This is a genomic window from Nocardiopsis moroccensis, from assembly GCF_055763695.1.
The window spans coordinates 4,337,164-4,392,714 of record NZ_CP199747.1 but is presented as its reverse complement, the minus strand read 5'-3'; the positions used below and the strand labels follow the sequence as shown (position 1 = coordinate 4,392,714).

At 70.3% G+C, this 55,551-nt stretch carries 52 protein-coding genes (1 of these 52 only partly in view); 24 read left to right on the top strand and 28 right to left on the bottom strand.

Annotated features, from left to right (window positions below; genetic code table 11):
* Nucleotides 1-18: 18 nt before the first annotated feature.
* Entirely contained in the window at nucleotides 19-765 is a 747-nt protein-coding gene (gene grpE / locus ACUKCB_RS19435; RefSeq protein WP_473037021.1) for a nucleotide exchange factor GrpE, read from the bottom strand.
* 43 nt (nucleotides 766-808) lie between these two features.
* Nucleotides 809-2,665: a molecular chaperone DnaK gene (dnaK, locus tag ACUKCB_RS19430; protein ID WP_191275545.1), complete on the bottom strand. Its 1,857-nt coding sequence runs from the start codon at nucleotides 2,663-2,665 to the stop codon at nucleotides 809-811.
* A gap of 620 nt (nucleotides 2,666-3,285) precedes the next feature.
* Between dnaK and ACUKCB_RS19425 the strand changes: the two genes are divergently transcribed.
* A complete protein-coding gene (locus ACUKCB_RS19425) occupies nucleotides 3,286-5,505 on the top strand; it encodes a (Fe-S)-binding protein (protein ID WP_191275535.1) in 2,220 nt (739 codons plus the stop codon).
* A 123-nt stretch (nucleotides 5,506-5,628) separates the two neighbouring features.
* Here the strand turns inward: ACUKCB_RS19425 and ACUKCB_RS19420 are convergent, their stop codons facing one another.
* Nucleotides 5,629-6,885, bottom strand: a complete 1,257-nt coding sequence (locus tag ACUKCB_RS19420; RefSeq protein WP_473037020.1) for an alpha/beta hydrolase — start codon at nucleotides 6,883-6,885, stop codon at nucleotides 5,629-5,631.
* A 73-nt stretch (nucleotides 6,886-6,958) separates the two neighbouring features.
* On the opposite strand from ACUKCB_RS19420, the gene ACUKCB_RS19415 reads away from it, so the two are divergent.
* Nucleotides 6,959-7,558, top strand: coding sequence for a TetR/AcrR family transcriptional regulator (locus ACUKCB_RS19415; protein WP_473037019.1), 600 nt, complete (start codon nucleotides 6,959-6,961; stop codon nucleotides 7,556-7,558).
* A 108-nt stretch (nucleotides 7,559-7,666) separates the two neighbouring features.
* On the opposite strand, the gene ACUKCB_RS19410 is transcribed toward ACUKCB_RS19415, so the two are convergent.
* Entirely contained in the window at nucleotides 7,667-7,996 is a 330-nt protein-coding gene (locus ACUKCB_RS19410; RefSeq protein WP_473037018.1) for a hypothetical protein, read from the bottom strand.
* A 708-nt stretch (nucleotides 7,997-8,704) separates the two neighbouring features.
* On the opposite strand from ACUKCB_RS19410, the gene ACUKCB_RS19405 reads away from it, so the two are divergent.
* From ACUKCB_RS19405 to ACUKCB_RS19395, 3 genes are all read left to right on the top strand, one after another.
* Nucleotides 8,705-9,709: an ABC transporter ATP-binding protein gene (locus tag ACUKCB_RS19405; RefSeq protein ID WP_473037017.1), complete on the top strand. Its 1,005-nt coding sequence runs from the start codon at nucleotides 8,705-8,707 to the stop codon at nucleotides 9,707-9,709.
* Between the two features lie 62 nt (nucleotides 9,710-9,771).
* The gene (locus ACUKCB_RS19400) at nucleotides 9,772-10,608 is read left to right on the top strand and encodes an ABC transporter permease (RefSeq protein ID WP_473037016.1); all 837 of its coding nucleotides are present in this window, start codon (nucleotides 9,772-9,774) and stop codon (nucleotides 10,606-10,608) included.
* A gap of 189 nt (nucleotides 10,609-10,797) precedes the next feature.
* On the top strand, nucleotides 10,798-13,461 hold the full coding sequence (locus tag ACUKCB_RS19395; RefSeq protein WP_473037015.1) for a sensor histidine kinase: 2,664 nt from the start codon (nucleotides 10,798-10,800) through the stop codon (nucleotides 13,459-13,461).
* Nucleotides 13,462-13,491: 30 nt separating this feature from the next.
* On the opposite strand, the gene ACUKCB_RS19390 is transcribed toward ACUKCB_RS19395, so the two are convergent.
* The 3 genes from ACUKCB_RS19390 to ACUKCB_RS19380 form a co-directional block, all read right to left on the bottom strand.
* Nucleotides 13,492-14,247 (bottom strand): hypothetical protein, encoded by a 756-nt coding sequence (locus ACUKCB_RS19390; protein WP_473037014.1) that lies wholly within the window; start codon nucleotides 14,245-14,247, stop codon nucleotides 13,492-13,494.
* A 169-nt stretch (nucleotides 14,248-14,416) separates the two neighbouring features.
* Nucleotides 14,417-14,914, bottom strand: coding sequence for a hypothetical protein (locus ACUKCB_RS19385; protein WP_473037013.1), 498 nt, complete (start codon nucleotides 14,912-14,914; stop codon nucleotides 14,417-14,419).
* Between the two features lie 304 nt (nucleotides 14,915-15,218).
* Nucleotides 15,219-15,791, bottom strand: a complete 573-nt coding sequence (locus ACUKCB_RS19380; RefSeq protein ID WP_473037012.1) for a gamma carbonic anhydrase family protein — start codon at nucleotides 15,789-15,791, stop codon at nucleotides 15,219-15,221.
* Between the two features lie 376 nt (nucleotides 15,792-16,167).
* Between ACUKCB_RS19380 and ACUKCB_RS19375 the strand changes: the two genes are divergently transcribed.
* Together ACUKCB_RS19375 and ACUKCB_RS19370 are read left to right on the top strand one after the other, a co-directional pair.
* Complete coding sequence (locus ACUKCB_RS19375) at nucleotides 16,168-17,421, top strand: cell division protein DivIVA (RefSeq protein WP_473041072.1); 1,254 nt, start codon at nucleotides 16,168-16,170, stop codon at nucleotides 17,419-17,421.
* Nucleotides 17,422-17,545: 124 nt separating this feature from the next.
* Nucleotides 17,546-17,995, top strand: a complete 450-nt coding sequence (locus ACUKCB_RS19370) for a GNAT family N-acetyltransferase (protein WP_473037011.1) — start codon at nucleotides 17,546-17,548, stop codon at nucleotides 17,993-17,995.
* Here ACUKCB_RS19370 and ACUKCB_RS19365 read toward each other — a convergent pair.
* On the bottom strand, nucleotides 17,986-19,698 hold the full coding sequence (locus ACUKCB_RS19365) for an MDR family MFS transporter (protein WP_473037010.1): 1,713 nt from the start codon (nucleotides 19,696-19,698) through the stop codon (nucleotides 17,986-17,988). The genes ACUKCB_RS19370 and ACUKCB_RS19365 overlap by 10 nt on opposite strands.
* A gap of 192 nt (nucleotides 19,699-19,890) precedes the next feature.
* On the opposite strand from ACUKCB_RS19365, the gene ACUKCB_RS19360 reads away from it, so the two are divergent.
* Entirely contained in the window at nucleotides 19,891-20,493 is a 603-nt protein-coding gene (locus ACUKCB_RS19360) for a TetR/AcrR family transcriptional regulator (protein WP_473037009.1), read from the top strand.
* Nucleotides 20,494-20,637: 144 nt separating this feature from the next.
* On the opposite strand, the gene ACUKCB_RS19355 is transcribed toward ACUKCB_RS19360, so the two are convergent.
* Nucleotides 20,638-20,958, bottom strand: a complete 321-nt coding sequence (locus tag ACUKCB_RS19355; protein ID WP_473037007.1) for a hypothetical protein — start codon at nucleotides 20,956-20,958, stop codon at nucleotides 20,638-20,640.
* A 181-nt stretch (nucleotides 20,959-21,139) separates the two neighbouring features.
* On the opposite strand from ACUKCB_RS19355, the gene ACUKCB_RS19350 reads away from it, so the two are divergent.
* The gene (locus tag ACUKCB_RS19350; RefSeq protein WP_473037005.1) at nucleotides 21,140-21,790 is read left to right on the top strand and encodes a class I SAM-dependent methyltransferase; all 651 of its coding nucleotides are present in this window, start codon (nucleotides 21,140-21,142) and stop codon (nucleotides 21,788-21,790) included.
* Nucleotides 21,791-21,866: 76 nt separating this feature from the next.
* Here ACUKCB_RS19350 and ACUKCB_RS19345 read toward each other — a convergent pair whose 3' ends face one another.
* Nucleotides 21,867-22,247: a RidA family protein gene (locus ACUKCB_RS19345; RefSeq protein WP_473037003.1), complete on the bottom strand. Its 381-nt coding sequence runs from the start codon at nucleotides 22,245-22,247 to the stop codon at nucleotides 21,867-21,869.
* 188 nt (nucleotides 22,248-22,435) lie between these two features.
* Here ACUKCB_RS19345 and ACUKCB_RS19340 point away from each other — a divergent pair, with 188 nt between their 5' ends.
* Together ACUKCB_RS19340 and ACUKCB_RS19335 are read left to right on the top strand one after the other, a co-directional pair.
* Entirely contained in the window at nucleotides 22,436-24,034 is a 1,599-nt protein-coding gene (locus tag ACUKCB_RS19340) for an N-acyl-D-amino-acid deacylase family protein (protein ID WP_473037002.1), read from the top strand.
* Nucleotides 24,031-24,936 carry a sugar kinase gene (locus ACUKCB_RS19335; protein ID WP_473037001.1) on the top strand — a complete coding sequence of 302 codons (906 nt, stop codon included), beginning with the start codon at nucleotides 24,031-24,033 and terminating at the stop codon, nucleotides 24,934-24,936. The genes ACUKCB_RS19340 and ACUKCB_RS19335 overlap by 4 nt, the downstream gene beginning before the upstream one ends.
* A 47-nt stretch (nucleotides 24,937-24,983) precedes the next feature.
* Here ACUKCB_RS19335 and ACUKCB_RS19330 read toward each other — a convergent pair whose 3' ends face one another.
* On the bottom strand, nucleotides 24,984-25,295 hold the full coding sequence (locus ACUKCB_RS19330) for a hypothetical protein (protein WP_191275509.1): 312 nt from the start codon (nucleotides 25,293-25,295) through the stop codon (nucleotides 24,984-24,986).
* Between the two features lie 246 nt (nucleotides 25,296-25,541).
* Here ACUKCB_RS19330 and ACUKCB_RS19325 point away from each other — a divergent pair, with 246 nt between their 5' ends.
* Together ACUKCB_RS19325 and ACUKCB_RS19320 are read left to right on the top strand one after the other, a co-directional pair.
* Nucleotides 25,542-25,841 carry a DUF6412 domain-containing protein gene (locus tag ACUKCB_RS19325; protein WP_452540577.1) on the top strand — a complete coding sequence of 100 codons (300 nt, stop codon included), beginning with the start codon at nucleotides 25,542-25,544 and terminating at the stop codon, nucleotides 25,839-25,841.
* A gap of 97 nt (nucleotides 25,842-25,938) precedes the next feature.
* Nucleotides 25,939-26,646: a YidC/Oxa1 family membrane protein insertase gene (locus ACUKCB_RS19320; protein WP_473037000.1), complete on the top strand. Its 708-nt coding sequence runs from the start codon at nucleotides 25,939-25,941 to the stop codon at nucleotides 26,644-26,646.
* A 67-nt stretch (nucleotides 26,647-26,713) separates the two neighbouring features.
* Here the strand turns inward: ACUKCB_RS19320 and ACUKCB_RS19315 are convergent, their stop codons facing one another.
* The 3 genes from ACUKCB_RS19315 to ACUKCB_RS19305 form a co-directional block, all read right to left on the bottom strand.
* Nucleotides 26,714-27,331 (bottom strand): superoxide dismutase family protein, encoded by a 618-nt coding sequence (locus ACUKCB_RS19315; RefSeq protein WP_473036999.1) that lies wholly within the window; start codon nucleotides 27,329-27,331, stop codon nucleotides 26,714-26,716.
* A gap of 66 nt (nucleotides 27,332-27,397) precedes the next feature.
* Entirely contained in the window at nucleotides 27,398-27,886 is a 489-nt protein-coding gene (locus ACUKCB_RS19310; RefSeq protein WP_473036998.1) for a DUF3291 domain-containing protein, read from the bottom strand.
* Between the two features lie 32 nt (nucleotides 27,887-27,918).
* Entirely contained in the window at nucleotides 27,919-28,596 is a 678-nt protein-coding gene (locus ACUKCB_RS19305) for a helix-turn-helix transcriptional regulator (protein WP_473036997.1), read from the bottom strand.
* Between the two features lie 85 nt (nucleotides 28,597-28,681).
* Between ACUKCB_RS19305 and ACUKCB_RS19300 the strand changes: the two genes are divergently transcribed.
* From ACUKCB_RS19300 to ACUKCB_RS19290, 3 genes are all read left to right on the top strand, one after another.
* Entirely contained in the window at nucleotides 28,682-29,314 is a 633-nt protein-coding gene (locus ACUKCB_RS19300; protein WP_473036996.1) for a YigZ family protein, read from the top strand.
* Nucleotides 29,315-29,432: 118 nt separating this feature from the next.
* The gene (locus ACUKCB_RS19295; RefSeq protein ID WP_473036995.1) at nucleotides 29,433-30,932 is read left to right on the top strand and encodes an outer membrane protein assembly factor BamB family protein; all 1,500 of its coding nucleotides are present in this window, start codon (nucleotides 29,433-29,435) and stop codon (nucleotides 30,930-30,932) included.
* 305 nt (nucleotides 30,933-31,237) lie between these two features.
* Complete coding sequence (locus ACUKCB_RS19290; protein WP_473036994.1) at nucleotides 31,238-31,786, top strand: sigma-70 family RNA polymerase sigma factor; 549 nt, start codon at nucleotides 31,238-31,240, stop codon at nucleotides 31,784-31,786.
* A gap of 61 nt (nucleotides 31,787-31,847) precedes the next feature.
* On the opposite strand, the gene ACUKCB_RS19285 is transcribed toward ACUKCB_RS19290, so the two are convergent.
* A complete protein-coding gene (locus ACUKCB_RS19285; protein ID WP_473036993.1) occupies nucleotides 31,848-33,344 on the bottom strand; it encodes a hypothetical protein in 1,497 nt (498 codons plus the stop codon).
* A gap of 282 nt (nucleotides 33,345-33,626) precedes the next feature.
* Between ACUKCB_RS19285 and ACUKCB_RS19280 the strand changes: the two genes are divergently transcribed.
* From ACUKCB_RS19280 to ACUKCB_RS19265, 4 genes are all read left to right on the top strand, one after another.
* Nucleotides 33,627-33,920 (top strand): WXG100 family type VII secretion target, encoded by a 294-nt coding sequence (locus tag ACUKCB_RS19280; RefSeq protein WP_473036992.1) that lies wholly within the window; start codon nucleotides 33,627-33,629, stop codon nucleotides 33,918-33,920.
* A gap of 93 nt (nucleotides 33,921-34,013) precedes the next feature.
* Entirely contained in the window at nucleotides 34,014-38,414 is a 4,401-nt protein-coding gene (locus ACUKCB_RS19275; RefSeq protein ID WP_473036991.1) for an FtsK/SpoIIIE domain-containing protein, read from the top strand.
* A gap of 28 nt (nucleotides 38,415-38,442) precedes the next feature.
* A complete protein-coding gene (locus tag ACUKCB_RS19270) occupies nucleotides 38,443-39,120 on the top strand; it encodes a hypothetical protein (protein ID WP_473036990.1) in 678 nt (225 codons plus the stop codon).
* On the top strand, nucleotides 39,117-39,281 hold the full coding sequence (locus ACUKCB_RS19265; RefSeq protein ID WP_473036989.1) for a hypothetical protein: 165 nt from the start codon (nucleotides 39,117-39,119) through the stop codon (nucleotides 39,279-39,281). Before ACUKCB_RS19270 ends, ACUKCB_RS19265 begins: the two co-directional genes overlap by 4 nt.
* A 27-nt stretch (nucleotides 39,282-39,308) precedes the next feature.
* On the opposite strand, the gene ACUKCB_RS19260 is transcribed toward ACUKCB_RS19265, so the two are convergent.
* Genes ACUKCB_RS19260 through ACUKCB_RS19245 form a run of 4 tightly spaced genes read right to left on the bottom strand, consistent with a single transcriptional unit; the run spans nucleotide 39,309 to nucleotide 46,362 of the window.
* Nucleotides 39,309-39,935, bottom strand: coding sequence for a hypothetical protein (locus ACUKCB_RS19260; protein ID WP_473036988.1), 627 nt, complete (start codon nucleotides 39,933-39,935; stop codon nucleotides 39,309-39,311).
* Nucleotides 39,936-39,960: 25 nt separating this feature from the next.
* Nucleotides 39,961-40,284, bottom strand: a complete 324-nt coding sequence (locus ACUKCB_RS19255; RefSeq protein ID WP_473036987.1) for a hypothetical protein — start codon at nucleotides 40,282-40,284, stop codon at nucleotides 39,961-39,963.
* Nucleotides 40,281-40,859: a hypothetical protein gene (locus ACUKCB_RS19250; protein ID WP_473036986.1), complete on the bottom strand. Its 579-nt coding sequence runs from the start codon at nucleotides 40,857-40,859 to the stop codon at nucleotides 40,281-40,283. Before ACUKCB_RS19250 ends, ACUKCB_RS19255 begins: the two co-directional genes overlap by 4 nt.
* A complete protein-coding gene (locus ACUKCB_RS19245; RefSeq protein ID WP_473036984.1) occupies nucleotides 40,852-46,362 on the bottom strand; it encodes a hypothetical protein in 5,511 nt (1,836 codons plus the stop codon). The genes ACUKCB_RS19250 and ACUKCB_RS19245 overlap by 8 nt, the downstream gene beginning before the upstream one ends.
* Before the next feature lie 178 nt (nucleotides 46,363-46,540).
* Between ACUKCB_RS19245 and ACUKCB_RS19240 the strand changes: the two genes are divergently transcribed.
* Complete coding sequence (locus ACUKCB_RS19240; RefSeq protein WP_473036983.1) at nucleotides 46,541-47,131, top strand: hypothetical protein; 591 nt, start codon at nucleotides 46,541-46,543, stop codon at nucleotides 47,129-47,131.
* Nucleotides 47,132-47,463: 332 nt separating this feature from the next.
* Here ACUKCB_RS19240 and ACUKCB_RS19235 read toward each other — a convergent pair whose 3' ends face one another.
* From ACUKCB_RS19235 to ACUKCB_RS19205, 7 genes are all read right to left on the bottom strand, one after another.
* Nucleotides 47,464-48,603: a methyltransferase domain-containing protein gene (locus ACUKCB_RS19235; protein WP_473036982.1), complete on the bottom strand. Its 1,140-nt coding sequence runs from the start codon at nucleotides 48,601-48,603 to the stop codon at nucleotides 47,464-47,466.
* A 298-nt stretch (nucleotides 48,604-48,901) separates the two neighbouring features.
* Nucleotides 48,902-49,105, bottom strand: coding sequence for a MerR family DNA-binding transcriptional regulator (locus tag ACUKCB_RS19230; RefSeq protein ID WP_473036981.1), 204 nt, complete (start codon nucleotides 49,103-49,105; stop codon nucleotides 48,902-48,904).
* Nucleotides 49,098-49,298 (bottom strand): BldC family transcriptional regulator, encoded by a 201-nt coding sequence (locus ACUKCB_RS19225; RefSeq protein WP_473036980.1) that lies wholly within the window; start codon nucleotides 49,296-49,298, stop codon nucleotides 49,098-49,100. The genes ACUKCB_RS19230 and ACUKCB_RS19225 overlap by 8 nt, the downstream gene beginning before the upstream one ends.
* The gene (locus ACUKCB_RS19220) at nucleotides 49,291-49,680 is read right to left on the bottom strand and encodes a hypothetical protein (protein ID WP_473036979.1); all 390 of its coding nucleotides are present in this window, start codon (nucleotides 49,678-49,680) and stop codon (nucleotides 49,291-49,293) included. The genes ACUKCB_RS19225 and ACUKCB_RS19220 overlap by 8 nt, the downstream gene beginning before the upstream one ends.
* Entirely contained in the window at nucleotides 49,677-49,898 is a 222-nt protein-coding gene (locus ACUKCB_RS19215; RefSeq protein WP_473036978.1) for a hypothetical protein, read from the bottom strand. Before ACUKCB_RS19215 ends, ACUKCB_RS19220 begins: the two co-directional genes overlap by 4 nt.
* A complete protein-coding gene (locus tag ACUKCB_RS19210) occupies nucleotides 49,895-50,116 on the bottom strand; it encodes a hypothetical protein (RefSeq protein ID WP_473036977.1) in 222 nt (73 codons plus the stop codon). Before ACUKCB_RS19210 ends, ACUKCB_RS19215 begins: the two co-directional genes overlap by 4 nt.
* Nucleotides 50,117-50,168: 52 nt before the next feature.
* Complete coding sequence (locus ACUKCB_RS19205) at nucleotides 50,169-50,525, bottom strand: ATP-binding protein (RefSeq protein WP_473036976.1); 357 nt, start codon at nucleotides 50,523-50,525, stop codon at nucleotides 50,169-50,171.
* Between the two features lie 111 nt (nucleotides 50,526-50,636).
* Here ACUKCB_RS19205 and ACUKCB_RS19200 point away from each other — a divergent pair, with 111 nt between their 5' ends.
* Nucleotides 50,637-51,392 (top strand): GntR family transcriptional regulator, encoded by a 756-nt coding sequence (locus ACUKCB_RS19200; protein WP_473036975.1) that lies wholly within the window; start codon nucleotides 50,637-50,639, stop codon nucleotides 51,390-51,392.
* Between the two features lie 262 nt (nucleotides 51,393-51,654).
* Here ACUKCB_RS19200 and ACUKCB_RS19195 read toward each other — a convergent pair whose 3' ends face one another.
* Nucleotides 51,655-52,341, bottom strand: coding sequence for a hypothetical protein (locus ACUKCB_RS19195; protein WP_473036974.1), 687 nt, complete (start codon nucleotides 52,339-52,341; stop codon nucleotides 51,655-51,657).
* A gap of 133 nt (nucleotides 52,342-52,474) precedes the next feature.
* Nucleotides 52,475-53,116, bottom strand: a complete 642-nt coding sequence (locus ACUKCB_RS19190; protein ID WP_473036973.1) for a hypothetical protein — start codon at nucleotides 53,114-53,116, stop codon at nucleotides 52,475-52,477.
* A 251-nt stretch (nucleotides 53,117-53,367) separates the two neighbouring features.
* On the opposite strand from ACUKCB_RS19190, the gene ACUKCB_RS19185 reads away from it, so the two are divergent.
* Nucleotides 53,368-55,308, top strand: a complete 1,941-nt coding sequence (locus tag ACUKCB_RS19185) for a methylmalonyl-CoA mutase family protein (RefSeq protein ID WP_473036972.1) — start codon at nucleotides 53,368-53,370, stop codon at nucleotides 55,306-55,308.
* Nucleotides 55,305-55,551, top strand: the start of a protein-coding gene (gene scpA, locus ACUKCB_RS19180; RefSeq protein ID WP_473036971.1) for a methylmalonyl-CoA mutase. Its footprint extends 2,003 nt past the window's final position; only the first 247 of its 2,250 coding nucleotides appear in the window; the start codon lies at nucleotides 55,305-55,307; its stop codon lies off the right edge, out of view. The genes ACUKCB_RS19185 and scpA overlap by 4 nt, the downstream gene beginning before the upstream one ends.

Sequence of the window (55,551 nt, the reverse complement as noted above, 5' to 3'; positions counted from 1 at the left end):
CACGGGCGTTACCCGCTCCTACTTGTCGTCCTCGCCGCTCTCGCCGTTCGCCTCGGTGGAGGCGTCGGCGGAGTCCGGGGACCCGTCGGCGGAGCTGTCCGCCTCCGTGCCCTCCATCGGCTCCCCGACCACCACGCGGGCGGGGCGGAGAACCCGCTCACCCATGCGGTACCCGGGTTGGAACACCTCGATCACCGTCTGGACGGAGATGTTGGGAACCGGGACCAGGGTGAGGGCCTCGTGGATGTTCGGGTCGAACTCCTCGCCCTGCTCCGCGTACTTCTCCAGGCCCAGCTTGGTGGCCGTGGCCTCCAGGGCCTCGCCCACCGCCTTGAACCCGCCGTTGAGCTCGTCGTGCTCACGGGCCCGGCCGATGTCGTCCAGGATCGGCAGCAGTTCACCGACGACCTGGGCGGTGGCCGCCTCGCGGACGGCGACCCGGTCGCGCTCGACACGCTTGCGGTAGTTGGCGTACTCGGCCTGGACCCGCTTGATGTCGTTGGTGAGCTCGACGACCCGCTCGTCCGCGTTGATCGCCTCGGTCACCACCGACTCCGGGGTGTCCGGAACCTCGGGGACGTCATCGACCTCGGCCTCGACGACCTCGGGCTCCTCCTCGGTCGGGGCCTCCCCCTCGGCGGTCTCGGCCCCGGAGTCCCGGACCTCGCCGGTCTCGGGGTCGATCCTGCGGTTGTCGCGGATCACCGGACCCTGGTTCTCGTCACCGTCACCGGTGCCGGAGCTGTTCTTGTCCGACAGCGCCATGTCCGACGTTCCCTCCTTCCTCGGCTCTTACCGGACTCCCGGGTCAGGAACCCTGGTTGCCCTTGCCGTTGTCCTCGTCGACGATCTCGGCGTCGACCACGTCGGAGTCGTCGGCGGAGGCGTCGGCGTTCTCGGCGCCGGGCTGGGCGGCGTCCTCACCCTGCTGCCCCTGGCTGTAGATCGCCGAACCGATCTTCTGGCTGGCCAGCGCGACCTTCTCGCTCGCGGAGCGGATGGCCTCGGTGTCGGTGCCCTCCAGGGCGGTCTTCAGCTCGGCGACGGCGGCCTCGGTCTCGGAGCGCACGTCCGCCGGGACCTTGTCCTCGTTGTCCTTGATGACCTTCTCGGTCTGGTAGACGAGGGACTCGGCGTTGTTGCGGACCTCGGCCTCCTCGCGGCGCTTGCGGTCCTCCTCGGCGTACTGCTCGGCGTCGCGGACCATCTGGTCGATGTCCTCCTTGGACATCGCCGAACCGCCGGAGATGGTGACGGACTGCTCCTTGCCGGTGCCCAGGTCCTTCGCGGTGACGCTGACGATGCCGTTGGCGTCGATGTCGAAGGTGACCTCGATCTGCGGGACGCCGCGCGGCGCCGGGGGCAGACCGGTCAGGTCGAAGACGCCCAGCTTCTTGTTGTACTGGGCGATGTCACGCTCGCCCTGGTACACCTGGATCTGCACGGACGGCTGGTTGTCGTCGGCCGTCGTGAAGATCTCGGAGCGCTTGGTCGGGATGGTGGTGTTGCGCTCGATGAGCTTGGTGAACACCCCGCCCTTGGTCTCGATGCCCAGCGACAGCGGGGTGACGTCCAGCAGCAGGACGTCCTTGACCTCGCCCTTGAGCACACCGGCCTGGAGCGCGGCACCGATGGCCACGACCTCGTCCGGGTTGACGCCCTTGTTGGGCTCCTTGCCGCCGGTCATCTCCTTGACGAGCTCGGCGATGGCGGGCATCCGGGTCGAGCCGCCGACCAGGACGACGTGGTCGATCTCGCTGAGCTGGATCCCGGCGTCCTTGATGACCTGCTGGAACGGGGTCTTGGTCCGCTCGACCAGGTCGGAGGTCAGGCGCTGGAACTCGGCGCGGCTGAGCTTCTCGTCCAGGTGCAGGGGGCCCTCGGCCGAGGCCGTGATGTAGGGCAGGTTGATCTGCGTCTCGCTGGAGCTGGACAGCTCGATCTTGGCCTTCTCCGCGGACTCGCGCAGGCGCTGCAGCGCCATCTTGTCCTTGGCCAGGTCGACGCCGTTGGAGTTCTTGAACTTCTCCACCAGCCAGTCGACGATGGCCTGGTCCCAGTCGTCGCCGCCGAGGTGGTTGTCGCCGTTGGTCGCCTTGACCTCCACGACGCCGTCACCGACCTCCAGCAGGGAGACGTCGAAGGTGCCGCCACCGAGGTCGTAGACGAGGATCGTCGCCTCGTCCTCCTTCTCCAGGTGGTAGGCGAGCGCGGCCGAGGTGGGCTCGTTGATGATGCGCAGGACGTTGAGGCCCGCGATCGTGCCGGCCTCCTTGGTGGCCTGGCGCTGCGAGTCGCTGAAGTAGGCCGGGACGGTGATGACCGCGTCGGTCACGTCCTCGCCCAGGTACGCCTCGGCGTCGCGCTTGAGCTTCTGCAGGATGAAGGCGCTGATCTGCTGCGGGTTGAAGTCCTTGTCGTCGATCTTGACCGACCAGTCGGTGCCGATGTGGCGCTTGACCGAGCGGATGGTCCGGTCGACGTTGGTGACGGCCTGACGCTTGGCCACCTCGCCGACCAGGACCTCACCGTTCTTGGCGAAGGCCACGACCGAAGGGGTGGTGCGGGAGCCCTCGGCGTTCGTGATGACCGTCGGCTCGCCACCCTCAAGGACCGCGACACACGAGTTCGTCGTACCGAGGTCGATTCCGACCGCACGTGCCATGGTTGTTTCCTCCGTCAAAGTTGAGTCGTTCAGACGTAAGTTTGCTTCGTCGGGTGGCGGCTGTCAAGTCAGTTGAGTCAACCCGACTCAAGTTACTTCCTACGCCCTGACAACGGGTGGCCGGGTCGGGATGTTCCCGACCTGGACCGATTCCACCTGGGAAATGGGTGAACCCCGGGACAACTCCGGGACATCCTTGACCTGGAATCCAGGGATGTGCGGGGGTTCTCGGGGTTGCCCCGGGGGGAGGGGCGGCGGGGGAGGGTGGCCCCGTGTCGGGCGGGTGGGACATGACCGGTGGTCCTACCGATGCCTCGGTGTCCCCCGTTCGTTCCGTTGTCGGCTTACATAGAGACGTGTGGTGTGTTCGGGGGAGACTCCGGTGCACCCGAGTGATTCTGTTGTGCTGTGGCCGGCTACGGTTGGCACTCGCGCCGACGGGGCCCGCAGCCCGATCGCGCGCGGGCGATGGATGACAGGAGGGGCGGGGCTGCCGCGGATGCCGGGTCGTCGAGGCCCAGGGTCGATGGTCGCCGTGCTATTACTCGCTAGTAACATCAAAGATGACCTCCGGTGTGTGGCGCACCGGACGACGAAAGCAGGATGGGAGGCCACGGACGATGCATCCTCTGTACTTGACGCTGGGCATCATCACCTCGGTCTTCGCCGTGGTCGCGCTTGCCTTGTTCGCTCTGGGCGGTTACCAGATCTGGCGAACTGTGAGTGTGGGCCGACCGGCGGAGCCGGAGCGCACGGAGTCGCTGGGCAAGCGGCTCACGATGACGCTCATCGAGATCCTCGGGCACACGAGGATGCTCAAGCGGCCGTGGGTCGGCGTGGCCCACTGGTTCGTGATGGTCTCGTTCCCGCTGCTGTTCTTCACGGTTGTCGAGGCCCAGGGCGAGGTCTTCGACCCGCACTTCAAGCTTCCGGTGATCTACGACTGGGCCGTCTACGGCCTGGCCATCGAGATCATCGCCGCGGCCAGCCTCGCGGGCATCGTCGGCCTGACGATCTACCGCCTGCTGAACGGCCCCCACCGCAAGGGCAAGCAGTCCCGGTTCTTCAACTCCAGGACCTGGACCGCGTACTACGTCGAGGCCTACCTGTGGGCCCTGCTGATCTCGATCTTCGTGATCCGCGGCCTCAAGGTCGCCCTCGAGGACTTCCCGTTCCCGACCTGGGCCACCCCGGTCTCCCACGCCGTGGGCGCGGTCATGCCGACCGACGCCGCCGTGGCCGAGCCCGCCATCGCGCTGGTCGCCGCGTTCAAGCTGATCATCAGCTACCTGTTCTTCGTGGTGCTGTACTTCAACCTCACCATGGGTATCGGCTGGCACCGGTTCGTGGCGCCGTTCAACATCTTCTTCAAGCGCAACGCCGACGGGTCCCCGACCCTCGCCGGTGCCAAGCAGATGATGGACTCCTCCGGCAAGAAGCCCCTCGACTTCGAGGAGGCCGATCCGGACGAGGACCCGTTCGGCGCCGGAAAGCTGGAGGACTTCACCTGGAAGGGCCTCCTCGACTTCACCAGCTGCACCGAGTGCGGCCGCTGCCAGTCGCAGTGCCCCGCCTGGAACACCGGCAAGCCGCTCTCGCCGAAGAAGGTCATCCTCGACCTCCAGGCGCACGCCTACGAGAAGGCCCCGTACCTCCTCAAGGGCATCACCGAGGAGACCCTCGCCGAGGCTCCCGACAACAGCCACGCGGGCGTCGACGTCCTCGCACTCCTCAACAAGCCGCTGGTCGGCACCGAGGAGGAGGGTGGCGTCATCCACCCCGACGAACTGTGGGCCTGCACCAACTGCGGTGCCTGCGTCGAGCAGTGCCCCGTGGACATCGAGCACATCGACCACATCCTGGACATGCGCCGCTACCAGGTCATGGTCGAGTCCAACTTCCCGTCCGAGGCCAACACCCTGCTCAAGAACCTTGAGAACAAGGGCAACCCGTGGGGTATGGCCGAGGACCGGCGGATGGACTGGATCGAGGAGCTGGCCTCCCAGGAGAACCCGGTCGAGGTCCCGGTCGTCGAGGACAAGCTGCCCGAGGGCACCGAGTACCTCTTCTGGGTCGGCTGCGCCGGCGCCCTGGAGGACCGCGCCAAGAAGACCACGAAGGCCATCGCCGAACTGCTGGACATCGCGGGCGTCAAGTTCGCGGTCCTGGGCGGCATGGAGGCCTGCACCGGCGACCCGGCGCGCCGCCTGGGCATGGAGTACGTCTTCCAGATGCTGGCCCAGCAGAACGTGGAGACGCTCAACGACGCGGGCGTCACCAAGATCGTGGCCAGCTGCCCGCACTGCTTCAACACCCTGGCCAAGGAGTACCCGCAGCTGGGCGGCACCTACGAGGTCGTCCACCACAGCCAGCTGCTGGCCAAGCTGGTCGACGAGGGTCAGCTGACCCCGGTGAACTCGATCGACGAGAACATCACCTACCACGACCCGTGCTTCCTGGGCCGCCACAACAAGGTGTACACGCCCCCGCGCGACATCATGGCGCAGGTGCCCGGCGTCAAGACCCAGGAGATGCACCGCCACAAGGAGCGGGGTTTCTGCTGCGGCGCCGGCGGTGCCCGCATGTGGATGGAGGAGCGGATCGGCAAGCGCATCAACACCGAGCGGGTCGACGAAGCGCTGACCACCAACCCGGACACCGTCTCCACCGCGTGCCCGTTCTGCCAGGTCATGCTGGGCGACGCGATCAACGAGAAGAAGTCCGCGGGCGAGGCCAAGGAGTCGCTGGAGGTCGTCGACGTCTCCCAGCTGCTGCTCCGTTCGATCAGGAACGAGGGCCCGGCCGAGTCCGGTGAGGACAAGGAGACCGCTGACGCCTAGGAGCTGACGCGGTCCTCCGAAGGACCACCGCACACGATGAGGGGCGGGGTGCCCGGCGCACCCCGCCCCTTCGTGCTGCCCGGGGCGGTCGCACGGGTGCCGCCGAGGGCGGTGGGCCAGGGTTCAGAGGTGCTCGCGAAGGAAGCCGTCGATCGTGTGCCGGGTGATCTGGCTGGCGAAACCGCCCCAGTTGAGGTCGTACATGTGCTCGGTCCAGGGCAGTTCCACGTGGTGGTGCGGCACCCCCGCCCCGTCCAGGGCGGCGGCCGTCCGCCGGTTGTCCTCCGGGCTGACGAACAGGTCGTGCCCGGCGGTGAGCAGCAGGGTCGGCGGGGTGTCCGGGCCGATCAGGCGCCGGGGCGACATCGCCGCGTACTCCTCGGGGGCCTCGTCGACGGAGCCGCCCATCATGCGCTCCTCGCTCTCGACGAGTTCGGCGCCGACGGGGGAGTGGCGCATGCGCCAGGGGTAGTCCGGGGCGTCGGCGGTCGTGTCGGTCGCCGAGTACCAGGCGATCACCGCCGCGACCTCGGGAACCTCGGTGTCGCAGCTGGGCGGGAGGTCCGAGCCGTAGGTGGCGAGCAGCGCCAGCAGGGCCCCGGCGGACTGTCCCGTGACGGCGATGCGTTCGGGGTCGCCACCGTACTCGGCCGCGTTCCCGTGGACCCAACCGAGCGCGCACCGGACGTCGCGCACCGGGAGTTCCCCGGCGCCGTCGGGGAAGAAGCGGTAGTCCACGTCGAACACCACGCGCTGCTGCGGGACACCGTCCCCGGGGGAACCGGAGCCACCGGCGGGGTCCGTGCCGTCGGCCAGCCAGGTGTCCCAGCGGGGGAGCATGCTCTGCGGCATGTCGAACGCACCGCCGTGCACGTTCACCACGACGGGCAGGGGTTCGTCGGCGGGTCGGGCGGGCCGCCAGACGTCGAGTTCCAGGGACTCGCCGTCGACGGTGGCGTACTCCAGGGTGAGCGGTTCGCGGTCGGCGGAGGTGGCGAGCCCGGCCGTGTACTCCGGCAGGCTGAGCGGCGCCCCCTCCTCACGTGCGGTCGACCACAGGGACGCGGCGGGGACCAGGGCCACGACCAGCAGGACGGCGTTCAGCCCGGTCAGGACGAGGGCCGCCCCGCGCCGCGGGGCGGCGGTCCCGGTACCTGGGGGAGCGAGGAGCGCCAGCGCCAGCCCGAGGGCTGCCGGAACTGTGAGGAACAGGGAGAACTCCAGGGCCAGTAGCGCGTACTGCCAGCCGGCCCAGGACATGGGCGGGAGCAGGACGAGCGCGGTCGCGGCGGCTCCGGGGAGGGCGAGCAGGGCGGACAGGGCGAGGAGTGCCGCACGGGCCCGGGGGCGGGGCCGGTGCGTGCGCGCGGGGTCGGGCATGGGCCACCTCTTTCCGATACGTTTGTATCGATACGAACGTATCAAAAAGCTGGGGGTGTGTCAGAATGGGCGGGTGCCGAAGGTCGTAGACAGGGAAGCCCGCCGAGGTCAGATCGCCGAGGCGATCCATCGCATCGCCGCCCGCGAGGGGCTGGAGGGGGTCAGCGTCCGGGTGGTCGCCGCGGAGGCGGGGCTGTCCGTGGGTGCGGTCCAACGGGAGTTCGCCGCCAAGGACGCACTGCTGCACTTCGCACTGCGCGCCTCCATCGACGAGGTGTTCGCGCGGTTCGACCGGTTCCGGGTGGGGCCCGGCGGCCTCACCTTCGCCGAGGGGCTGCGACAGGTGTTCCTGGACCTACTGCCCACCGACGGACGACGCCGGGCACAGGCGCGGATCTGGTCCGCCTTCTACGCGCGCGCGGCCGTCGACCCGGCCTTCGCCGAGGTCCTGTCCGAACTGGACGCCCAGGCCAGGAAGCACCTCCGCCGGGTGCTGGAGTACGCCCGCGACCGGGGAGAACTGGCGCCCGGGCAGGACCCGGCGGCTCTGACGGAGCTGCTGATCGTGTTCGTGGACGGCCTGTGGCTCACCTGCGCCCGCCTCCCGGAGGACGCGGACCTGTCCCCCCAGCGCGCGGCGGTGGAGTCGGCGGTCGCCCTGGTGACCGGCTGACCGCGACCTGGGACACGGCCACCGGGGCAGGGTGCTCGGCACCCTGCCCCCTTCCGTGCGGCCGGGCACCGTACGGCCCGGGTCCGCCCCGGGCCGGGGGCGGGCGGGTCAGTCCAGGACGGTCAGGTGGTGGGACATGAGCGTCGAACGCGGGACGGAGGGCGGGCAGCGCAGTTCCGCGCTGCCGCTGCCCCGGACGACCTCGGAGGCGGTGAAGGTGAAGCCGAGCGGCAGGGTGCACCGCCCGGAGATCCGCCAGCGGAGGTCCTCCGTCTCCGTCTCACAGGTGTAGGAGACGTAGCCGAGGCCGAGGACAGGGGAGGTGGCGCAGTCGATGCGCTCGTCCTCGCCGACAGCGGCGGCGGCCGTACCGGGCACGAGCGAGGCGGCCAGGGCGACGGCCGCGGCGAGGGTTCGGGCGGTGCGGGGGAAACGCATGAGATCTCCTTCAAAGGGGGTTCTCCGGACGAGGACCATGATGCGGATCCCGGCTATCACGCACCTATCGCGGCTCCTGCACGCCCCCGCCGGAACCGCTCACCGCGTTCCCGTCCGCGCGCCTGGCCGTTTCGGTTTCCCGGCGAATTGTTTTCCGTCCCTGGTGTTCGGAAAAGCCCTTTTCCCTCTCCTGGGGGCGCGGCGGTGAAGGGGCTGTCATTCGGGTCGTCATGACTGTTCAGGATGGGTTCACCCCGGTGGACGGGCGCTGCCCGAAGTGCCTGTCCGGCCTCCCCGAAGGCGGAACCACCCCCGTCGGATGATGCTTTCCGGGAAGAAGGCGACCAATGCGCGGACCCGCGGTTCCGGTGCACCGGGAAATGACGCATTCCGCCCACACGTCCGGGAGGATTCGTGTAGAAAGTTGACAACCGCCGAGGGGCCGCGCCCGACGTGAGTAGTGAGGGGACGGGCGCGTACCCGCAGGCGGTCGCGATCGCGCCCGCACGTGAGGTGAAGAAGGGGCACGTGCGGGCGCGACCGCACCACCACGCGCAGAGCGAAGGAACCCCGCCGCCCTGGAGGGCCGGGTTTCCTCCCCCGACGTACCGATGACATTTGTCAGTGCCGGAGCCGGGTGAAGTGCCATCGCGGGCCGGTGACAGGAACGTCTGTCGGCGGAGGACCGGTTCGCGGGAGCCTGGGGGCATGACGACGACAGCGAACACCGAACCGGCCGCCGCGAACCAGGACCCCACCCGGACCGGAGGGCCGTCGGTGGTCGTCCGCGACCTCCACCAGCACTACGGCGACTTCGAAGCGGTCAAGGGCGTCTCCTTCGAGATTCGGCCCGGCGAGCTCTTCGCGCTCCTGGGCACCAACGGCGCGGGGAAGACCACCACCATCGAGACGCTGGAGGGTTTCCGCCGGCCCAGCTCCGGCAGCGCCCGGGTCTTCGGCCGGGACCCCTTCAACCAGCCCGCCGGGGTCCGGGAACGCGTCAATGCCGTCCTCCAGGGCAGCGGACTCCTGGACGACCTCAGCGTGGACGAGAACCTCGGCCTCGCCAGCGATCTCGCCGCCGCCCCCCGCGCCGCCGACGAGGTCCTCGGGCTGGTCAACCTCACCGACAAGCGCAAACTCCGCGTCCGCCAGCTCTCCGGCGGCCAGAAGCGCCGACTCGACCTGGCGCTGGCCCTGATCAGCGACCCCGAGGTCCTCTACCTCGACGAGCCCACCACCGGCATGGACCCCGAGGCCAGGAACGAGACCTGGAAGCTCATCAGCGATCTCAAGGAGAGCGGAGTCGCGATCCTGCTCACCACGCACTACCTGGAGGAGGCCGAGCGCCTCGCCGACCGCCTCGCCATCATGCACCGCGGTCGGGTCCACGTGGAGGGCACCCTGGCCGGGGTCCTCGCGGGTTGGGGCGACCGGGTGAGCTTCCTGGTCCCCAGCGACGTGCGCACCGCCGACCTGCCCGAGGTCGACGGGACCGAGGTCGAGGTGCAGACCCGGGACCAGGCCCTGTGGGCCACCTACACGGTCACCGGCGGCGAGGTCGCCGACCGCGCCCACCACGCCGTGTCCGCCCTGTTCGAGTGGGCCCGTGAACAGCGGACGACCCTCCAGCACCTCCAGGTCCGCGGCGCCTCCCTGGAGGACGTGTTCCTCCGGGTGGCGGACGACACCGTCGGCACGCTTCCGGAGTGAGACACCGGGTCCGACCCGCCCCGCCCACCGCACAGCCCCGCACAGACCCCAGGAGAAACTCGATGACCACGACCACCGCCCCGGCCCGGGGGGCCGCTCGCACACGGACCGCCCCGGGATGGTTCCGGCAGACCCTGCGCCTGACCCGGACCGAGTTCACCCTCTTCGTCCGGTACAAGACCGCGTGGCTGTACCTGGTGATGCCGCTGATCCTGTTCATGCCACTGACGTCGATGCCCAGTACCCCGGCCTTCGGTGACTTCACCACCCTCGACCTCTCCTTCGCCGCGGCCGTCCTCGGAATCGGCCTGATGCTGGGCATCGGCCACCCCTCCAACGTGTTCGCCGCACGGCGGGAGTCGCTGGTCCTCAAACGGCTCCGGGTGAGCGGGGTCCCGCAGGCGGCGATCTTCGGCGGGGTGGTGGCTCTTGTCGTCCTGTTCACCCTGCTGCTCGCCGCGCTGGTCATCGCCGTCGGCGGCAGGGTGCCCGCCGACCCGGTGCTGATGCTGGTCGCGGTGCTGCTGGGCGCCGTCGCCATGAGCCTGGTCGGCCTGCTGATCACACCGCTGGTGCGCAACGCCGAGTCCGCGCAGATGTTCTCGATGGTCCCGATGCTGGCGCTGCTGCTCACCGGCGGGGTCTTCTTCCCGCTCGACCTGCTGCCCGAGCCGGTGCGCATGGTCGCCCAGTTCCTTCCGGTCGCCCCGACCGCCGAGATGGCCCAGGCCGCCTACACCGGTTACGACGTCTTCGGCGGCGTCGAGGGCGCCGAGGCGGTCGGCACCGCGGCCCTGTGGACCAGCGCCCTGCCCGCCGTCGGCGTGATGCTCGCGTGGATCGCGGTCCTGACGCTGCTGGTCCACCGCTACTTCAAGTGGGACCCACGCCAGCCGTAGGGCGGGTCCGGGACACTCGCGCCGGGGCGCCCGGGACGGGGGCGCCCCGGCCCAGCCGCGCCGAGGGGAGGGTCCGGAACAGGACCGGGCTGTGGACAACGCCCGGAAGGGCCCGCCGCGCTCTAACGTGAAGGGGAGCGCTGCCGGGACCGCCCGGCACCGACGTACTGACGGCGCAGGGAGGCGGACGTGGTGAACCACGGTGCTGGTGCGGTGGAGACGGCGCCACCCGGCCCCGGGAACCGGACCGGTCCGGGGGACGCGGAGGGGCTCTCCCCGTCGGAGGCGAGCAGGCGCTTCACCCGCAGGGTCCGTCGGGCCCGAACGCTGTGCCTGTGGAGTACGGCGCTCTTCCCTCTGGTGATCCCCTTCTGGGCCGCGTCCGGGCTGCTGGCGGAGCTGGACCTGGACACCCCGGCCGACCAGCCGGAGCTGCTCACCGCGGTCCGCTCCCTCGTGGTGCTCCTCGCCGCCGTCCTGTGCTCGGCGGCGATGTTCCGGATGATCCGGGACCGGCTGGACGGGGTGCGGACCCCGGACCGGCGCCTCTACCGGAGCATGTTCGTCCTGCTCGCCGTGGTCGCCCTCTTCCTGTGGTACATCCCCAACGTCTTCTTCATCTGCGCCAGCGCGTGGGCCATCGTCGCCTGCCTGGCGCCCAGGGGACGGCTTCTGCCCCCCACGCTTCTCCTGGCGGCACTGCCGTGGGTGAGCGCTCTCGTCTCGCCCCGGGACACCTCCCTCCTCAGCCTGCTGGGGCACGGCCTCGTCACGGTCCTCTGGGGCGTCCTCGTATGGCTGAGCCTGCTGTACACCGTCTGGCTGTGGGACCGGGTCCGGGAGGCGGTCGAGGGGGAGCAGGCCCGGGCCCGGTTGGCGGTGGACGGGGAACGGCTCCGTTTCACCAACGACATCCGGGAACTGCTGGGGCACGAACTCGGCGCGCTGGAACTCGGTGCACGGCGGGCCGGCGGGCTCCTGCGGACCGATCCCGAAGAGGCGAAGGCGGAGGTCGGCCGGGTCCACGACCTGGCCAGGACGACGCTGCGGCAGGTGCGCTCGGTGGTCCGGGGGTACCGCGACATCGACCTCGGCACCGAGGTGCGCTCGGTCCGCGCGGTCCTGGAAGCCAACGGGACCGTCACCGCCATCACCGGGCTCGACGGCCTCCGTCTGCCGTTGGACACCTCCGCCCTGGCCGCCTGGGTGGTGCGCGAGGGCGGCACGAACGTCCTACGGCACAGCCGTGCCCACCGTTGCCGGATCGCCTTCTCCGTGCTGGAGCCCTCCGGGGACGGGCGCCGGGAACTCGTCGTCGAGGTGGTCAACGACAGGGCCCGCAAGGGCGGGCGGGGCGGAGCGGACTCCGACGGCGGGCTGGCCGGGCTCACCGAGCGGATCGATGGGGCGGGCGGCACCCTGACGGCGGCCCGGACCGACGACGGCGGCTTCCGGCTTCGGGCCGCCCTCCCGCTGCCCGACGGGCCGGTTCTCCCGGAGGACGGTGTGCGCGGCCCGGCCTCGATCGCCGTACCGGACCGCCGGACCGGGCACGCGCCCCCGCCGTGGTCCACCGCCGCGACAGCTGCCGTGGACCTCGGTGGGGATGTCCCCGGGCCAGCTGCCCCGCCACTGACGGGCCCGGAAACGGATGCCCTCCAGGGGGAGGGCGCCGACCCCGGCGGCATGGCCGACGACCGACGGGTCCGGATCGCCCGGCGCATCATCATGGGGACGATCGGCCTGAACGGCCTGATCCTGGTCGCCCTGGCCTTCGGAGACGTCCTCGTCAGTCTCCAGATCGGCGTGCCGTTGTGGCGTTCGGTGGTGGGCACGGCTCTGGCGGTGGCGGTCGCCGTCCTCCTGGTCCGGCTGCTCCGGGAGCGGGTGGGCGGCAACCGGCAGCCGAGCCCGAAGCTCTTCTGGGCCTCGGTGGTACTGCTGCTGACGGCAGCCGTGTTCCTACGCTCCCCGCCCCTGACCCTGGTCATGATCGGGGTCTGGTGGGGGACCGGGATCTTCTTCACCTCGCGCCGGTCCGGGCTCCTGGTCACCCTCCTGCTCCTGCTGTCCCCCCTGCCGCTGATCCCGACCTTCTTCGACCCGAGCGAGGTCGACCCCCTCGCCTACGGCCTGGTCTGGCTGGCCGCGGCCGCTGCCGCGCTGCTCCAGGTGACGGCCACGCTCGGCACGGTCTGGCTGTGGGACATCAGCCGTGAGGCGGTCGCCGGGCAGCGGGCCCGCGCCCGGTTGGCGGTGACCCAGGAGAGGCTCCGGTTCGCCCGGGACATGCACGACCTGCTCGGGCACAGCCTCTCGGCCCTGTCGGTCAAGGCACAGTTGGCCGGGCGGCTCGTGGACCGGGCCCCCGAACGGGCGGGCACCGAGATCGCGGAGGTCCAGGCCCTGGCCCGTCAGGCGCTCCAACAGGTGAGGTCCGCGGTCAGCGGGTACCGGGAGGTCGATCTGAGGGGTGAGGTGGACGCGGTCGCGGCCGTCCTCGGCTCGGGCGGTACCAGGGCGGAGGTCACCGGTCTGGACGGGCTGGAGTTGCCGCCGGAGGTCGCCGAACTGGCCGCCTGGGTGGTGCGTGAGGGCGGCACGAACGTCCTGCGGCACAGTGAGGCCGAGGCGTGCCAGATCAGTTTCACGCTCGCCCGGGAGGGCGACGACGGGCTGAGACAGCTGGTCGTGGAGGTCCACAACGACCGTGCGAAGGGGGAGGACGCGGAGCGCTCCGGCGGCAACGGGCTGGCCGGCCTGGCCGAGCGCGTCGCCCTGGGTGGCGGAGCGTTGTCCGGGTCCCGGACCAGGGACGGCGGCTTCCTGCTCCGCGCGATCATCCCGCTGTGATCCGTCGGCCCTTCGGTCCCACAGGCGTGCTCAGAGGACTCTGACCGAGGAGAGGGCGGCGTCGATGCCCTCGGTGGCCTCGTCCGTGCCGCCGGTGTTGAGGCCGAGCACGAAGGCGCCCTTGCCCCCGGCGAGTTCGACCACCAGGAACCGGCCGTAGGCGTCCGCACCGTTCCCGGAGCCGCTGCCCACGGTGGCTCCGAAGGCGGGCAGGCCGTCCACCTCGGTCTCCCCGGACGGTTCGGCCCACACGTCGCCGCCGTCGGTGACCAGGTCGTCCACCATGTCCACGGCCATACGCGCCCCGGAGACCGCGACGGGTTCCAGGGAACCGAGGTCCTCGGTTCCGGTGACGATGATCGCGTCCGGGTCGTCCGCGGATCCGTAGACCGCGTACGAGGAGTACTCCGCCGGGACCTGGTCGTCGCCGAGCCGTTCCCAGCCCTCGCCGGGCAGATCGTAGGCCAAACCCGCCCTGGGGTCGGTGACGGTGCCCTCCCCGTCGGGTCCCGCGCCCGGACCGGCGGCGCCGTCCTCCCCGGCCTCCTCGGTGCTTTCGTTCCCGTCGGTGCCCGGGGCGGCTCCCGCGCCGGACCTCGGGCTCTGTTCGGAGAGGAACCAGATGAGACCGACCGCCGTGACCAGGAGGAAGAGGAAGGTCACCGCAAGAGCGATCGTGAGGGCGGTACGGCGGGTGCTGTCGGTGCCGTTCTCGTCAGACCGTCGGCGGCGGACGCCGGAGGCGCTGTCCTCCTCGTGCGCGGTCCGTTCGGGTGCTGTGTTCACGTCTGGCTCCTGAAAGGGTGCTGGCCGTTCCCCGGGCCCCGGGGCCCAGAGAGGCAGTACCCGCTGCGCCCGCCCGCGGAGCGGGATCGACGTGGCCGGATCGGGCCGTTTTCGGTCGGAGCGGAGCCTGCCGTGGTGGGTCGGGCCCGGACCGGGCGGCCCGGTCCCCTCAGGTGTGCCGGACGTACCAGGGGAGGAACGGTTCGCACCTGGGGTGCGGTGGCCTGTTGTCGGAGCCGGTTCCGGGGGCGGGCAGGATGACGGTCGCGGAGCGGTGGCCGGTGCGCAGGGGCACCGCGGGGTCGGGGTGCCGGCTCTGGCCGGCCTCCTCCAGCGGTCCGGGGTCGCGCGGCGCCGTCTCCTCCGGCGCTTCGCCCCGCGCCTCTTCCTCGGGGCGGGCGGGGTCGCGGGGCCTGGGAGGGGCCTGGACACCGTCGTCCGGAGGGTCATCTGCCGGAGGGCCGTGCGGGTGGTCGTCCCCCGCCGATACCGCGGGGGGAGCGCAGGCCCCGGCTCCCGTGGTGAGCCCGAGGACCCGGTCGAGCTCGGCGGGGCTGAGGGCGTGGTCGGTGTCGGCCACGGCGATGAGGACCTCGGCGTAGAGTTCGATCTCGTCCAGGGCGACGTGGTCGTGGAGACGGTCGCGCAGACCCGGGGTGCTCGCCACCACTCACCTCCCGGGACAACGGCGTCGCAGGACAGGACGGCAGCCCCTGCGCGGGGCGTTGTGGGCGCGGGCGCGACGGAACCGTTCCCACAGGGCGAGAGGATCCCCAGGTTACGTCCGCCAGTGCCCGGGGCGCATGACTCTTGTGGACCAGTGGTCCGCCCACCCGGGTTAGCCAGAGGCCGGTGGCCCCCTCGGGGGAGGGGCGCGGGGCCTCCCCCGAGAGGACCATCCGGTCGCGGGGCCGGTGCACGGGACCGCTGTGCGGACGCGGTCCCGGGACGCGTGCGAACCGTCGCGCGGGTCAGCGCCAGGTGACGTCCTGGTGCTGGACTGCGTAGCCCGCGTAGGCGGTGGGGGTGTGCTCCAGCACGAGGCGGTCGTCGTCGTTCAGCTCCCGGACGACCTTGCCGGGCAGGCCCGCCCAGAGGGTGTCCGGGGGGACGGTCTTGCCGGGCGGCACCAGCGAGCCCGCGGCGACCAGCGCGCCCCTGCCCACCCGGGCGCCGCCCAGCACGATCGCTCCGATGCCGATGAGCGCGCCCTCCTCCACGATCGCGCCGTGCACCATCGCCTTGTGGCCCAGGCTCACGTCGTCGTGCAGGATCGCCGGCTGTCCGGGGTCGGAGTGCAGACCGCACTGGTCCTGGATGTTGACCCGTTCACCCACCACGATGTCCTCGGTGTCGGCGCGAAGGACCGATCCGTACCAGACACTGCTCCGGGGGCCCAGCCGGACGCGTCCCACCACGACGGCCCCGGGAGCGATCCAGGCGGTGGGATGGATCTCCGGTTCACCGAAGGGAGCCCCGCCGATCCACGGCCCGGGGGCCTGTGGGGCCTGCTCCGCCGCCGGTCCGTCCGTCGCGCTGCCCATGTCACGGTCCTCTCGAACGTAGGTCCCCGGGGGCCGGTGTGCGGGAAGTTGACCGCTCTGCCCCCGTACGGGGATGATCGCGCATACCTTAGTAAGAACGTGACCAGGGTCCGCACGGCGATGTACCTGTCAGGGATCTTGACGCTGAGGCGCAGCGCGTGTCTACCTTGGTCGTTTGGACGGTGTCCACGGCGTTACGCTCCGCTCTCGGCCGGTGCCCCTCATCGCGCCGAGCCGGAGCACGAAAAACCATCTTCGGGCCAACCTCACCGCAGGGGCCCGACGGGTGTTTCTGTGACAAATGGGTACGGGGCTACTCTCACCATCTGCGACGCGCAGTCAACGGTGTTAAGGACATGAAGGGCACATGAGCGATATGTTGCCGGGCGGCGGACTGCAGCAAGACAGGTTCCCGACAGTGCGCAAGGGCGGCTACGACAAGGCGCACGTCGACGACTACTACGTCCGAATGGACAACCAGTTCAAGGACCTCCGCGAGCGTCTCCAGCGGATGGACGACGAGCTGGAACAGTACAAGCGCGACCTCGCGATCGCTCGGGAGAAGGCCCAGGTCAAACCTGAGCACGAGCAGATCAGCGAGCGCATGGCGGAGATCCTCCGGATAGCCGAGGAAGAGGCCAAGGAGCGTCGCTCCCGGGTCGAGACCGAGGTGAAGGAGGCCCAGAAGAAGGCCCAGGAAGAGGTCGCCAAGCACCGCAAGGACTCCGAGGAGCACGCCGAGCGGATCGTCTCCTCCGCGCGCACCGAGGCCAACGAGATGGTCGCCGGTGCCAAGAAGGAGGCGGACCAGCTCCGGGAGCAGGCCAAGCAGGAGGGCGACCGCCGTCTGAGCGAGGCGGAGGCCAGGGCCAAGAAGATCCACGACACGGCGGACCGCCGTCTGGCCACGCTGACGGCCACGCACGCCGAGGCGCTGCGCCGCCTGAAGGACATGCACTCCACGCTGGCCGACCTGGTCGCGGCCGAGGACCGGGCCGGCGCCCTGGAGACGGGCCTGTCCCGCGAGGACGCGGCGTCCGCCCCGGCGGAGGCCCCCAGGGATCAGCGCGACTCCGGCCAGCAGAAGCCGGGCCGGCAGAACGCCGGCCATGCCAAGCAGGCAGCCAAGCCCGAGGGCAGGGCTTCGGAGGACAAGACGGCCCAGGGTCGGGCTCCCGAGAACAAGGGCTCGGAGAACAAGGGCTCGGAGGGCGGGGCTCCTGAGGCAGCCAAGCCCGCAGCCCAGCCGGAGAAGGACGAGGCCACCACCAAGCTTCCCCCGCTCCAGCAGGAGTCGGACGAGGCGACGGTGCGCATCAAGCCGGTGCCCAAGCCCGACCAGGCCAAGCAGGAGGGCCCGAAGCCGGAGGCGCAGCAGGACGAGGGCAAGGGCGGCGACCCCAGGGCCGCGGCCTCGCAGCCCCCGCAGGGCGCCCGCTTCACCGGCCCGGCCCCGGGCGGACAGCCGCAGGCCCACCAGCAGCAGAGCGGGCCGCAGCAGCCCCCGGCGGGCCCGCCCGCCGACGAGGCCGGCGGTGACCCGGGCATCACCGGTGTCTACCGGCGACCGGAGGGCCCTCAGCAGCCGCCCACGGGCGACGAGGGCGTTCGGATCATCCGTAAGCCCTGACGGGCGGAGCTCCGCCCGTCAGGTGACGGGGGCGGGACCAGGCCGGTCCCGCCCCGGTGTTTTGTGGTCAGTTGTAGGGGGACGTCCGCCTTGTCGCAGGCTGTCGGCTACGATGCCGACAGCCATGATGATACGCGCGGCCATACGGTCTGACCTCGGTGCGATCCTGCGCCTCCTACGCGACCTCGGTGACACCACTCATACGCAGAGCGCGCACGTTCGCATGTCCTCAGCGGCCGTACGCGCCTGGACCCGGATGGAGAACGACCCCGACCGCACCGTTCTGGTGGCGGAGCGCAGGGGGCAGATCATCGGGACCCTGGACCTGCTGGTGGTGGCCAACCTGACCCACGACGCCCAGCCCTGGGCGGTGGTCGACAACCTCGTCGTCGATCCCGAGACCAGGCGCCAGGGCATCGGCAGGGCGCTCATGGAGGACGCCTTGGACCGCGCCACGCGCGCGGGTTGCTACAAGGTCGAGTTGCTCTCCTACGAGGGCCATCAGGGGGCGCACCACTTCTACGCCTCCCTGGGCTTCGACGAGTCGTCCGCGGGCCTGCGCCGCTACCTCTGAGTCCTCGGCACGGCTTCGCCGGCCGAGGTCGTCCTCCTGGGGCCGCCGCGTAGCGGTACACCCCTCATGAACGACACCGCCACCAGGCCCAGCGCCGCGACGGGGATCCCGGCCACGAACACGCCCTGCATCGCGTGGTCGAAGGCGCCCACGATCACCTCGCGTACGGGTTCGGGCAGTGAGTGCACCAGCTCCGGAGATCCCTGCGCCGAATCGGCCGCCTCCTCCAGGCCGATCGCCAGTGCCTCGGCGCCGGAGTCGGTGCCGTTCGCGGTGTCGACGGCCAGGCGCTCCCGTGCGGCGGTGGCGGCGGCGGCGAGTTCGTCGTTGAGCCGGCTCACCATCACCGCACCGAAGGCCGCCACGCCCATGGCACCGCCCAGGTTGCGGAAGAAGGTGACCGAGGCGGTCCCGGACGCGAGGTCTCGCACCGGCAGTGAACTCTGGGTGGCCAGCAGCAGGAGCTGCATGTTGAGCCCGAAGCCGAGTCCCACGAGCATCTGCCCCGCGACGACCGTGGTCAGCCCGGGGTCGACCTGGGCCAGGCTCAGCACGGTGAACCCGAGCACGCACAGCACCATGCCGACGACCGGGTAGGCCTTCCACCGGCCGGTCCCGCTCACCGCGAAGCCGGAGCCGATCGAGGTGACCAGGAACGAGCCCACCAGGGGCAGGGTCATCAGGCCGGACACGGTCGGGCTCATGCCGTGGACCATCTGGAGGTACTGCGGCATGTAGATGATCAGGCCGAACATCATCATGCCCACGGCCACCGAGCCGACGGAGGCCAGCACGAAGGTGCGGTCGCGGAACAGGCGGGCGGGGATGATCGGTTCCTTCGCGCGGCGCTCCACCAGGATCGCGGTGGCGGTCAGCAGCACCGAGGCGGCGCCCATGGCGTACGCGGCCGGGGAGTTCCACGGGATCTGGGTGCCGCCCAGACTGATCAGGACGATCACCGTGCTGGCGGCGCCGAAGATCAGACCGGCGCCCAGCCAGTCCACGGACGGTTTGCGGCGCGGGGTGAACGGCATCCGGAACATGAACTGGATGACGCAGAACGCCACCACGGCGAGCGGAACGGTGATGAGGAAGCACCAGCGCCAGCCCAGCGGGCTGTCGACGAGGAAACCGCCGACCAGGGGGCCGAGCACGGTGGAGACGCCGAAGACCATGCCGATCAGCCCGCTGTAGCGGCCGCGCTCCCGGGGGGAGACGACGTCGCCGAGGATGATGTTGGGCAGGGTGGCCAGTCCGCCGACGCCCAGTCCCTGCAGGGCGCGGGCGGCGATCAGCCAGTTGATGTCCTGGGCGAATCCGGCGGCGAGCGAGGCGACGATGAAGACGCCGAGGGCGATCTGGAAGAGGAGTTTGCGTCCCCAGATGTCGGAGAGCTTGCCCCACACCGGTGTGGACGCGGTCATGGTCAGCAGGGCGGCCGTGGCGACCCAGGCCAGCCGGTCCTGGCCGCCGAGCTCGCCCATGATCGTCGGCAGGGCGGTGCCGATGATCGAGTTGGTGAGCATCGAGGTCAGCATCGCCAGCACGAGACCGACCATGATCCGGCGCACGACCCGGCGCGGGGGGTACTCGGGTGCGGGCCCGGTCGGTTCGGTGGGGGGCGGGGACGCCTGTGGGGGAGGGGGCCCGGGGGTCCGGGACGGTTTCTGTGGCTTGGTTCTCCCGCGTACCGACTGTTCCATGAGGCCCCCGATTCCGGACGCACGAAAGCCCCACGGCACACACACCGGGGGCAAGCATCCACCTCAGGTATATGTAAACGCTGTTGACCTGTCAAATCGGTATCTCTACGCCCGTTCCGGTATGCGCCGGGTGCACCGAGGTGCCAACCTGGAAACCTGAAAGCCAGACCGCGGCCACCAAGGGGTGTGCAGATGGACCATCCGGACAGGACCGGAGGCGGTGCCGAGGCACCGGTGCGTGGCCGTGAGGCGACCAGGGAACGAATTCTCGCCAGCGCGAAGGTGTTGTTCACCAGCGAGGGGTACGGGGCGGTCTCCTCCCGCAAGATCGCTTCGCACGCGGGGGTGAACGTCGCCCTGATCAACCGCTACTTCGGGTCCAAGGCCGGACTGCTCACCGAGATCCTGCGCGAGGACGGCGTCTTCCCCAGACTGATCGAGGAGGGCTCGCCGGAGGGGCTGACGGAGCGCCTGGCCGAACACTCGGTCAGCCGACTGCATGGCGAGGGGAGCCCGCTCCAGCTGTCGCTGGACGACTCGGCCGGCGACCCCGACCTCCAGGCGGTCTACCAGGGGCGGCTCAAGAGCGCGCTGATCGAGCCCCTCGCCGCCTACCTGGGTGGCAGGGACGCGCGTGTGCACGCCTCCCTGGTCGCCGCCGTGCTGATGGGGGTGGGCCGGGTCCGGCGGGTGGAGGGCGCGACCGCCCTGCGTGCGCACGACCGCGAACAGCTCAAGGAGCGGGTGCTGGCCCTGCTGGAACTGTGCCTGAAGGACTTCGACACCCCTGATTAGGGCGACTGGGCCTTGGGTTGCTCCCGGGCCCGGCGGTGGTTCCTCCCGGGGCGGGCGGTCGCCGAACGTGAGGGTCCCCGGCCCTCCCCGGTGGGAGAGGGGCGGGGGCCCTGCGGGACGAGGTGTCCCGGACGCTCCGGGGTTCTAGAGCGGCAGTGCGCTGATCGCCGCGGCGACGCCGCCGATCGGCAGGATGAACGCCCAGTACTGCATCGGCACGAAGAAGAACGTGTGCGCGTTGCGGTACACCACCGGCTGGCCGGTGGCGGGGTGGAAGCCCTGCCTGGGAGCGTTCAGCTTCCTGCCGGCGAAGTAGACGCCCACGGCGCCGAGGACCAGGCCCGCGCCCGCGCCGAGGCCCGCGGAGTCGCTGCCCAGGACTTCGGCTGCCAGGAAGCCGAGGGGGACGGTGAAGACCGCCGCGATGAGGACGACGAGAATGCCCCAGCCGTTCCAGATGATCATGTGGACCTCTATGAGCTGTTTTCGTGGGGGTGTGGACGGTCAGTGGGATACGTGTGGCGAATGGGTGGTTCTGGGTTCTTCTTGAGTCACAGGGCGGATTCCTCGCTTTTTGCCGTTCCGGCAAGGGAACTCGCTCGGCCCGCCGCCACTGAGCAGAGTGGTAGGCGGAGGTGGACGGCACATGGCCCACGAACACGAGTCCCTGCCCGAGGAGATGGGCGAGGACTTCTGGAACGAGCGGTACCGCTCCGGTGAGCGGATCTGGAGCGGGCGGCCCAACCGGCACCTGGTCGCGGAGGCCGGGGGGCTGCCCCCGGGGAGGGCGCTGGACGTCGGCAGTGGCGAGGGCGCGGACGCGCTGTGGCTGGCCGAACGTGGATGGCGGGTGACCGCGGTCGACATCTCGTTCGTGGCGCTGGACCGGGCCGCGGCGCACGCCGCCGAACGGGCACCGCACATCGCGGAACGGATCACCTGGCTGGAGGCGGACGTGACCCGGTGGTCTCCGCCGACGCCCGGGTTCGACCTGGTCACGGCCCAGTTCATGCACCTCTACCCGGACCCCCGGGCGCGGTTGTTCGCGGGCCTGGCCGCCGCGGTGGCGCCCGGCGGTGAGCTCCTGGTGGTCGCGCACCACCCCAGCGACCTGGAGCAGGAGGTGCCGCGTCCGCCGGACCCCGAGCTGTTCTACGGGGGTGAGGAGGTGGTCGCCGCGCTCGCCGAGGGGGAGTGGGAGGTGCTCGTCGACGAGGCCCGGCCGGGGGAGCAGACCCTGGACGGCACCACCTACACCGTGCACGACCTGGTGGTCAGGGCGCGCCGTCTCGGGTAGGTGGTGGTCAGGGGGCCGGCCGCGCCGGTGGAACCGCCTGTCGGAGCGGCCGGTCCGTCGAAGGTGCGGAGTGTCGTCAGTCGCGGAGCTTGGCGACGACGTCGATTTCGACGAGGATGTTCGCCAGGTCCGAGCCCACGGTGGTCCGCACCGGGTAGGGGGCGGTGAAGTGCTGTTCGTAGACGGCGTTGAACTCCGGGAAGTCCGCCTTGAGGTTCTCCAGGTGGACGGTGGCCTTGACGACGTCGTCGAGGGTGAGGCCGTGTTCGGCGAGTACGGCGGAGACGTTGGCCAGTACCTGGGCGGTCTGTTCACCCACGGTCGGCGCGACCCGCCCGGTTTCGGGGTCCTGGGGGCCGAACCCGGCCGTGTACAGGAACCCGCCCGCCACGACGCCCTGGCTGTAGGCTCCGGCCGGAGCGGGGGCCTTGTCGGTCCGGACCGCCTTCTTGGACATGTGACTCCTTCGGTCGGGTCTGGTGTGCACCTGCGCGTGCCGATGCCCGTGCTGGTCCACCGTCGTCAGGGCACATTTACTGGCAACAAAGTTACCAATTTTCTTTCGCGCAGCGTATCTTGGGCCACACCGGCACGTCGGCGGCAGCCTCGCCGCACCGGGCGTCGGGGACCCCGAACGGAGGAACAGTGCAGCCCGAGACCGTACTCGCCGGAGGACGGGTGATCGATGGCAGCGGCGGCCCCTCCCGCCTCGCCGACCTCGTCCTGCGCAACGGCCGCATCAGCCATATCGTCCCGCCGGGGAGCGCCAGAACCACCGGAAGCGTGATCGACGTGACCGGGCTCGCGGTCGCCCCCGGGTTCATCGACATGCACGCCCACTCCGACCTCGCCCTGCTCGCCGACCCCGCCCACGAGGCCAAGGTCTGCCAGGGCGTCACCCTGGAGGTGCTGGGCCAGGACGGGCTCGGCTACGCTCCCGTCACCGACGACACCGTCGAACCGATCCGCGAACAGATCGCTGCCTGGAACGGGACACCGGAACTCGACCACTCCTGGCGCACGGTCGGTGAGTACCTCGACCGGATCGACCGCGGCTCCGCGACCAACGCCGCCTACCTCGTCCCCCAGGGCAACGTCCGGATGGCGGTGGTGGGCAACGACGACCGGCCGGCCACGGCATCCGAGGTCGACCGTATGCGCGCCATCGTCGCCCGGGGCATGGCCGACGGCGCGCACGGGCTCTCCTCCGGTCTGACCTACACCCCCGGCATGTACGCCGACGACGACGAGATCGTCGCCCTCCTCGAACCCGTCCGCGCCTCGGGCGGCTACTACTGCCCCCACCACCGCAACTACGGCTCCAGGGTCGTGGAGTCCTACCAGGAGTGCCTGGACGTGGCCCGCCGCGCACACGTGCCCCTCCACCTCGCGCACTGCCACGTCAACTTCCCGCAGAACCGGGGCCGGGCCCCCGAGGTCCTCGACGCCATCGACGAGGCCACCGTCCGGTACGGCCTCGACGTCACCCTTGACAGCTACCCCTACCGGGCCAGCGCCACCTACCTCGGCGCGCCGCTGCCGAGCTGGTCCCAGGAGGGCGGGACCGCCGCTGCGCTCGACCGTCTGCGCGACCCCGACACCCGGGCCCGCATCCTGCACGAGATCGAGGTGGAGGGCACCGACGGCAACCACGGCATCCCGATGGACTGGAGCACCCTCGTCGTCACCGGGACCGCGGACCCCGCGCTCTCCTGGGCCGTGGGCTCCTCCGTCGCCGACCTCGCCGAACAGCGCGGCGAGGCCCCGGGCCGGGTGTACGCCGACCTGCTGGTCGCCGACGAACTCCGCAGCGGCTGCCTCCTCCAGGTCGGCAACGAGGAGAACATCCGCGCGATCATGCGGCACAGCGCCCATACCGCCGGCAGCGACGGCATCCTCGTCGGCGACCGGCCGCACCCCCGGGGCTGGGGCACCTTCCCCCGCTACCTGGGCCACTACGTGCGCGAACTCGGCATCCTCAGCCTGGAGGAGTGCGTCCGTCACCTGACCTCGCGCCCCGCCCAACGGCTCGGCCTCACCGACCGGGGGACCATTCAGCTCGGCGCCGTCGCCGACCTCGTCGTGTTCGACCCCGACACCGTGGACGCCCGGGCCACCTACGAGGATCCGCGCCGCACCCCGGTGGGCGTCGAACACGTCATGCTCGCCGGCGAGTTCACCCTCCGGGACGGCAGGCGCACCGACCGCCTGCCCGGCCGGTCGGTTCGCAGGGGCCGCCGATGAGCGGGATCGACGCGGTCTGCGTCGGCGAGACCATGGCCGTGCTCACCTCGCCCGAGGCCCTGGCGGAGGGGACCCGGCTGAGCGTGGGCACCGGCGGGGCGGAGTCGAACACCGCCGTGGCGCTGTCCCGGCTCGGACACCGGGCCGCCTGGGTGAGCCGGGTCGGCGACGACCCCTTCGGTCGGATCGTCACCGGCGCCGTCGCCCGCCGCGGGGTCGACGTGCGCGGCGTGGAGGTGGACCCCGGACACCCCACCGGCCTGTACGTGAAGGACACCGCGCCCGGCGGGGCGGGGGTCCTGTACTACCGGCGGGGGTCGGCGGCCTCGACGATGTCCGCCGCGGACGCGGAGAAGGTGTGGTCCCGAGGGCCCCGGCTGGTGCACCTGTCCGGGATCACCCCGGCGCTGTCCGCCAGCTGCGCCACCCTGGTCGAGTACCTGCTCGACCGGCGCTCCGGCAACGGCGCGCTGCGTTCCTTCGACGTCAACCACAGGCCGGCCCTGTGGTCCGCACGCGAGGCCGGGCCGGTGCTGCTGGACCTGGCCCGCCGGGCCGACGTGGTGTTCGTCGGCCGTGACGAGGCCGAACGCCTGTGGGGCACCCCCGCCGCGGAGGACGTCCGCGCGGTCCTCCCGCAGGTGCCGACCCTGGTGGTCAAGGACGCCGCGCACGGGGCGACGTGCTTCGACGGGGCGGACACGGTCTTCGTGCCCGCTCCGCCGGTCGAGGTCGTGGAGGAGGTCGGCGCGGGCGACGCCTTCGCCGCCGGGTACCTGTCCGGCCTGCTGCAGGGCCTGCCCGCCGACCGCCGCCTCGCTCTGGGCCACGCGGCCGCGGGCGAGGTCCTGCGCTCCCGGGGGGACACCCTCGAGAGCGTCCCCCGGGAACTGGGGCTCTGAGGGAGCAGCGGTACCGCGTCCGTTCCGGCGTCCGCGGGCGGGCGGCCTCAGCCGATGACGATGGCCCCGGCCAGGACCGGGGTGCCGAAGCGCACGGAGCCGTTCCCGGAGGCCAGGGTGCGGCTGCCCTGGCAGCTGGTGCCCGCGAAGAGGGCGAACCGGGACTCGCCGTCGATCTCGACGACCCCGCCCTGGCCGGTCTCCAGGACGCGGCAGCCGCCGTTCTCCACGGTCTGCTCGTGTCCGGACTCGAAGGTGACGCGGACCGGCGCGGTCTCCTCCTCCTTGCTCGACATCCCCGAGATGGCTCCGGCGATGGTGGCGGACATGGTGGCAAGGTTCGCAGGGCGGATCGGCACGGGATTCCCCTCTTCACCGGGCTCACACGAGCCCTCGAGACACAGGTACTCAAGACGCGGCCGGGCACAGAAGGCGCCGCCGAGTACGGAGTTGACTACTCTGTGTCATTTAGCTACAGGATCACGTGAATGGAGGGGACCGGCGGCGGAGTGTCGGCGGATTTCTCCCTGGGGTGAACGGGTGCTTTGTCGGCTTGGTGCCGTCTGGGTACGATCGGTTCCACCGGACGGGGAGGGAGGAAGCGCGTGCAGTACCTGCTGCCGTTCCTGGAGTTCCTCACCTTCGGTTTCCTGCCCGCCGACCTTCCGCTGCCCGGTGTGCCGGGCGGGGCCCTGACCCTCCTGGTCGTGGCGGTCGGCGCGGCCCTGGCCTGGATGGCCCTGCGTGGCACGGCCCCGTGGCCGGTCGGCGACACCGCCACCGGCACGGCGCACGCGATGCGCCGCAGATCGAGGAAGCTTCCGGTCCTCACACTGTGTGACCCCGACGCGGCGGGCAGGCCGCGTCCCAGGGCACCGGGCGCGGCCCTTCCGGCCGCTCGCTGACCCACGCTCCGGGGCGGTGTCCACGACACGCCCCCGCCGCGCCGCGGCTCCGAGCGGCCCGACGTCTGAACACCCCATCCGGACGAAGGGCCTCACCTTGTACACCCTCGGGCCGATCGCGGCCGCCATCAACCTGCTCTCCGCGGTTCTCGCCGCACTGACCGGCATACTCACCCCGCTCACCGGAGCCCTGGCCGCTGGGCTGGCGGTCCTCGCCCTGACCGTCGCCGTCCGACTCCTCCTGCTGCCGTTGGGGGTGGCCCAGGTGCGAGCGGAGAAGCAGCGCGCCCGGCTCGCGCCCCGGCTGGCCGAGATCTCCGAACGCCACGGGAGGAACCCGGAACGGATGGTCGCCGAACAGCGCAAGGTCTACGCCGAGGCGGGCACCTCTCCGCTGGCCGGGTGCCTGCCGGGGCTGGCTCAGATCCCGCTGGTCATCGCCCTGTACGGGCTGTTCGTCGGGGCCGGCGCCGGTGAGGAGCCGCTGCTCGCGCACACCTTCGGCGGCGTCGAACTGGGTTCCACCCTGGTCTCCAGCGCCGAAGGACTCCTCGTCGCACCCGTCTTCGCCGTACTCCTCGCGCTGCTGGCCCTGGTGGCCTGGGCCAACCGCCGTTACGTGGTCCTGCCGATGACGAAGAACGGCCCGGTGCGGTCCCCGATGCTCGGGGCGCTGTCCTACATGCCGTTCACGACGGTGGCCGTCGCCGCGTTCGTGCCGTTGGCGGCCGGGCTCTACCTGTTCGCCTCGACAGCCTGGGCGCTCGCGGAGAAGGTCGTCCTGCGCCGGGTCCTGCCGGACTGAGCTCCGGTGCCTCCCCGACCCGGCGTGCGCCCCGCGCGCCGGGTCGGGGCCGACCGGGGCCGGGCCCCTAGAACTCGACGGTCACGCAGGCCAGGCGGTCGCCCGCGCTGCCCGCGTGGCCCTCGTGAGTGGCGGTGTGCTCGTCGTGCAGGACCAGGGACTGCGCCTCACCCTCGCGGAATTCCCAGTCGACGGTGGCGGTGACGAAGGCGTTTCCGCCGTCGTCGGTGGTCATGTCCAGCCAGACCTCGTTCTCGGGGTTGGCGTACTCGGGGTCGCTGGAGGGCTCGCCCTCCGCGGCCTCGGGATCGACCTCGTTCTGGTAGTGCGGTCCGGCGTCGCCGGGGTCGTCGCCGCACTTGTCGGTGTGCACGTGGGCGCCGAAGTCCCGGTCCGCCTCCAGGCCGGTCCCGGTGAACTGCACGAAGGTGGAGCCCTCCTGGACACGGACCTGGACGTCCGCGGTGGCGCCCTCGGGGACGGCGGTCTCGTCGTAGGTGACCGCCCCGGCGCCCTGCCCCGGCGGGAGGAAGGTCGAGGCGGTCACGCTCGGGGCGGTGGTGGGCTGGGCCGCCGGGCTGTCGGTGGCGGCCGATCCGTCGTTGGTGGAGGGCGTTCCCTGGGCGCAGCCGGTGGCGAGGAGGGCGGTCAGGGCCAGACCGGTGGCCGTTGGCGTAATGCGCATCTCGGGACTCCCGGGTGTTTGTTGCTGTGGATGCCCGCAACGTTACCCAAAGTGTGCGTCAGATAACTACGGGTGCGAGAACTGTGGTGTGGTCGGAGGGTCGAAGGGGTCCCTGAGCGTGAACGCGTCGGGGCCGGGGCCCTTGGCGCGCAGGGTTTCCAGGCGCCGCCCGCCCTCCTCCAGTGTGGGGACGGTACCAGCAGGAATCCACCACAGCGCCAGATGGGCGCCGGAGGTCCGGTGGAACCAGTCCCTGCGCTGGCGCAACAGCTCCAGGTGTTCGGTCCGGTAGGTGAAATCCCACAGCGACTGCACCGTCTCCCACACCGAGAGGTTCACCAGAAGTTCCGGGCCGAACGGCCGCATCTTCGTCGCGTCCGGCTCCCCCTCCTCGACCAGCCGCCACACGAAGCCCGGGGAGCGGTCGGCCAGGGCGTTGATCGGGTCGAGGAGGTCGGTGAACCCCGACATCGAGGGTTGGTCCAGGGGCTCCTTGAGCGTGCCGACGTTGATCTGGGCGAGATGGAACGAGGTGTGGGGTGAGGGGGTGCTCATGGGGTCAGGACACCACGGCCCGGGTTTCTATGTCAAGAATTATTGTTTTTGGAAATGACCACGCAGCAACGCCCGGCTTCCGGGGCCAGCCGGGCCTCGGCGGCCTCCTCCCCCCGCGCCTCGGCCCGGGCGGCGAGCATGCCCCGCACCAGTTCCAGGTTGAGGCCGCAGGCCAGCGGCGGGAAGTCCCGGGCCAGCCGGTGGAACGGGCAGTTGCGCAGCCGGAACCCGGACCCGTCCGCCTCCCCCTCGGGGTCGGCCTCGGGCTCGTAACCCCGCGCACGCAGCAGTTCCAGCACCGACCCCGCTTCGGTGTCCGCGCCGATCCGGCGTCCCTCCTCCCGGGCCGCCGCGTGCAGGGACTCCTCCGCACCGTGCCGTTCCACCGCCTCGGCCAGCACCCGGGCGGCCAGTTCGTAGTCGCGCGGCGGCAACTGGATCGAGACCTCGTGTGCCGAACGCCGGTACAGCTTGGCCGGCCGGCCCGACCCCGGCCCCTCGCGGCCGCTCACCTTGCGCCGGACCACCTCCAGCAGGCCCGCCTCCGCCAGCCGGTCCAGGTGGTGCGCGGCCAGTGTGCGCTGGATTCCGAGTGCCTCTGCGGCCTCGCCCCGCCCGACCTCGTCCCCCGAGTCCGCGACGTAGTCGTACAGCCTGCGCCGCAGGGGGTCGCCGAGGGCCCGGGCGGCATCGATCGTGGAGTCGTCCATGCCCCCATTGTGCTCCGGCAAAGCCCGGCCTCCGCCGGGATGGCAGACTGGTGCGGCCCACCACGACCCCTGCTGAACAGGCGACATGCGAACGATCAGACGCGGCGGCGAACACGAGATCGAGATCAGGAAGTCCCGGTTCATCTGTGCCATGGCCAGAGTGGACAGTGAGGACGCCGCCCGAGCGTTCATCGCCGCGCGCCGCAAGGAGCACTGGGGCGCCAACCACAACTGCACCGCCTACGTGCTGGGCGAGGACGGCGCGGTACAGCGCTCCAGCGACGACGGAGAACCCGCCGGGACCGCGGGGGTCCCCATGCTGGAGGTACTGCGCCACCGCAGGATCACCGACACCGTCGCCGTGGTCACCCGCTACTTCGGCGGGACCAAACTCGGTGCGGGCGGCCTCATCCGCGCCTACGGGAACTCGGTGTCCGCCGCGGTCGAGGAGTTCGGGCTGCTGGAGCGCCGTCAGCTGCTGGTGGTGGACGTGTTCGCCGACTACGTCCTGGGCGGGCGGCTGGAGAGCGACCTGCGCGACTCCTCCCTCACCGTCCGGGAGGTCGCCTACGAGGACCGGGTCCGCATCGAGGTGGCGCTCCCCGAGGCCGAGCTGCCCGGCTTCGAGATCCGGTTGGCCGAGCTGACCGGCGGCAGGGCCGCCTTCGAGGTGAGGGGCACCACGGTCGTCGAGGTGGAACCCGAAACCGGCCCCTGAAAGCGCGGGTGGCGCGTACACAGAGCGGTAACGAGTGGTCGGCCCTGTGTACCCACCCGACCGTTTCCCGGCTTAGGATTTGCCGTGAACGTCATCGTTTCGTGGGGAGAGACCGTCAATGCGCAGCTCACGCGTGCCCCAGGCCCTGACCTGTGGCCTTGTGGTGCTGCTGGTCGCGGGGTGCACCGAGGACCCCGAACCGCCCGCACCCGCTCCCGAGGAGGAGCCCTCCCCGGTCCCCACCGCCTTCGCGGGCGAGGCGCCGCCCGGCATCGAGGGTGACGTCCTGCGCTACCTGCACGGTGACGGAGCCGAGGTCCACGACATCCTCGACGACCCCCTGGGTGTGCGCATCAGTCCCGTCGGTGGGGCCTTCCTGATCAGCTCCGGAGGTGAGGACCGCCACCTGCTGCACGACGCGGCCACCGGCGAGACCCTCTGGGAGGGTCAGGCGCGCTTCCGCGGGTTCGACGTCGACTCCGGGGGTGAGACCGTCCTGCTCATGGCGGACGGTGACGAGGCTCCCTTCGTCCTGGGTGCGGACGGCGAGACCCGCTGGGAGCCGGACGCACCCGGCGACGCCTACCTCGACGGGGTGGCGGTGCGCCGCCCGGCCGAGTGGAGCACACAGGAGCCCTACGGCGACTACTCCGTACTGGACACCGACGGCGGTGAGTTGTGGTCCTACACCTTCGAGCCGGAGCCGGAGGAGGACGAAGAGGACCCGGAGTCCGAGGGGGACCCTGAGGACGCCGGGACCGAGGAGCCCGAGGAGGACGCGGACGAGGCCGGCCAGGAGCCCGAGCGCCTCGGTGTTCCGGTGGCCGTCTGGGACGACACCGTGCTGCTGGACTCAGGCGATTCGGCCCTGCACGCCCACTCCCTGGACCCCGAGGAGGCCGGAGAGCACCTGTGGTCCGCGAGCGCGGACGACGAGGAGCTGGATCTGCCCGCCACCGCGCCGGTCTCCGTGCCGCAGGTCCTCGGTGTCTTCCGGACGCCCGCGCCCGAGGGGGAAGAGGCCGAGGAAGAGGACGACGAGGGCGACGAGGCCGGACCGGACGTGGTGCTGCTGCGCTGGGCCCAGCCCGAGGCGCCCTCGATCCTGTCCGCGCACGACGCCGCCGACGGCACCCCGCTGTGGACCCTGGAGGAGGCGGGGACCAACCCGGTCTCCCGGAAGTTCGACGAGGCCGGGGCTCCGGGCAGCCTCTACGACACCGACACCGCGACCCTGCTGCTGCCACAGGCCAGCGGCGAGGCCACGTTCGTCGCCGTGGACCTGGTCGCGGGCGAGGTCCGCTGGGGCCTGGAGGAGGAGGCCGGTTCGATCTCACCGGCCTTCGCGCACGGCGGCCTGGTCTACGGAGACCTGCGCTCCAACGAGCAGGGCGACCCGCAGTTGGTGCTGGACGCCGAGACCATGGACGTGGTCGGTGAGGACCTCTCCGCGTACGTGGAGGCGGTCACCGACACCGGGCACGCCATCCTCGTCCAGGACCGCCAGCGGTTCGTCTTCGGCCCCGAGCCGGAGGAAGAGGACAGCGGGGACGCGGAGGAGGGCACTGACGGCTCCGAAACCCCCGAGGACGGCGCCTCCTCCGACGACGCCGGCTGACGGCCCCGCCGGAACACGTCGATCAGCCCTCCCCCGGATCACGCGAGGGTCGCATTCCGGTGAACACCCGCCGTCCGTCCGGCGGCCCCCACGAGCGTGCCATGGGTGATCAGGGGCACATTTTTGCTCTCCGGCTCCCCAGGAAACCCGGATGGCCTGTGGAAACCCGTCCCCGCAGCAGAAGTCGTGTCCTTTGGCGTCGGAGGCGTGAGAACCAAGGGACGTCCGGCGAGGTCCTATGGAGGTGTGTACCGGAAGACAGGTTCCCTTCGCGGAATCTTCCCCCCGCCTCCCGGAGGTTTTCGATGGCTGCTGAGGGTAGTTCCGAAAGGCCGGACAGCCCTGAGTTCCACGACTTGTTTCTGGCGCACTTCGACACACTCGTCACCTTCCTCGTGGCCCGGACGGACGTCGGACGACACGGCGCCGAGGACCTGGCCCAGGAGGTGATGGTCCGTGCCTGGAGGTCGTGGCCCAAGCTGGTCGGAGACGTCCAGGACCTCGGCCCCTGGTTGCGAACAGTCGCCAGGCGCCTGGCGATCGACACCAACAGGGCCCGCCGCGCCCGGCCCGAGGAGATCCTGTGTGACACGTCTTCGAACCTCGCGGAGCGGGCCGTGGCCGAGGAACACGACAGGTACGTGCTGGACCGCGTCACCGCCCGCGCGGTGATGGGTCTCCTCGGTCCCCGGCACCGACAGGTGATCGAGCTCTACTACCTGCGCGACCTCGACATCCGGACGATCTCCCGGTACCTCTCGGTACCGGAGGGCACCGTCAAATCCCGGCTGCACCACGCTCTGAGACTGATGCGCAGGGGACACCAGCAGGTTCGCGAGGACATCGCGTGCTGATCCCCGGTAGTCTCGGTGTCACACGCTCCGGGGCCGGGTGCCCCGAGGTGTGTGGCCGCACCTACCCATTCCTCTTCTGACGCTTGCGTTTGAGCTTCAGCCTCCGCTTGTGCTCCCTTGTCCTCGAATCGCGCAGGGTCAGCCTGATACCCATCGGCCCGGTGTCCACGGTGCCGTCCTCGGCCGCGGTCCAGTGCCAACGGGCGTGATCGGACTCGCCCTGCGCGACCACCAGGGTGTCGGCCGGAACCAGAGGGAGGTCGTCTTCCTCGCTCCGGCTCAGGCGGCGCGGTACCAGCAGGGCCCGGCGTAGCCGCTGCCGGGGCGCGGGGCCGCTCAACGGCTCCGTTTCCGTCTCGGGAGGACTCTCCCCCTCCTCCGGGGGCAGGGCCCTCCCCAACGTGGTCTGGCCGTCGACCTCGTGCAGGGTCAGACCGCATTCACGCAGCCCGTCCCCGATGACCTGGATCGCCTCACGGGCTGTCGTGGAGTGGCCCCCGACCGTGAAGAGTCCGCTGATCTGCCCGAAGTCGACGAACACCTGCTCGCCTCCGCGTGCCCGTTCGATCACTCCGACGCTGACCAGGGTGCTGTCGGCGGTGATGCCGATGTTCGTGTGGGTGGTGGTGTTGAACCGCACCGCCGAAGTCGCCGACCGGCTTCGAGAGTGTCGCCAGATGGTCGGTTTGAGTACACGCCAGGAAGCGGCGGGCGGCGTGGAGTTCGCCGGGACCAGCATGGTGAGCAGCTTCGGCGCGGTGAACACCGCGATCGGACGCGCTGGGACCTCCGCCGGCGCGTTCACCAGTTCGAGGAAGCCGATGTTGGCCCGCTTGGCCGCGCTCCGGTCTGCCGCGATGATGTCGGAAGCCAGCTGCCGCCGCTTGTTGCGCCGCATGGTCCGCACGAAGCGGGGCGGCTTCGGTCGGCGCCACGGCAGCGCGGCGATCTTCCGGAACGGCCACGCCACACCCCGGAAGATGGGTTGCCAGAACAACGCCAGAACCGTGAGCACGGCCAGAGCGGCCATACCCGAGATCAGGATCTTGGGGTCGATGTTCGGCCGCCGCATACCGGGTGAGGTCTGGGCGTCCGGTCCGTCACTGGCGCTCGCCGAGGGGGACGGTGAGGGTTCCGGGGAAGGCGGTGGAGCGGGCGGTTCCGGAGGCTCCACTCCCTGGGCGATCGCTTGGTCCACCGCGGCCACGCACAGCGGGTCCTGGCCCTGGAGTACCCCGTCGCCTGCGGCGTCGTAGGGCATGATCAGGTACCAGCCGGGACGGAGCTCCTGGTCGACGCCGAGCTGACCCCCGTCGGGCTGCGTGCGCCCCGAGGTGTACTGGTAGATCTCGGCCGCTCGCGTCGGATCGCCCAGGGTGGAGTCGGCGATCTCGAAGAGCCCCGGCGGTTCCTCCGGGACCGTGTAGTAGATCACGGTCGGGCAGTTCTCGTACGGATCCACGGGGACGGGTTGGGCGGACACCGCCGGGGAGGACAGCGTGAGAGTGGCTCCCACCATCCCCAGCAGAGCCAACACGGCCTTGGTGCCCGGCCTCACGGGTCTCGCCGTCCCTGCTCGTGTCACTCGATCTCCCGGACTTCGGTTCTTCTCGACGCGGCCGACCCCTAGGACAGTACGGATCCGGGGTGTATTCGGTTCACTCCGGCATCTGCCGCTCACTTGGGGGTTGGTAACGTCACCACGACCGCCCGCACCCCCTGTGTCCGGATTCTGGCACCACGAATTGAACCCGGTTCCACACGGGTCCGTACTGAAGGGTGACGGCGGTGGAGTGGCCGTCGATCACACGGACGACACAGGCACACGCGGAGGACCAGTATGCCCAAGTACGAGGTGGACACCGACAAGACGGAGGAGGCCTCCAGCTCCCTGGCCTCGGACTTCGCCGAGTTCCAGGAGAGGATGGAGACGATCAAGAGCAAGGTCGACAATCTGATCGCCGACGGTTACTCCACCCCTGCCGCCGAGCGCGACTTCCGCCCCTTCTTCGAGGATTTCGCGGAGGGCTTCGAGCAGGTCAACAGCGGACTCGAGGGAATCAGCAAGTACGTCAAGGGTGTCGGTGACACCTTCTCCGAGACCGACCAGTCGCTGGGCGAGGGCCTGCGCTGATCCCGTCCGGGACGGGGACCGGCCTCTGTCCCGCTCGGCCCCCGTCCCTTCCCCCACCAGGGTCCGCCCACCCAACGGAAAAGCAGCCACACCGTGCGCCTTTACCTCACAGTGAGCCCCGGCTTCTCCCCGGGTGATCGACCCCCGTTCGCTCTGACAACGGTCCCCCGGGTGGACGTCGTGGTGGACGCCGACCCGGGGGCGACCGTCCGACAGTTGACCGAGGCGCTGGACCCGTTGGTCCGGATGTCCCCCCGTACCCCCGGCGAACTGGTCCCGCTGTACCTGGGTCTCCGGCGGGTGGAGGAGTACACCCCCCTGGCCGAGGCCGGACTGCACGACGGTGCGGTCGTCGGTGTGGGCGGCCCCATCGACGTCCAGGAGGAGCCCCCCGGCGTCGCCGAGTTCCGTGTCGTCTCGGGGCCTGGTGCCGGACATGTCCACCGCGTCGACGTCGGCGACTACGTGATCGGTGAGAGCGACGCCGCGGACCTCCCCCTGAACTGCGGCGGGAACTGGGTGCGGGCCCGGGTCAGCCCGTCCGGGGCCGTTTCGGTCCTGGGCCAAGGCGGTCCCGACGGAGCCACGCTGGAGGGCGACCCCCTCGTTCCCGGTGAGCCCTGGAAGAAGGGCCAGCAGATCGACCTGGGCGAGGTGGTTCTGGAGACGTGGCCCAACAAGGCCCCGGACGCATCGGTGCTGAGCTCCGAGGACGGTACCGGGCTCGACTACAACCGCCCGCCTCGACTGCACCCGGCCTCGGCCAAGACCAAGTTCCGCCTTCCCACACCGCCCGAACAGCCCGACAAGCCGCTCGCTCAGCTCGCGGTCATGATCATGATGCCACTGATGCTCGCCATCGGCGGTTCCCTCCTGCTGGGGCGCCCCCAGTACATGCTCATCGGCTTGCTCGCACCGATCTCGGTGCTGTTCATGCAGACCCTGCAGCGGCGCACCGCCAAGGGCCGCTACCTCAAGGAGCTCAAGGAGTTCGAGGACAAGACCGAGCGGATCACCAAGGACGCCGAGGACGCGCTCTTCGAGGAACAGCGCCGCCTGCGCGAGAACTGCCCCGATCCGGCCGCGGTACTGCTGCTGGCCACCGGCCCCCGGGCCCGTCTCTGGGAACGCCGGCCCGAGGACGAGGACTTCACCCTGTTGCGCGTGGGCACCGGCACGATCCCCTCGACGGTGGTCCTCACCGACCCCACCAAGGACGATCACCGCAAGGACATCACCTGGAACCTCTACGACGTTCCGGTCACCGTCTCCGTACGCGAGAACGGTGTGGTGGGAGTCGCGGGCCGGGGCCCGCGCGCCCAGGCGCTGGAACGGTGGATGGTCGCCCAGCTCGCCGCACTGCACAGCCCGGCCGAGCTGGAGCTCTACCTTCTCTCCCTGCGTCGTGACCACGGGCGTTGGAGCTGGACCCGCTATCTCCCGCATCTGCGCAGTTCCACCCCAGCGGTCTCCCTCAACCGGGTCGGCACCGACTCCCAGACCTGTGCCCGCCGGGTCTCCGAACTGATCACCGTCCTGGAGGCCCGCTCCAAGGTCCAGCGCCGGGCCCTGGAGGAAGAGACGCAGATCGTCGTGGTCCTCGACGGGGCTCGGAAACTGCGTTCCCTGCCCGGTGTGGTCCAGCTCCTGCGCGAGGGCCCCGACGTGGGCATCCACATCCTGTGCCTGGACAGTGAGGAGCGACTGCTCCCCGAGGAGTGCCAGGCCGTCGTCAACCTCACCGAGTACGAACTGCGCCTGCGCCGCACCAAGTTCGACAACGTCGAGGAGGTCCGCCCCGATCTGCCCTCCGACGACTGGGCCCAGCGCCTGGGCCGCTCCCTTGCCCCGGTCCGGGACTCCAGCGTCTCCGATGACGGCGCGAGCCTGCCCCGCAACGCCCGTCTCCTCGACGTCATCGGTCTCGAACCACCCACCGGTGACGCCATCGCCGCGCACTGGGCCAGCAACGGGCGCAGCACCATCGCCACGCTCGGTGCGGGACTGGACGGGCCGTTCTCCGTGGACGTGCGCTCGGACGGTCCACACGCCCTCATCGCGGGCACCACCGGCTCCGGGAAGTCCGAACTCCTGCAGACCCTTGTGGCCGCCCTGGCCGTCGTCAACCGGCCCGAGTCGATGTCGTTCGTGCTCGTCGACTACAAGGGCGGAAGCGCCTTCAAGGACTGCGTCGATCTGCCGCACACCGTGGGCATGGTCACCGACCTGGACACCCACCTGGTCAGCCGTGCGCTCGTGTCGCTCGGGGCCGAGCTGCACCGCCGTGAGCACGTCCTCGCCCAGGCCGGGGCCAAGGACATCGAGGACTACGTCGAACTACTCGACCGTGACCCCGGACTGCCCCAGATGCCACGCCTGATGCTGGTCATCGACGAGTTCGCCTCCCTGGCCCGGGAACTCCCCGAGTTCGTCAAGGGTCTGGTCAACATCGCCCAGCGCGGGCGTTCCCTCGGCATCCACCTCGTGCTCGCCACCCAGCGACCCGGTGGCGTGGTCACCAACGACATCCGCGCCAACACCAACCTTCGCATCGCGCTGCGGATGACCGACCCCGGTGAGAGCCGGGACGTGATCAACGCCCCCGATTCCGCGCACATCGGCATCGACACCCCCGGGCGCGCCTACGCCAGCCTGGGCCACGCCTCGTTGCTGCCGTTCCAGTCCGGTCGGGTCGGCGGACGCCGTGTGGTCGTCTCCAACGACGCACCGGTCCCCACCGCGCACCTGGTGCGCTGGGAGAACCTGGCCGAGCCCGCACCCACCGGTACTGCTGGAGGGGGAGGCGAGGTCGGGGACGTGGAGGTCACCGACCTCACCGTCCTGGTGAGCGCCGTCAAGGACGCCGCCGCCCGGATGGAGGCCCGGCGCCAGCCCAGCCCGTGGCTGCCGGCCCTGCCCGACCGGCTCACCTTGGCCGAGCTCAACCGGAAGTTCCCGATGGCACCCCCTGAACAGGGGCGCGTCCGCACCGTCCCGGTCGGCCTCATGGACCTGCCCGCGAAGCAGGAACAGCGGCCCTTCAGCGTCGACCTGGCCACCCTCACACACCTGCACATCATCGGGTCGGGGCGCAGCGGCCGGTCCCAGGCGTTGAGGACCATCGCGGGCGCCCTGGCAATCGCCCACCACCCGAGCGACGTCCACATGTACGGGCTCGACTGCGGCAACGGCGCCCTTCTCCCGATCGAGCGCTTCCCCCACTGCGGTGCGGTGGCCGGGCGCACCCAGCAGGAACGGGTGGTGCGGCTGCTCTCCCTGCTCACCAGGGAGATGGAGGGGCGGCAGAAGCGGCTGGCGGTCGAGGGGTGCGCCGATCTGGAGGAGCTGCGGGCGAAATCGGCCCCGCAGGACCGCCCCGCCCACATCGCCGTGTTCGTGGACCGCTGGGAGGCCTTTGAACAGGCTTTCGGCGAGTACAACTACGGTGGTCTCATCGAGGAGGCCGTCACCCTGATGCGCGACGGCGCCGCCGTGGGCATCCACTTCTTCGTCACCGGGGACCGGACGCTCACGCGCACCAAGTACTCGGCGACCACCGAGCACCGGCTCGTCCTGCGCTGTAACGACAGCGGTGACTACAGCGCCGCCGGGCTCACCCCCCGCAACCTGCCGGAGACGATCCCGGACGGCCGGGCCTTCCAGGGCGGTGACGGGACGGAGGCGCAGTTCGCGCTCCTGACCGAGGATCCCTCCGGTTCCGCTCAGGCGGCCGAGTTGGAGAAGATGGCGCGGTTCACGGCCGAACGGACACCCGAAGGGATCACCCCGATGCCCTTCCGGGTCGACGTACTCCCCGACCAGCTGACCCTTGCTGAGACCGAGCGGTACCTCACCGGCCCGCTCCGGCCCATGTGGGCGCTGTTGGGGGTGGGAGGAAACGAGCTGACCGCGGTCGGCGCCGACCTGTCCGAGACCCCGACCTTCCTGATCAGCGGCCCGCCGAAGTCGGGCCGCTCCAGCATGCTGCTCATGATGGCGCAGTCCCTCATCATGGGTGGCAGCGAGATCCTGCTGGTCACACCGCGGAACTCGCCGCTCAGCTCGTTGCGGGGGCACCGGTCCGTGCCCGCCGTCGTGGACGCCGCCGAACCCACCCTGTCCCAGATCCACAAGGCACTGGGGAAGATGGAGGGTGACACTGCGGTGGTGGTGGTCGACGACGCCGACCTGCTCCTGAACAGCGACATCGGCCGGGAGTTCATCCGGATCGCCCGGGGCATGGTCGGCTCGGGCTGGGGGATCATCGCCGCGGGCACCAACGAGGCGCTCCAGGGCGGTTTCAACGGCTGGCACGTCACCCTCAAGCGCAACCGCATGGGCGCGCTGCTGTCCCCGCAGTCCCAGGCCGACGGAGAGGTACTGGGCATCCGGCTGCCCAAGGGGGTGCCCTCGCCCCGGCTGACCCCGGGCACCGCCTATCTGCACATGGCGGACGGGCGCATCCAGCAGATCCGCGTCCCCCTGCCCGGCTGAACCGTATCCGAGAGAGAAGAGTGTTCCCGTGAGAGACCGTGCTCTGTCCCTGCTCGTCACCGTGAGTGTGTTCTCCGCCTCGCTGCTGTGGGGGGCGAGCGCCTCGGCCCAGACCACCGAGCGCGAGGCGACCGAGATTTCGGAGATCGCCGAGGCCCTGCACGAGGACCCCGTGTACGTGGACGACCACATGGCGCAGGCCCTGGGCGAGGACGTGGTGGAGGAGATCCGGTCCCACGTCGAGGGCGGGCCCAACGCCGTCTACGTGGTGCTCGCCGAGGTGGAGTCGGGAACGTCCAGCGCCCCCGGCCTGATCGCGGACGAGACCGGAGTCGACGGAGCCTACTACTACATGGGCCACGGTTTCGGTGTGGCCGGGGTCGAGGGGAACTCTCAGGAGAGCATCCGGCTGGCCTCGTGGCAGGCGGAACAGGAGGGGGTCGAGCTGTCCCGCCCCGAACTGCTGACGGAGTCGGTCCGCCTCATCCAGCAGGACACCTTCGTCGAGGAATACGACGCGATGATCGCCGCGATGGTCCGCGGCGACGAGGAGGAGGACGGCGGGTTCCCGATGACCGGGGGCATGGGCCTGGTCCTGGGCGGCCTCATCGGGACCGTGCTCCTCGGCCTGGTCGGTGCGGTGCGGGCGAAGGCCCGCAAGCGTCAGGGCAAGCAGCAGGTCGTGAGCCCTGAGGGGCCGATGTGAGCGGGGGTGCCCTGGTCTTCACCCAGGAGGAGATCACGATCCCGGAGTACAGCGGCCCGGTGATGCTGACCCTGCTCGTGGTCGTCCTGATCGCCTTCGCGATCGGGGGGTCCTACGAGCTCTACCGCAAGATCAAGCACGAGCGGGAGAAGCTCAAGTAGGGGACCCTACGGGCCCGGCCGAGCAGGCTACCTCGACCAGATGCGCAGGGTGCCGGTGATGGCGTCGAATAGGTCCAGCACCGCGTCCGCCTCGGCCGAGACGGGGCTGTTGCAGCTGATCATCAGCCAGTAGCGGGTGCCGGTCACCCTGACGAAGGTGTGGGCGACCACTGCGCGCACGGTGATCTCGTCGTGCTTGTGGGTGACGACCCCCTGGGCCCTCGTGCACAGGCCGAGGCCCTCGATACTGATGACGCCGGTCTCCAGCTCGTCGCCGGCCTCCGCCAGCCCCTCCGGCGGGTGCATGAGCCGGATCATCTCCATCGGGTCGAACCTGGTTCCGGGCTCCTGCTCGAACCGGAAGACCGACACGGTCGCCATGAAGATGCCGTCGTCGTAACGCTGGAAGACCCCGGCCGCGTTGATGAGCCCCACCTTCTCGGCGGTGTACCGGCTGGCGTGCCAGTCGTCGAAGGTGTTGTTGAGGATTCTGATCCGATCGGGGTCGGCGTCGCCCATCTGGCGCAGGATCTCGGCCTGGCGCTGCCGGAGGGCCTCGGGAGACAGGTCGAGGTGTTCCCATCCCTCAGGTAGGCCCAGGTCGTAGCCGATCTCACCGGGGGTGGACTCGTCCTCTTCGAAGATGTAGGGCACGAGGGCCTTTCTGTCGGGTGCGCGGTCAGACCGGTCCTCCGGCACCGGGGGCGGCGCCGGTCTGCGCGTTCTGCTCGGCCAGGTCGGAGGCGGACTCGGTGTCGGTGTTCTCGAAGTTGGCCGCGATGTCCTCGATGGCCTCACCGATGAGGCCGATATCGCGCTTGGCGCTGCGGAAGGCGCTCTCACTGTCCGAGTGGAAGGACCTTGCCGCGCTGTCCAATGTGAACGGCCCGATGCTGGTGATCTCCAGGTGGTCGTCCCCGTCCGAGTCGATGGAACTGAGGGCGTTGTCCAGCCGGATCTTCAACAAGCGGAGCTGGCCGGTGTCAACTTCGATCTGTGTCATGGTGACCCTTCCCTGCTGTAGTCGATGCCTCGTGAGTCGAGGAAGTCGGTGACTTCACGGAGGATGGCCCTGGCCTCGTCACGGCAGCAGATAAGTCCCATTCTTGTTGTTTGGGCTATAGGTTTTGCAGTCGAATAATTAAGGTTTCTGCGTCGCTGCTCTCTGGACATTCCTTCCTCGTATTCATGGCTCATTTTCCTGATGAGTTCTTGAATTCTTTCTCTTTGGTCATGATCAGCATCATCGAGGGCGATGGTGATGATGCGGTGGAATTCTTTGTGGGTTCTCTCGAGTCCTCTGAATGCCCCCTCGGCCTCAGATAGTAGGGCGCCGGTATTCATGCCTGGTTGGGGAAATAGGCAGGAGTTGAAAAATCCTATGAGGGGGGCAGCGGCCGCGATGGTGACGAAGTAAGCGACGGGTACGCCGAAGGGTAGGATTGAGGCAACTGGGAAGATCCATGCAAAAATGGAGAACGTTAGTCCTAGATTCAGGATGGCGCAAGGCCAGAAGAAGCCGGGGTGTCTTTTTAGCCAAGATCCGCAGCGCAGGGTGAAGTCGCTAAGCCTATCCATTTGCTGGTTCTTCCTTCTGCTGTTCCTCTTCGGATTCTGCTGGCATCTGTGTGAACTCCGGCTCTGACTCCTCCTCATCTGTGCCAAGGGGGTCCTGCATTCCCCCCATGCGTGCTGCTTCCAGTTGCTGGCGCGTGGACTTGGTGGTGTCGGCGAACGTTTGCCAGCCGACTCGTTCCAAGCCGTTCTGGGCGCCCAGGGTGGTGTCCTTATGCTTGAGGTCGGAGATCTCCCTTGAGACGCCGGTAGAGAAACTGTTCATAGCTGCTGCTTGAAGCGACTCCTCCCAAGTCTTGTCCGAGTCAAACACCATTTGTGAGACGATCGCTCCGGAAAGTTGGTTGAGTCCTTCCTTGAAGAATCCGGTCTGTGCGGCTTTAACAACTCCCCAGATCTGCTCGCTTCTGGACTTATGGCCCCAGAGAGAGTCCTGTTCACGTAGGCCTTGACCGGCCACCCTGATCTCGCGGGCGGAGTCGACGTTGTGGACCTCACCGTCCGGGCGGAGGCGGATCGGCCCCTCTCCCCAACTGCGCAGGTTGTCGACCGTGGCCTGCCCGTTCCGGTCGATACCGGTGCCCCAGCTCTCGGCGGGGCGGTCGCCGTCCCGGGGTGTGCTCAGACGTGCCTCGACCTGACCGAACTCGTCGATGTGGCTGAGAACCCTCGGCGAGTCGGAGCCCTCGGTGGGCTTGAACCGCATCTCCACTTCCCCCCTGGGAGTCTGCCGGATCGTCCCGGTGCCGGAGTCGGACCTGGGGGTGGTCGTCGTGGCGCCGTTCGGTGCGACGTTGACTTGGTCGGTGCCGTTGTCGTGCCGGACGTTGCCGTTCCACTCGATCGTGGTGACCTCGCCGGTGGAGTCGTTGCGCAGGTGGGTGTTGGTGAGGCCCGCCTCGGTGGTCGTCCGGGTGATGGTGTGACCGCTGGTGTCGCCCTTGATACTCGGGCCCCCCGGGTCGCTCCGGTGCCAGGTGATCTCCACCGGTGAACCCTTGGGGTCGAGGGTGATCGTGTTGTCCGAGCCCGGGGGGGTCCTGTGCCACGACAGGGTCGGGCTGTCCGGCGATCCCGGCGGGGTGATGGTGACCTCTCGAGGATGGCTCGTGTCGTAGACCCGAGAGACGCTGACCTCCACCGTTTCCGTCTTGGTGGTGGTGTTCCCGTCGCTGTCCCTGACCACGCTGGGTCCGTCCTCGCCCAACGGCTTCACGGTGAGCTCCGCGTCGTCCGTTCCGGTGCGCTCGGCCCGGAAACCCCGGTGCTCGACGACGGTCTGTCCGTTCTCCGGGTTGCGGCCCATGGACGGACCGCCCACCTGGTCACCCTGCGGGGTGTGGTCGGTGGTGCTGGTCCGGACGGTTCCGGAGTCGTCCTTGGCGGCGGTCGTCTGGGTGCGGCGATCGGGGCTGTCGGGGGCGGTGTGATCCTGGCGTTGGGTCGCCTCGGCGGTCACGGTGACTTCCTGGCCCCGCGAGTTCGAGAGGCTGACCGTGCGGTCCGCCGAGATCACCGGCTGGTTCGGGTGGCCTTCGTTGACCCTCACCTCGGGGCCGGCCCCGTTCGGGAAGTCCACCTCGTGGTGGTTGCCGTCGGCGGAGGCCACGGTGGAACCCGTGCTGTCCACGGTGATGCCGGTTCCGTCGGCGGACTCGACGGTGACGCCGCGCTCGCCGTTTCGGGGGTCACTCGGACCGCTGTCCTGCTGGGTGACGGTGAGGTCGGTGCTGCCGTCGGGGTTGCGCACCCCGGAGACCTGGTCGCCGTCCGAGAAGTGGGTGTGCCCGTCGGGTTCGGCGATGAGTCTCATGCCGTCGCCGTCCTGAGCTCTGACCTGCCCTCCGACGGTGCCGTCATGGGCGGAGCCGACCTGCCACGAGTCGTCCGGACCGGTCACCGTGGTCTCGCGGGGGTCGCTCCTGACGTCGATCTCCTGGCCCTGACCCGAGCCCATCGTGAAGTCGGTGAGGCCGGTGTCGAGCCGGGTTCCGTCGGGGCCGAGGGTCAGGTCCGTTCGGTTGTCCCCGAACGCGGTGGTGGTGCCCCCGTCGTGTTGGACCAGTGTGTCCTCCGGACTCCAGCGCGGACTGGTCCTGGTGGAGCCGGAGGCGTCCTGGACGGTCACCAGGTCCCCGTTGGACGTGGTGCTGCTGTTTCCGTCGGTGGTGGTGGAGAGGTCCCCGTGGGGGATCCGCGCGGTGGCGTGTTGTCCGGGCTCCCCCGAGACGCCGTAACCGGACGAGGTGGAGACGGTCGTGCCACCGTGCTCCTGATGATCGAAGATCAGCCGGTCGGAGCCGTTCTCTCCGTGGCTCACCCTGATGTCGTTCCCGCCTGAACCGTTCGGGCTGAATTCGATCGAATGGTCGGGAGCGATGAATCGTTGCGGGGAGTGGAACACCTCACCGTTGGTGGTGACGACGTCTCGCGGGGGAGAGACCTGGAAGTGCCGGCCCTCGTGTTCGAACTTGTAGCTGAAGGAACCGTTGGTCTGGGTGAGAGCGCCGGGGGGCGGCTCCGGCGGGTTCGAGGGGTCGGGATTCCCCTGGCCGTCGAAACGCCAGGTCTGTTCGCCCTCCCGGATGGTGATGCCCTGCCCGTCCGGTCGCAGGTCGAACTTGGGGTGGGTGATCGAACCGTCGGGGCGGGCGGTGACCGTACCGTTGCTGACCGAACCGGAGGGGGTGCGCTGAGGGGTGGGGCCGAGCCACGGCACCGGAGCCACCGGCACACCGGTGCCGTCCAGCTGGACGGGAGGCAGCCCCTGTGGGGACACCACCGTGTTTCCGTCCACGTCCCGGGCGAGCGAGATACTCCCGTCAGGGCTGGTGATGCCCACCTGGGAGTCGCTTCCTCCGGTCGTGTGGTTGTTGACCGAGCCGTGGACACTCGCGGCGTTGATCACCGTTCCGTCGGTGTGGCTCACCCGGTGCCATCCGAACCCGCCGGAGACGTCGTAACCGTCCGCGCGGACGTCTGCCTGGCGGCTGTTGCTGGTGACGACGCTTCCGCCGCCCTCCGCGTGGATCGTGGCGGTGGTGATGGGTGCGGGGGGAGCACTGTCGCTCGCCCCGGAGGTCTCGGAGCTCTCCTGCTGGGGGGTGAAGGTGAGCGTCAGGTCTTCGTCTCCGGCCCTGACCGTGTTGGTGCCGTCCGGGTCGTTGGTCCGGCTCACCGTCACACCCTCGGGTGTGGTGACCACGGTGCCTTCGTCGTCCTTGCGGACCCGCGCGTTCCCGTTCTCCGTGGTGACGGTGACCTCGTTGTCGTCCCGTGAGTGGGAGACGCTTTCGCCGCGGTCGTCCGGTCGCCCGCCGGGGGCGTCGGCGGAGTTCGGGTCGTCCTGCCGGTGCGGACGCGAGAGGGTCACGTCCGTTCCGGTCCCCCCGTGGGAGGGCCCGCCCTCCACCTGGAAGTCCCGGTTCCCATGGCCGGACACGTTGACGGTCTCGTTCGGAGCCACCGTGATGTCGGCGCGGCCCGGCTCGGAGAACTCGGCGGTCGTCCGGGAGTTGTCCGGGGACTCGTAGCGCACGCTGGTGCCGCTCTTGTCACCGCTGGTTCCGGAGTCGCCCCGGTCGCTGTTGGCTCCGGACCCCTCCCCGGGGCCGCCGCTGTGGTCCTGGACGGTGAACGTGCCGAAGTCACCGGTACTGGTGACCTCGGGGTTGCCGGACTCGGCCGGGGTGATGGTGGTCTCGGCCGGTCTGCCGCCGTCCGCCGGCCCGGTGTCACCGGTAGAGGCGTTCGAGTCGCCACCGGGGCCGCTGTCCGTCGGGGCCGGAGCGTTGTCGTTGGTGCCCGGTGCCGGGGTGTTGTCGTTCGGGGCCGGTGCCGGACCGTTCTCGTTGGCGGCGGGTGAGCTGTCGGCCGGTGCGGGGTTGTCGGCGTCGGTGTTCGACGCGGGGGCGCCGTCCGCCGGGGCCGGTGCCGGGGATCCGTCGTTGGTACTCGGTGCCGGGACGCTGTTGTCGGCTCCCGGGGCCGGGCTGCTGTTGCCCGTGCCCGACCCATCGCCCCCGCCGGTCGTCGTGGAGGAAGGGGAGTCGAAGGAGACCGGCGGCGTCTCGATGGTCGTCGAGGTGGCCGCACCCGAGGAGGAGAACTCCTGGTGGACCGTGGCGTTGCTGGAGCCGTCACCGATGGTGGTCGTGCTCGAGACCGAACCGTCCGGTGCGGTCTCGGTGGTCGTGGTCGGGGACCCGTCGTTGACCGCGGGTGATGTGTCACCGGCGCCGGACGGTGTGTCACCGCTGGGTATGGTCTGGTCGTTGATCCCCAACGGGCTGCTCGCGTTCTCACCGCCGACCAGGGGGCCGTTGCCGGTCATGGCACCGAACATGTTGTGGTCGCTGCCGGTTCCGACGAAGGCGGCGGGGGCGCCGGTCGCGGCGCCCATCGCCGCGGCCTGCAAGAAGTTGGTGTCGCCGCCGTCCATACCCTTGGCTTGCTCGACCACCATGTTGCCCGCGGCGCCGGTGGCGCTGTCCCTGGTGACGTTGATGGCCATGTCCACGGCCAGGCTCTGGCCCGCGGAGCCGTTGAGGGTTCCCCTGCTGGCAGCCTGGGTGAAGTTCGAGGTACGGGTCAGCACGTTGGACACCGTGTTGGCCCCCGGTGCGCTCCGCAGGGAGGAGGCGGCGCTCCGGATCCCGTTGCGGACCGAGCCGGGAACGGCGTTCCCCGCCCTGCTCATCAGGTTCCCGACGCGGCCGGTCGTGCCCAGGGCCCGCAGCGCCGAGGCGCCGGGGATCATACCGACGATGCCCATTCCGACGGTGGCCCAGGTCTCCCAGTTGTTCCCGAGCTTGCCTTCCTTGTGGAGCATCGTCAGGTCGATCGCGAGGAAGATCGCGCCGACGATCATCCCGGCGAGGATCGCCCAGCCGACACCGGGAACGAACAGCAGCGCGATACCCACCACGACCGCGGCCACGAAGTAGATGATCGGGTTGTCGCGCAGGTAGTCGACGAACCCGTCCCATGCGTCCAGGAGCTGTTCGCCCAGGTCCCGTGAGGCGTCGTTCAGAGCTTGCGCGGCGGTGTCGGCCGCGGTGACCAGATCGCTGTAGGCGGTCTCCACATCCTCCTTGTAGCCGTCCAGTGCGTCCTCGGAGTCCTCGCGCTCACTCTTGCTCAGATCGTCGTTGTCGGCGGCACCGATGTGGGACCTCGCGTTCTCGGCCGCCGTCCTGGTCGCTTGCCGTGCGGCTTCCAAGGCCGTGATGTAAGGCTCGTACGCCTTGACGGCCGCCTCGTAGGTCTCCTTGGCCTCCTCGATCTTCTTCGGCAGGTCCTCCATCTTGATCGAGAGCGCGTCCATCGCCTCACCCGCGCCGAAGTCCTCTGCCACGCTGAGCGATTCCAGGGCGGACTCGAGGCGGCCCACGATCTTGTCGTAGTGATCCTTGATCTCCGTCACCTCGTCGGGGTCCCAAGGGATGGGATCGACACCGGAGGCGTTGTAGAAGCTCCAGTCATACTGTTCACGGGGCGAAGGCATGCTGGGATCAGGGACCTTTCCGGGCTGGCGGGACCGAGGGTGGACGGCTGCACTACTCAGTACGGCTCTGGGGCGGGCCGGGTTCATGTCGGGGTGAAGCGGGCCGTTTGTTTGCTCTCCGTGTCGGGATCGTAGTCTTGTGTCGCTATTCGTCGTAGCCCGACCTCCGGAGGCCCCTTTGAACGCCCCTGCCCCTGACGCGTCCGGTCAGCCGGAACAGCCCGCCCCGGAGGAGGTCTCCTACTCCTCGCTGACCCGCGTCTACCCGATCCTGAGGTACGTCGGCTGGATCCTCGGTGCCGGTATGTTCCTCTTCGCCGTCATCATCGTGCTCAACGGCGGCGGCCCCTGGTGGATGCTCCTCATCGCCGCTCCGTTCTCCTTGTTCATCGCCGCCATGTTCTCCGCGACCGGGACCATCACGGCCGACCTCAACAAGGGGGTCCTGAAGATCCACGGCCTCAAGCACCAGGCCGAGGTCCCCGTGGGCGCGGTCGCCTACATCGGCCGAGCCGAGTTCGACAAGCGGGCGGCCCGGCGGATGAGCCGACTCAACATGGTGGGCCGGGCCGGTCCCGGGCTGGAGATCGTGGCCCGCGACGCCTCCTACGTCACCCTGCGCGCCGACGACGCCGACGAGCTCATGCGGGCGATGGCCCGGGCAGGTGTGCACCCGGGTGCCTTCCAGCGCGCCTTCCCCGTCGACCAGGTCGACTACAAGCACATCCGTGAGGTCCAGCGGGAGCAGCGCGGGGGCACCCCCGGCTGACGGGTCGGGTGGGACGTGACCGGTTCCGGCCACGCCCGGATCACCGCTTCTGACGCGACGGACGCTGTGCGGTGCCGGGGACGGTGTCGTGTACGCGGCTCAGGAACCGGACGGTTCGCCGTTCGCGCTCAGGTTCGTCCCCCCGAGGTCGTTCACCCCGAGTCCGCGGCTGATCCGTTTCCGGGGCCGCGATGAACACGGACGCGATCCTCGAACGCAGCAACGGCACCCTCTGGCAGCGGAGCAGTGCGAACCGCCAGGGGCAGCGGGTCCCTTTCCCACCGCCCCCCGTTCCCACCGGCCCCGGGCCCCGCACCGAGACCGGTGCGGGCCTACCCGCGAACGGACCAGAGAGCGTGCTGGGGGCCGTGTACCCACACCGTCTGCGTCTGCCGGTCCGGATCGACTGTCAGCCCGAAGTCGGTCACGGCAGGGCGGTCCCAGCCCTCCCAGGTCCGCCAGGCCTGCTCGGCTTCCTCGAACAGGGCGCGCGTCCCGCCCTGTTCGACCCTGCCGTCCGCGTGCAACCGCGCCCAGGAGGAGCAGGTGGTCGAGGCCAGCCACACACACGGGTCGGTGGCGTCCTCCCCCATGCGCAGCCCGTAGGACCAGCCCGGCATCAGCAGGGACAGCAGGAGCGCCCGTTCCCCGTCGAGCCACGGCTCGCGCGGGTCACCGGGCACCTGCTCGGTGGAATCGGCCACGGCCTCCGGCCCCGGAGCGGGCCGGCCCGGACGGCGCTGCCCGCGCGCCCACATGAAGCTCAGTCCGCCTTCGAAGCGGCCCTGGGCATGGTTGTGGGTCGCGTCCAGGACGGCGAGTACCCCGCCCGGCAACCCCGGTGTCGGGGCCCACGGAGTCACGATCCTTCCCTGCCCTCGCATATGCCGCAGCCACGCCGCCGGAACCTCGGAGACCGTGCAGGTGGCGATCAGACGATCGTAGGAGGGCAGCCCGCCGGTCCGCTCGCCGTCCCCGGTGAGGACGTCGGGGTGGAACCCGGCGGCGGACAGGGCGGCGCGGGCAGCGCCTGCCAGTTCCGGGTCGACCTCGACCGTGGCCACCGAGCCGGACCCGAGCAGCTGTGACAGCAGAGCCGCGTTGTAGCCGGTACCGGTGCCGATCTCCAGGACCCGGTGTGCGGGTTCGATTCCGGCGGCGGCCAGCATCCTCGCCATCACCGAGGGGGCGCTGGAGGAGGAGGTGGGCACCCCCATGCCGCCGGGGACGCCGTCGTCGCGCTGGGTGGTGAGCGCCTGGTCGGTGTAGGCGACACGCATCCACCCGGCGGGGTCGGCGGCGCGGTCGTAGCGGGTGCGGTCCTCGCCCCACACGGTGTCGGGCAGGAACCGGTGCCTCGGCACCTGCGCGAACAGGCGGGCGATGTGTTCGGCGGTGCCCTGGGCCCGGAGCCGGGCGGCGAGGGCCTGGGCGAGGGGAGCGTGGTCCATGCCCACGGTGTGCCCGCTCATGTGGTCCCCGTCCCGTTGCACGCGGTGCAGGCCACCCAGCGGGAGATGTTCTTGCCGGGGGAGGACCCGTCGGAGGTGACCCACGTTCCGCCCTGCCCGTTACAGGCTCCGCACGCGGCGGCGGTGGGCGGCTGAGGGGCGGCGGGCGTGTGAGGCTTCGGGGCCGGGCGAGTGGTGTCGGGGCGGGCGAGGGCCGCTGCCATCGTGCTCTCCTGCGTCTTCGAGGGTTTCGGCCGGTCACGGCCCTGATGTCCTTGCGGTGGCGGCACTTCACGCCGCGCACGCGCGGTTGCCGGTTCTAGGCGGTGGGCGGGGTGTCGCCGTTCAGTAGGGCGTACACGTGGGAGGAGCGGTATCTGCGGTGTCCGCCCGGGGTGCGTATGTAGGGGAGCAGTCCCTGTCTTGCCCGGGCGGTGACGGTTCTGGGGTGGACTCCGAACAGTGAGGCGACCTGTTTGGTGGCCAGGTGGCGTTCCGGGCGCCCGGAACGGGGGCTACCCACCGGGCGTCGGCCGGGGTGCCCCGCCCAGCAGGGCGCGGACCTGGGCTTCGCGGTAGCGGCGGTGCCCGCCGATGGTGCGCACCGCGGTGAGTTTGCCTGCTTGGGCCCACCGGGTGACGGTCTTGGGGTCCACGCGGAAGGCCGCGGCGACCTCGGCGGGGGTCAGCAGGGGCTCGAAGGAGGGCTCAGGCATCGCCGGTGCTCTTCGGCTGGTCGGGGGCTGTCTCGTCCTGGTAGCGGCCGTACCGGGCCATGGCCTCGTCGTGTCGGCGCTCGCTGGGGGTGAGCGGTCGGTCCGGGCCGGTCCTGGGCGCGGTGGACTCGGGTGCGGTGGGCTGGGGTGCGGGCTTGTGGGCCACGGGGGTTTCTCCGTTCCTGTGTCGGTCGATCAGCGCGGCCAGGAGGCGGGGCCGGGTGGGCGCGGCGATGCGTTCGTGGGGGTTGCCGGGGCCGGTCCAGCCGATGGGCCGGTAGGCCACGTATTCGGTGTCGGTTGGGGTGCCCTCGATGGTCAGGATCCAGCGGCCCGCGATGAGTTCGTCCAGGACCCGGTCGGTGCCGGGGCGGGCGGTCACCGGGTCCGCTCCAGGGGGGAGTGCCACACGAGCGGGTGGGTGTGGGGGGCGCGAGTGGTGCCCCTGGCCAGGCGGGTGATGTGGCCCCGGTGGGCTTCGTAGACGGGGTAGCCCTCGGCGTCGGGGCCCACGTAGCCGATCGCGGTGTGGTGGGTGCGGGCCCAGGAGCGCAGCGCGTCGATGTCGGGCAGTTCGCGGATGTCGCAGACGTGGTTCATCGGGCCACCCCCAGGCGGTGCAGTCCGGCCAGGACCGCGTGGAGTACGTCCAGGGGAGCGGCGTCCAGCGGGCGGCGCGGGGCGGGGATGCGGGGGAGCGGGGCGAAGGCGCGGACCCGGGAGGCCCGGCGGGGGCGGCGGGGACGTCGGCGGCGCATGGTTTCGGTGGCCAGCCAGCGCACGTGCACCAGCTCGGACAGGTTCAGGTATCGCTGCATGGCGAACTCCTGGGTTCAGAGGCCACTGGATAGGCGGCGAGGGAACAACGGATTACCGGGAGAAGACGGCCCAGGCCGTGCAGTCTCCTGAGCGGTGACGGCGGGCTCCGAAGCGGTCGGCCACCGCCGAAACGATGGCTAGGCCGTCCGGAGCCGCAGGGTCGATGTGGGTCTCTTCGACACGCGGGTACTGACCTCGCTGGTCGTGCACCTCGATGCGGACCTCCGAGCTGTGCTCCACCGTGATCATGAGTTCGGCATCGCTGGACCGGATTGCGGACGTCACGAACTCGGTGAGGACCAGTTCGACGTCAGCCAGACGGCCAAAGCCGGGTAGGAGAGCAGCCACGCCATGCCGGGCGATCGGCACCATCGCGTTACTCGCTGGGAGAGTGATTCGCTTACCCATGGCCATCCAAGCTGTACGTGCTAATTTAAAATCTGTACGTGCAGCTTGCTTTGGTACGTGCAGCCTTGTCAAGCTGTTCGTGCAGATTGGCCCCAATCAAGGAGTGCGCCCGTGGCCCGCCCGACCTACCAGCGCGTCGCCGATACGCTGCGGCAGCGCATCATCGCGGGCGACTACGCACCCGGTGATCGGCTCCCGTCCAGACAAGACCTGGCCGCCGAGTTCGAAGTGGGTATGCGGGTGGCTGCCGACGCCGTGCAGCAGCTTGTCGCCGGGGGATACGTTGTCTCGCGGACTGGCTCGGGGAGCTACGTACGGTCGCGCCCACCCGTGCGTCGCCTCACTCGGTCCTGGTATCGGGAGGCCCGTAGCGGTAGCCCGTTCCGCGCGGACATGGCTGCCCAGGCAGTGCGTGGAGGCTGGGAGTCCTTCTCAAAATCCACTACCGCGCCGGAGGCGATCGCGCATCGACTCGCCATTGACCCCGACGACCCGGTGATGCGGACCCAGTACACCTTCACCGGCGATGACGAACCGGTAATGCTCTCCACCTCGTGGGAACCCCTGGAGATCACGCGCGGCACTGAGGTCGTGTTGCCGGAGAACGGTGCCTATTCCGGCCAGGGCGTTGTCGAGCGCATGCGGGCTATCGGGCAGCGCATTGTGCAAGCTGGCGAGATTGTCACCGCACGTCCGGCCAGCGCCGACGAAGCAGATAATTTGCAGGTCACACGTGGCAGTGTGGTGTTGGTGATCCAGCGGACCTACTACACCGAGGACCGCCCCGTGGAGACAGCAGACATCGTGGTGCCGCCGGACCGGTACGAACTGGCGTACATGATCCCGGTCGGTCAGGACGGGACATGAGAAAGGGGTCCGGCTCGGACCGGACCCCTTCGAGCACATTCCCACCCATGTGCCATTGTTCCCGCGTGCCACCGTAGAGCCTGGTTTTCTCCGGGTTGGTGGGTACACGAGAATGTAGAGGACGTCGATGCGCCTGGGGTGCCGAGCCCGGACGGCGCCTTCCTGTGTGCTGCCGTCGGGCCGGACCTCTTTCGGGACGCCCGCTCCATCGCGCCCGCCGAACCAGCCGGGCGGTTCCGGGCTCACCCCAGGTCTGGCGCTATCAGGCGCTGTAGAACGAGAAGGAACCGTACTGGGAGATGCTCAGTTCCCAGTCGCTGACGTCCCCGCTCTCCTCGTCCAGGCTCTGGCAGAGGAAGGGCGCCTCCCCGCCGGTCTCACCGCGCTCGACGTCGGACTCCATGTCGCAGAGCACGTACTCGCTCTCGGTGTGCGCCCGGAGGGTGTCCTCCACCACCTCGCGCACCAGTGGGCCCTCGGGCATCTCCCAGTCGTAGCTGATGAGGATGCCGGAGGACTCGATGTTGATCGTGTACTCGAACTCCTCGTCCAGGAAGTTCACCGTGCAGGTGACGGACTCTCCCTCCTCCCCGGCGATCTCGGGGCACTCGGCGGTGGCGTCGGGGTCGGGTACCGAGGCGAAGGTGGAGACCCGCTCCAGGGCCTCCCACGCGATGCGGTCGCCCAGGGGAGCGGAGGAGTCGGGCTCGGCGGGCAGGTCGGCCTCGTCGAGCTCGGGCGCCTCGGCGGGGACGGGGCCCTGGTTGAAGGAGGAGGCGTCGACCTCGGTGGTCTCCTCTTCCTCCACGGTTTCCTCGACCTCCTCGACGGCGGCCGTGTCGGTCTCGGCGGGCTCCGGGTCGCCCCCGCCGCAGGCGGCGAGGGCCAGGGCCGAACCGGCGGCGGTCAGACCGAGGGCGATGCGGTGTCTGCGGGCGGAGTTCAACATGGGGGTTTCCTGTTCGGAGGAAGCGTCTCGGTCACCCCCTTAGGTCCCTGGCCAGGGCGTTTGGTTCCACCGTCGTGGATATTGTGACCCAGGTCATACTCTGGGGGTGGTGATGTCCGGTGTGAACGACGGCCTAGACCTCCTCGATGGAGTAGCCCAGACGGACGTCGTAGGTAACCAGGTACTCCTCGGTCTCCCCGGTCTCGTCGTCCAGGGCCGTGCACGTCACCTCCTCCCCGTCGGTGACGGCCACCACCTCGCCCTCCAGGCCGCAGTCCACGTAGGGCATGAGGCTCCAGACCCGGATGTCGTGCTCCAGGTTCTCCACGATGATCGGCCCGGTGACCAGCCGGGCCTCCTCGGCGGCGTAGTCCGCCGTGCTGCGCTCCTCGTCCAGTTCGACCAGGTACTCGAACTCCTCGCCGAAGTAGGTGACGACGCAGGTGTAGCTCCCCTCGGCGTGCAGGTCGACCTCCGGGCACTCGGCGGTGGCGTCCGGGTCGGCGGTCCAGGTCAGCTCGGAGACCTGGACCAGGGCCGTGTGCGCGTTCCGCTCGTGCCTGGGGGTACCGGGGGCGGGCTCGGGCGGCATCAGCGACTCGTCGATGCTCGGCCCCTTCGTGTTCTCGGTGGGCACCTCGCCGTAGGTGAAGCCGGCGGTGTCGACCTCCGGGGCGGATTCCGCCTCCGAGGCACCGTCCCCTCCGCAGGCGGTCAGCGCCAGGGCGAGACCGGACGCGGCGAGGGGGAGGAGGGCGCGGGTGCAGGACTGCATGGGGAACGCTCCTGGGGTCGGTCGGGGGTGGGTCTGCGCGTGCGTGCCCGTCGGCACTCCGTATGGGTGTCCGTGCGGACACGTTCGGTTCGACCCCTGGGGTTGATGTGTCGCATGTCATACTCTGGGGCCACGGCGGCGTGTGGGGCGGCTCGGAGAGCCCGCAGGTCAGGGTGGCTGGAGGTGGCCATGTGCTCGCCACCACACCCCGGCGCACCGAAACCGAACCCTGTTCTCTACCATCTCGGAGTATGGACGTCCCTGAGAGCGGGGCCGCCGGCGCAGCGGTCCCCAACCTGGCCGAAGGCTTCCCGGCGGCCACACGTGAGCGGTGGCGCGAACTCGTCGCCGGGGTTCTGCGCAAGAGCGGTGTCGCCGAGGAGGATCTCGGCGACGCCCCCGAGTCCGTGCTGGCCACGCCCACCTACGACGGGTTCGGCATCGAACCCCTCTACACCGGCGCCCCGCCCGCGGCCGACCCCGGATACCCGGGCCTGGCCCCCTTCACCCGCGGCTACCGTCCGGACGGGGGAGTGGCCGGGGGGTGGGACATCCGCGCCCGGCACACCGACGCCGACCCCGCCGTGCTCCGCAACCGAATCAACAGCGACCTGATGAACGGTGTGAGCTCGCTGTGGATCTCGGTGGGCGGCGGCGCGCTCCCCGTGTCCGAACTCGGTGCGGCGCTCACCGACGTCTACCTCGACCTGGCCCCCGTGGTGCTGGCCGCGCCCGGCCCCGACGCCATCGACGCCGCGACGGCCCTGCTGACCGCGCACGCGGACGCCGAGGTCCCCGCCGACCGGGTCGTCTCCCACCTGGGCCTGGACCCGCTCACCACGGCCGCACTGGCCGACGAGCGCCCCGACGTGCGCGGCCCGGCGCGTTTCGCCGCCGAACACGCCGCCGCCTACCCCGGGCTGGGCCTGTTCGTCGCCGACGGCACCCTGGTGCACAACGCGGGCGGTTCCGAGGCCCAGGAGATCGGTGCGGCGATCGCCGCCGCGACCGCCTACCTGCGCTCCCTGACCGAGGCCGGGCTGGACCTGGCCGACGCCGCGGGGCGGATCGAGTTCCGGCTGGCGGCCAACGCCGACCAGTTCGCCGTCATCGCCAAACTCCGTGCGGTCCGCGCCATGTGGAACCAGGTGCTCCAGGACTGCGGCGTGCCCGCCGACCAGCGCGGTATGCGCCTGCACGCCACCACCTCCGAGGCGATGATGACCCGCCGCGACCCGCACGTGAACATGCTCCGCACCACCGTGGCCTGCTTCGCCGCCGGCGTGGGCGGCGCCGACGCGGTCACCGTGGAGCCCTTCGACGCCGCGGTGGGCCTGCCCGACGACTTCGCCCGCCGGATCGCCCGCAACACCCAGTCGCTGCTCGTCGAGGAGGCGCACCTGGCCCGGGTCATCGACCCGGCCGGGGGTTCCTTCTACGTCGAGGCGCTGACCCGCGACCTCTACGTGGCCGGATGGTCCTTCTTCCAGGAGCTGGAACGGGCCGGGGGGATCGCCGGGGCGATCGAACACGGCCAGCTGCGCACGGCCGTGGACCGGGTGTGGCAGCGGCGCCGCCACGACCTGGCCACCCGCGCCGCCCCACTCACCGGGGTCAGCGAGTTCCCGAACCCGCACGAGAGCCTGCTGGTGCGCGAGGCGGACCCCGCCCGGGCGGGCGGAACCGCTCCGGGCGGTTTCCCGGTGCGCCGCTACGCCCAGGAGTACGAGGCCCTGCGCGACCGCTGTGACGCCCGCACCGGCGACACCGGCCACCGGCCCACGGCCTTCCTGGCCACGCTGGGCCCGGTCGCGGTGCACACCGCCCGCGCCTCCTTCGCCACCAACCTCCTCGCCGCCGGAGGCATCGGGGCCGTCGACCCGGGACCGCTGGAGGACGCCCGGGCAGCCGCGTCCGCCTTCGCCGACTCGGGCAGCCGGGTGGCGGTGATCTGTTCCTCGGACGGGGTCTACGACGAGCACGCCGAGTCGGTGGCCCGCGCACTCAGGGGGGCGGGCGCCCGCCGGGTGCTGCTGGCCGGACCGCCGAGCGACGCCTACCGCCGAGCCGGGGTGGACGCCTTCGCGCACCGGGGCTGCGACGCCGTCGCCCTGCTCACCGACCTGGTCGACGTGCTCCTCGCCGACCCCCCGACCACCACGACCGACGCCGCACAGGGGGCGAGCGCATGATCCCCGACTTCTCCAACGTCGATCCCCGCCCACCCGCCTTCACCAGCACCGGCGGCCGGGGCGCGGCCGACTGGCAGCGCGCCCTGGAAGGGGCCACCGGCAAGGCCGCCGACGCCCTGGAGTGGGAGACCCCCGAGGGCATCGGCGTCAAACCGCTCTACACCCCCGCCGACCGCGAGGGCCTGGGTTTCGTGGACGGGCTGCCCGGCATCCCGCCCTACCTGCGCGGGCCCTACCCGACCA

Bases quoted from the DNA above. Each gene is read 5' to 3' on its own strand.
- grpE (WP_473037021.1), bottom strand. From the start codon at position 765: ATGGCGCTGTCGGACAAGAACAGCTCCGGCACCGGTGACGGTGACGAG.
- dnaK (WP_191275545.1), bottom strand. From the start codon at position 2,665: ATGGCACGTGCGGTCGGAATCGACCTCGGTACGACGAACTCGTGTGTC.
- ACUKCB_RS19425 (WP_191275535.1), top strand. From the start codon at position 3,286: ATGCATCCTCTGTACTTGACGCTGGGCATCATCACCTCGGTCTTCGCC.
- ACUKCB_RS19420 (WP_473037020.1), bottom strand. From the start codon at position 6,885: ATGCCCGACCCCGCGCGCACGCACCGGCCCCGCCCCCGGGCCCGTGCG.
- ACUKCB_RS19410 (WP_473037018.1), bottom strand. From the start codon at position 7,996: ATGCGTTTCCCCCGCACCGCCCGAACCCTCGCCGCGGCCGTCGCCCTG.
- ACUKCB_RS19405 (WP_473037017.1), top strand. From the start codon at position 8,705: ATGACGACGACAGCGAACACCGAACCGGCCGCCGCGAACCAGGACCCC.
- ACUKCB_RS19400 (WP_473037016.1), top strand. From the start codon at position 9,772: ATGACCACGACCACCGCCCCGGCCCGGGGGGCCGCTCGCACACGGACC.
- ACUKCB_RS19380 (WP_473037012.1), bottom strand. From the start codon at position 15,791: ATGGGCAGCGCGACGGACGGACCGGCGGCGGAGCAGGCCCCACAGGCC.
- ACUKCB_RS19375 (WP_473041072.1), top strand. From the start codon at position 16,168: ATGTTGCCGGGCGGCGGACTGCAGCAAGACAGGTTCCCGACAGTGCGC.
- ACUKCB_RS19370 (WP_473037011.1), top strand. From the start codon at position 17,546: ATGATGATACGCGCGGCCATACGGTCTGACCTCGGTGCGATCCTGCGC.
- ACUKCB_RS19365 (WP_473037010.1), bottom strand. From the start codon at position 19,698: ATGGAACAGTCGGTACGCGGGAGAACCAAGCCACAGAAACCGTCCCGG.
- ACUKCB_RS19360 (WP_473037009.1), top strand. From the start codon at position 19,891: ATGGACCATCCGGACAGGACCGGAGGCGGTGCCGAGGCACCGGTGCGT.
- ACUKCB_RS19355 (WP_473037007.1), bottom strand. From the start codon at position 20,958: ATGATCATCTGGAACGGCTGGGGCATTCTCGTCGTCCTCATCGCGGCG.
- ACUKCB_RS19350 (WP_473037005.1), top strand. From the start codon at position 21,140: ATGGCCCACGAACACGAGTCCCTGCCCGAGGAGATGGGCGAGGACTTC.
- ACUKCB_RS19345 (WP_473037003.1), bottom strand. From the start codon at position 22,247: ATGTCCAAGAAGGCGGTCCGGACCGACAAGGCCCCCGCTCCGGCCGGA.
- ACUKCB_RS19335 (WP_473037001.1), top strand. From the start codon at position 24,031: ATGAGCGGGATCGACGCGGTCTGCGTCGGCGAGACCATGGCCGTGCTC.
- ACUKCB_RS19315 (WP_473036999.1), bottom strand. From the start codon at position 27,331: ATGCGCATTACGCCAACGGCCACCGGTCTGGCCCTGACCGCCCTCCTC.
- ACUKCB_RS19310 (WP_473036998.1), bottom strand. From the start codon at position 27,886: ATGAGCACCCCCTCACCCCACACCTCGTTCCATCTCGCCCAGATCAAC.
- ACUKCB_RS19305 (WP_473036997.1), bottom strand. From the start codon at position 28,596: ATGGACGACTCCACGATCGATGCCGCCCGGGCCCTCGGCGACCCCCTG.
- ACUKCB_RS19300 (WP_473036996.1), top strand. From the start codon at position 28,682: ATGCGAACGATCAGACGCGGCGGCGAACACGAGATCGAGATCAGGAAG.
- ACUKCB_RS19295 (WP_473036995.1), top strand. From the start codon at position 29,433: ATGCGCAGCTCACGCGTGCCCCAGGCCCTGACCTGTGGCCTTGTGGTG.
- ACUKCB_RS19290 (WP_473036994.1), top strand. From the start codon at position 31,238: ATGGCTGCTGAGGGTAGTTCCGAAAGGCCGGACAGCCCTGAGTTCCAC.
- ACUKCB_RS19280 (WP_473036992.1), top strand. From the start codon at position 33,627: ATGCCCAAGTACGAGGTGGACACCGACAAGACGGAGGAGGCCTCCAGC.
- ACUKCB_RS19255 (WP_473036987.1), bottom strand. From the start codon at position 40,284: ATGACACAGATCGAAGTTGACACCGGCCAGCTCCGCTTGTTGAAGATC.
- ACUKCB_RS19250 (WP_473036986.1), bottom strand. From the start codon at position 40,859: ATGGATAGGCTTAGCGACTTCACCCTGCGCTGCGGATCTTGGCTAAAA.
- ACUKCB_RS19245 (WP_473036984.1), bottom strand. From the start codon at position 46,362: ATGCCTTCGCCCCGTGAACAGTATGACTGGAGCTTCTACAACGCCTCC.
- ACUKCB_RS19235 (WP_473036982.1), bottom strand. From the start codon at position 48,603: ATGAGCGGGCACACCGTGGGCATGGACCACGCTCCCCTCGCCCAGGCC.
- ACUKCB_RS19225 (WP_473036980.1), bottom strand. From the start codon at position 49,298: ATGCCTGAGCCCTCCTTCGAGCCCCTGCTGACCCCCGCCGAGGTCGCC.
- ACUKCB_RS19215 (WP_473036978.1), bottom strand. From the start codon at position 49,898: ATGAACCACGTCTGCGACATCCGCGAACTGCCCGACATCGACGCGCTG.
- ACUKCB_RS19210 (WP_473036977.1), bottom strand. From the start codon at position 50,116: ATGCAGCGATACCTGAACCTGTCCGAGCTGGTGCACGTGCGCTGGCTG.
- ACUKCB_RS19205 (WP_473036976.1), bottom strand. From the start codon at position 50,525: ATGGGTAAGCGAATCACTCTCCCAGCGAGTAACGCGATGGTGCCGATC.
- ACUKCB_RS19195 (WP_473036974.1), bottom strand. From the start codon at position 52,341: ATGTTGAACTCCGCCCGCAGACACCGCATCGCCCTCGGTCTGACCGCC.
- ACUKCB_RS19190 (WP_473036973.1), bottom strand. From the start codon at position 53,116: ATGCAGTCCTGCACCCGCGCCCTCCTCCCCCTCGCCGCGTCCGGTCTC.
- ACUKCB_RS19185 (WP_473036972.1), top strand. From the start codon at position 53,368: ATGGACGTCCCTGAGAGCGGGGCCGCCGGCGCAGCGGTCCCCAACCTG.